The 57,671-nt window shown below is 34.2% G+C and carries 42 protein-coding genes; 18 read left to right on the plus strand and 24 right to left on the minus strand.

Translation table 11 applies throughout. The features are described from left to right. Positions 1-50: 50 nt before the first annotated feature. A complete protein-coding gene (locus ACP6PK_RS21240) occupies positions 51-227 on the minus strand; it encodes a DNA cytosine methyltransferase (protein WP_426562404.1) in 177 nt (58 codons plus the stop codon). A gap of 983 nt (positions 228-1,210) precedes the next feature. Further along, complete coding sequence (locus tag ACP6PK_RS21245; protein ID WP_426562406.1) at positions 1,211-1,462, minus strand: hypothetical protein; 252 nt, start codon at positions 1,460-1,462, stop codon at positions 1,211-1,213. Between the two features lie 714 nt (positions 1,463-2,176). Between ACP6PK_RS21245 and ACP6PK_RS21250 the strand changes: the two genes are divergently transcribed. Beyond that, complete coding sequence (locus tag ACP6PK_RS21250; RefSeq protein WP_426562408.1) at positions 2,177-2,668, plus strand: hypothetical protein; 492 nt, start codon at positions 2,177-2,179, stop codon at positions 2,666-2,668. A 314-nt stretch (positions 2,669-2,982) separates the two neighbouring features. Here the strand turns inward: ACP6PK_RS21250 and ACP6PK_RS21255 are convergent, their stop codons facing one another. From ACP6PK_RS21255 to ACP6PK_RS21265, 3 genes are all read right to left on the minus strand, one after another. Continuing rightward, positions 2,983-3,660, minus strand: a complete 678-nt coding sequence (locus ACP6PK_RS21255) for a pentapeptide repeat-containing protein (protein ID WP_426562410.1) — start codon at positions 3,658-3,660, stop codon at positions 2,983-2,985. A 440-nt stretch (positions 3,661-4,100) separates the two neighbouring features. Further along, on the minus strand, positions 4,101-5,756 hold the full coding sequence (locus tag ACP6PK_RS21260) for a peptidylprolyl isomerase (protein ID WP_426562412.1): 1,656 nt from the start codon (positions 5,754-5,756) through the stop codon (positions 4,101-4,103). Between the two features lie 258 nt (positions 5,757-6,014). Further along, positions 6,015-7,376: a peptidylprolyl isomerase gene (locus ACP6PK_RS21265; RefSeq protein WP_426562414.1), complete on the minus strand. Its 1,362-nt coding sequence runs from the start codon at positions 7,374-7,376 to the stop codon at positions 6,015-6,017. A gap of 1,233 nt (positions 7,377-8,609) precedes the next feature. Here ACP6PK_RS21265 and ACP6PK_RS21270 point away from each other — a divergent pair. Next, positions 8,610-9,161: a peroxiredoxin gene (locus tag ACP6PK_RS21270; protein ID WP_426562416.1), complete on the plus strand. Its 552-nt coding sequence runs from the start codon at positions 8,610-8,612 to the stop codon at positions 9,159-9,161. 293 nt (positions 9,162-9,454) lie between these two features. Here the strand turns inward: ACP6PK_RS21270 and ACP6PK_RS21275 are convergent, their stop codons facing one another. After that, a complete protein-coding gene (locus ACP6PK_RS21275; RefSeq protein ID WP_426562418.1) occupies positions 9,455-9,655 on the minus strand; it encodes a hypothetical protein in 201 nt (66 codons plus the stop codon). Positions 9,656-10,147: 492 nt separating this feature from the next. After that, positions 10,148-10,285: a hypothetical protein gene (locus ACP6PK_RS21280; RefSeq protein WP_426562420.1), complete on the minus strand. Its 138-nt coding sequence runs from the start codon at positions 10,283-10,285 to the stop codon at positions 10,148-10,150. A gap of 508 nt (positions 10,286-10,793) precedes the next feature. Here ACP6PK_RS21280 and ACP6PK_RS21285 point away from each other — a divergent pair. Then, positions 10,794-11,831: an AI-2E family transporter gene (locus ACP6PK_RS21285; RefSeq protein WP_426562422.1), complete on the plus strand. Its 1,038-nt coding sequence runs from the start codon at positions 10,794-10,796 to the stop codon at positions 11,829-11,831. A 340-nt stretch (positions 11,832-12,171) separates the two neighbouring features. Here the strand turns inward: ACP6PK_RS21285 and ACP6PK_RS21290 are convergent, their stop codons facing one another. Next, positions 12,172-13,014: a prephenate/arogenate dehydrogenase gene (locus ACP6PK_RS21290; protein ID WP_094672328.1), complete on the minus strand. Its 843-nt coding sequence runs from the start codon at positions 13,012-13,014 to the stop codon at positions 12,172-12,174. A gap of 36 nt (positions 13,015-13,050) precedes the next feature. Between ACP6PK_RS21290 and ACP6PK_RS21295 the strand changes: the two genes are divergently transcribed. The 7 genes from ACP6PK_RS21295 (at position 13,051) to ACP6PK_RS21325 (ending at position 25,741) form a co-directional block, all read left to right on the plus strand. Continuing rightward, positions 13,051-14,604, plus strand: coding sequence for a pentapeptide repeat-containing protein (locus ACP6PK_RS21295; protein ID WP_426562424.1), 1,554 nt, complete (start codon positions 13,051-13,053; stop codon positions 14,602-14,604). A gap of 806 nt (positions 14,605-15,410) precedes the next feature. After that, complete coding sequence (locus ACP6PK_RS21300) at positions 15,411-16,964, plus strand: pentapeptide repeat-containing protein (protein ID WP_426562426.1); 1,554 nt, start codon at positions 15,411-15,413, stop codon at positions 16,962-16,964. A 1,009-nt stretch (positions 16,965-17,973) separates the two neighbouring features. After that, complete coding sequence (locus ACP6PK_RS21305) at positions 17,974-19,491, plus strand: pentapeptide repeat-containing protein (RefSeq protein WP_426562428.1); 1,518 nt, start codon at positions 17,974-17,976, stop codon at positions 19,489-19,491. A 5-nt stretch (positions 19,492-19,496) separates the two neighbouring features. Further along, complete coding sequence (locus tag ACP6PK_RS21310) at positions 19,497-21,035, plus strand: helicase C-terminal domain-containing protein (protein ID WP_426562430.1); 1,539 nt, start codon at positions 19,497-19,499, stop codon at positions 21,033-21,035. Between the two features lie 935 nt (positions 21,036-21,970). Next, positions 21,971-22,183, plus strand: coding sequence for a DUF2839 domain-containing protein (locus ACP6PK_RS21315; RefSeq protein WP_426562432.1), 213 nt, complete (start codon positions 21,971-21,973; stop codon positions 22,181-22,183). A gap of 1,062 nt (positions 22,184-23,245) precedes the next feature. Next, the gene (locus ACP6PK_RS21320; RefSeq protein WP_094671599.1) at positions 23,246-23,611 is read left to right on the plus strand and encodes a DUF1815 family protein; all 366 of its coding nucleotides are present in this window, start codon (positions 23,246-23,248) and stop codon (positions 23,609-23,611) included. Positions 23,612-24,862: 1,251 nt separating this feature from the next. Continuing rightward, positions 24,863-25,741 (plus strand): alpha/beta fold hydrolase, encoded by an 879-nt coding sequence (locus ACP6PK_RS21325; RefSeq protein WP_426562435.1) that lies wholly within the window; start codon positions 24,863-24,865, stop codon positions 25,739-25,741. 1,925 nt (positions 25,742-27,666) lie between these two features. Here the strand turns inward: ACP6PK_RS21325 and recA are convergent. Next, complete coding sequence (recA, locus tag ACP6PK_RS21330) at positions 27,667-28,749, minus strand: recombinase RecA (protein ID WP_426562437.1); 1,083 nt, start codon at positions 28,747-28,749, stop codon at positions 27,667-27,669. A gap of 885 nt (positions 28,750-29,634) precedes the next feature. Between recA and ACP6PK_RS21335 the strand changes: the two genes are divergently transcribed. The 5 genes from ACP6PK_RS21335 (at position 29,635) to ACP6PK_RS21355 (ending at position 37,613) form a co-directional block, all read left to right on the plus strand. Continuing rightward, positions 29,635-30,765 carry a DegT/DnrJ/EryC1/StrS family aminotransferase gene (locus ACP6PK_RS21335; protein ID WP_426562439.1) on the plus strand — a complete coding sequence of 377 codons (1,131 nt, stop codon included), beginning with the start codon at positions 29,635-29,637 and terminating at the stop codon, positions 30,763-30,765. Positions 30,766-31,238: 473 nt separating this feature from the next. After that, positions 31,239-32,132 (plus strand): cyanoexosortase B, encoded by an 894-nt coding sequence (gene crtB / locus ACP6PK_RS21340; RefSeq protein ID WP_094671948.1) that lies wholly within the window; start codon positions 31,239-31,241, stop codon positions 32,130-32,132. Between the two features lie 729 nt (positions 32,133-32,861). Then, the gene (locus ACP6PK_RS21345) at positions 32,862-33,581 is read left to right on the plus strand and encodes a cyanoexosortase B system-associated protein (protein WP_426562441.1); all 720 of its coding nucleotides are present in this window, start codon (positions 32,862-32,864) and stop codon (positions 33,579-33,581) included. Positions 33,582-33,707: 126 nt separating this feature from the next. Then, positions 33,708-35,219, plus strand: a complete 1,512-nt coding sequence (locus ACP6PK_RS21350; RefSeq protein WP_426562443.1) for an SLBB domain-containing protein — start codon at positions 33,708-33,710, stop codon at positions 35,217-35,219. 198 nt (positions 35,220-35,417) lie between these two features. Beyond that, positions 35,418-37,613 carry a GumC family protein gene (locus ACP6PK_RS21355; protein WP_426562445.1) on the plus strand — a complete coding sequence of 732 codons (2,196 nt, stop codon included), beginning with the start codon at positions 35,418-35,420 and terminating at the stop codon, positions 37,611-37,613. A 708-nt stretch (positions 37,614-38,321) separates the two neighbouring features. Here ACP6PK_RS21355 and psbV2 read toward each other — a convergent pair. From psbV2 to ACP6PK_RS21390, 7 genes are all read right to left on the minus strand, one after another. Beyond that, positions 38,322-38,822 (minus strand): photosystem II cytochrome PsbV2, encoded by a 501-nt coding sequence (gene psbV2, locus ACP6PK_RS21360; RefSeq protein WP_426562447.1) that lies wholly within the window; start codon positions 38,820-38,822, stop codon positions 38,322-38,324. Between the two features lie 146 nt (positions 38,823-38,968). Beyond that, the gene (psbV, locus tag ACP6PK_RS21365; protein WP_426562449.1) at positions 38,969-39,457 is read right to left on the minus strand and encodes a photosystem II cytochrome c-550; all 489 of its coding nucleotides are present in this window, start codon (positions 39,455-39,457) and stop codon (positions 38,969-38,971) included. 162 nt (positions 39,458-39,619) lie between these two features. Further along, positions 39,620-39,805, minus strand: coding sequence for a translation initiation factor IF-2 N-terminal domain-containing protein (locus tag ACP6PK_RS21370; protein WP_094671321.1), 186 nt, complete (start codon positions 39,803-39,805; stop codon positions 39,620-39,622). A 69-nt stretch (positions 39,806-39,874) separates the two neighbouring features. Continuing rightward, positions 39,875-40,855, minus strand: coding sequence for an acetyl-CoA carboxylase, carboxyltransferase subunit beta (accD, locus tag ACP6PK_RS21375; protein ID WP_426562452.1), 981 nt, complete (start codon positions 40,853-40,855; stop codon positions 39,875-39,877). 739 nt (positions 40,856-41,594) lie between these two features. Then, positions 41,595-42,422 (minus strand): prepilin peptidase, encoded by an 828-nt coding sequence (locus ACP6PK_RS21380; RefSeq protein ID WP_426562454.1) that lies wholly within the window; start codon positions 42,420-42,422, stop codon positions 41,595-41,597. A 134-nt stretch (positions 42,423-42,556) separates the two neighbouring features. Then, the gene (locus tag ACP6PK_RS21385; protein WP_426562456.1) at positions 42,557-42,682 is read right to left on the minus strand and encodes a hypothetical protein; all 126 of its coding nucleotides are present in this window, start codon (positions 42,680-42,682) and stop codon (positions 42,557-42,559) included. Between the two features lie 333 nt (positions 42,683-43,015). After that, entirely contained in the window at positions 43,016-43,276 is a 261-nt protein-coding gene (locus tag ACP6PK_RS21390) for a hypothetical protein (protein ID WP_426562458.1), read from the minus strand. Positions 43,277-43,777: 501 nt separating this feature from the next. On the opposite strand from ACP6PK_RS21390, the gene uvrB reads away from it, so the two are divergent. Then, entirely contained in the window at positions 43,778-45,778 is a 2,001-nt protein-coding gene (uvrB, locus tag ACP6PK_RS21395) for an excinuclease ABC subunit UvrB (RefSeq protein WP_426562460.1), read from the plus strand. 134 nt (positions 45,779-45,912) lie between these two features. Here the strand turns inward: uvrB and ACP6PK_RS21400 are convergent, their stop codons facing one another. The 6 genes from ACP6PK_RS21400 to ACP6PK_RS21425 form a co-directional block, all read right to left on the minus strand. Then, positions 45,913-46,266: a putative toxin-antitoxin system toxin component, PIN family gene (locus tag ACP6PK_RS21400; RefSeq protein WP_426562462.1), complete on the minus strand. Its 354-nt coding sequence runs from the start codon at positions 46,264-46,266 to the stop codon at positions 45,913-45,915. Beyond that, positions 46,259-46,477, minus strand: a complete 219-nt coding sequence (locus tag ACP6PK_RS21405) for a hypothetical protein (RefSeq protein WP_426562464.1) — start codon at positions 46,475-46,477, stop codon at positions 46,259-46,261. The genes ACP6PK_RS21400 and ACP6PK_RS21405 overlap by 8 nt, the downstream gene beginning before the upstream one ends. Before the next feature lie 78 nt (positions 46,478-46,555). Next, complete coding sequence (locus ACP6PK_RS21410; RefSeq protein ID WP_426562466.1) at positions 46,556-46,681, minus strand: hypothetical protein; 126 nt, start codon at positions 46,679-46,681, stop codon at positions 46,556-46,558. A gap of 273 nt (positions 46,682-46,954) precedes the next feature. Continuing rightward, positions 46,955-47,179 (minus strand): hypothetical protein, encoded by a 225-nt coding sequence (locus tag ACP6PK_RS21415; protein WP_426562468.1) that lies wholly within the window; start codon positions 47,177-47,179, stop codon positions 46,955-46,957. Positions 47,180-47,285: 106 nt separating this feature from the next. Beyond that, on the minus strand, positions 47,286-48,587 hold the full coding sequence (locus ACP6PK_RS21420) for a hypothetical protein (RefSeq protein ID WP_426562469.1): 1,302 nt from the start codon (positions 48,585-48,587) through the stop codon (positions 47,286-47,288). 627 nt (positions 48,588-49,214) lie between these two features. Further along, entirely contained in the window at positions 49,215-50,468 is a 1,254-nt protein-coding gene (locus tag ACP6PK_RS21425; protein WP_426562471.1) for a calcium-binding protein, read from the minus strand. Between the two features lie 151 nt (positions 50,469-50,619). On the opposite strand from ACP6PK_RS21425, the gene ACP6PK_RS21430 reads away from it, so the two are divergent. Together ACP6PK_RS21430 and ACP6PK_RS21435 are read left to right on the plus strand one after the other, a co-directional pair. Continuing rightward, positions 50,620-50,871 (plus strand): hypothetical protein, encoded by a 252-nt coding sequence (locus ACP6PK_RS21430; RefSeq protein WP_426562473.1) that lies wholly within the window; start codon positions 50,620-50,622, stop codon positions 50,869-50,871. Between the two features lie 24 nt (positions 50,872-50,895). Continuing rightward, positions 50,896-54,162, plus strand: a complete 3,267-nt coding sequence (locus ACP6PK_RS21435; RefSeq protein ID WP_426562499.1) for a WD40 domain-containing protein — start codon at positions 50,896-50,898, stop codon at positions 54,160-54,162. A 249-nt stretch (positions 54,163-54,411) separates the two neighbouring features. Here the strand turns inward: ACP6PK_RS21435 and ACP6PK_RS21440 are convergent, their stop codons facing one another. Both ACP6PK_RS21440 and ACP6PK_RS21445 read right to left on the minus strand, forming a co-directional pair. Then, positions 54,412-55,449, minus strand: a complete 1,038-nt coding sequence (locus ACP6PK_RS21440; protein ID WP_426562475.1) for an NADP(H)-dependent aldo-keto reductase — start codon at positions 55,447-55,449, stop codon at positions 54,412-54,414. Between the two features lie 755 nt (positions 55,450-56,204). Then, positions 56,205-56,747: a 1,2-dihydroxy-3-keto-5-methylthiopentene dioxygenase gene (locus tag ACP6PK_RS21445; RefSeq protein WP_426562477.1), complete on the minus strand. Its 543-nt coding sequence runs from the start codon at positions 56,745-56,747 to the stop codon at positions 56,205-56,207. Positions 56,748-57,671 lie beyond the last annotated feature (924 nt).

The raw sequence follows: 57,671 nt of genomic DNA on the forward strand, positions 1-57,671 counted from the left end.
ATTATCCATTATCCATTATCCATTATCCATTATCCATTATCCATTATCCATTATTTAGTTAAATCTAGACAAGATATTTGATTACCGAAATTAGCTCTAGCTGTACAACAAGCTGACTCATTTATATCATAGGAACCTAAATGTTTAAATCCAAGCATTTGTAATCCACAACCCCAACCACCTGCACCACTAAAAAAGTCAATATAAGTAAGATTTATCAATACCATTCCTTTTGAGCTAATGTTTGTAATTGATTTTGCAAAGTAGTTAGAGGGTAAGCATTCAGCAGTCAGCTATCAGCTATTAGCTATTAGCTTTATTACCTTTAGTTTACCAGTCAAATTCGTTGCTCATGTGCTTCAATTCTATGATTGAAAATGTAGGATAAGTTAAGCGAAAGCTTGCTTCATTCATTAAATATATGAGAGCTGAATGCTTACTTTATACGTTGATTTTGAGGAGATAAAATATTAAACCATTCTTCTTCAATCTGTCGAATATTTTGTAAGCATTCAGCCGTCAGCCGTCAGCTATCAGCTAAGATGTTTATAGGGGTTTTCACGGCTCTGTTGACTTGCATTACTTCTGCCTTCTGCCCTCTGCCTTCTACCTTTAAGCCAAAATCTCTATATTCATTAGAATCATGAAAAGCGCGCTTACTATGAACGACCATATATTCAATTTTTGCTCCTAGCAATAGGGAATATAAAATCTAGATACACAACAGCTTATAATTCCCGTGCCTCCTAGCTATTTTCCCGTAGCTGTTTGCATAGCATTCCGTAGCTGATAGCTGAGTGCTAATAGCTGAATGCTTACAATATTTTTACTAAAATAGTTAACCAAAACTAGATGTGCATCACGCAATATACGAACTTTAGTAAACTTATACCAAATTCAAAAAAGGCAGTTACATCTTAATTTGTGATTTATTCCTACAATAAAAAATTGTCAATTCCATAAATTGTCAAAATAAAACCTTTTTTACTCTTTTTTTATTATGTTGTTCTTTCCCTGTTCCCTATGTTGTGACTGTAGCAATATTTTATGAAATTGGTATTATTTATACGTTTTGACCAGCGTGGAGAATCATAATACCGTTTCACGGAATTCAAAATTCAAAAGTCAAAAGTCAAAAGTAAGATTTTATAACTAAAAATTTTGATGTTTCAGTAATTTCAGAAAATTATTTCAAATCTAAAGTTTGAAACTACTTGTAACATTCTTTTTTCAAATTAGTATAACTAGCAAGAAAAGCTTTTTGAACTGATTCAAATTCAGGTAATGGTTCTAAAATTAATTCCCTAACAAATTTTGCTAATCCTTCATCAGTCAAAAATAGTAACCAATCATAGGAATTTTTTAACACTAAAAGTTCCTTATTTGGATTATCTGATGTAAACCAATTACCATGATTACTTGCAATACCTATCGTTAATATAAAGTTAGTTAAATTTGTCACCGAAAAATCAAGGTTGAAAGCCTCTCCTTTCAAGGATAAAAAAATAAAAAAATTCCTTTTAATTCATCCTTCTATTACAGAATAGGTAATTATTAATTATATCAAATGCGGTAGCATTGGTATAATTCAGTATTGAGTAATAATTTATTGATATTTTAGAGTAGAACAGGCTTTTGTTCCTACTGACGATAGAAATTATATTACTCCGAAGCCAACGGATTTGATATTACCTCTTCTTATCTTTTTAGAAAGAATAGGATTGACTAAAATGAATTTTTCTTCTCTTTTCTCCATAAATGGAGAGGATTTATACCTTAATTTTTCGGTGATTTCAGAGGAAAGATTTCATTGACGAATTAGATAATAAGTTATAATCTCAACAATTTTACCTAAAGCACGTCTTGCTGCTTTTTTTATCTAATGTATGTTTAAATACGCTTTGAGCCATAACTTTTTGAATTTTATCAATTGAGCTATAAGACACTAAATAACCTCTTTTAAAGACATTTATACTTTTTCAAAGTAGACTCTAATCATTAATTTAACCATATTCACCCTAAACATAGTTTTATGTATATTATTTGAACTTACCTTAACCATAAGGATGAGGTAAAAATCTCCAAGCTAGAGAACGTTTCTCCGGAATATACGGTTTGATCTTAGAAGTATAAGTAAAGAAGGAAATAAACCAATAAATTTTAGGAGAATTTTCCTATGACTATTCAAACTAATCTCAACAAAATTTTTCGCCTCGGTTTAGTTGCTTTAACCGCTACTTCTTTATCTTTTGCAACTATAATTCCTGCAAAAGTTGCTTTTGCCGAACCAAATAAGGGGTACAGTGTAAGTCCAGATGTAATTAACGAAGGGATGAACGGAACATGGAATTTACAATGGAAAGTCAACGGATGGTTACATAGAGGTCGTTTAAAAATGGATGGAAATTTTGGAACTATGATTGTGAATGTAACTGGACCTAATGGTAGGAAAGTTTATGCCCAACAACAAATGAATATGGTTCCTGATAGAAATGGTTATATTCTTCAAGGTAGTAGACCTACTTATCCAGGTAGTTATGCGATAAACCGTAACTATCAACCTGATAGTTTTTATGTTGAATCAGGTCATCGTGGTAGTTGGAAAATGAGAAATTGTTCTGATTATCATGGTTGTATTCCAGTCAGGATGACAAGAATTGATCGATAAATTAAATCAAGTTCAATCAAGTTATTATAGGGGTAGGTTTGGCAAAAAAACTATCCCTAATTACGGTTTGCTGAAAAAGTCTAACTCTCAGCTAGAACTTTTTGAATTTTATCAATTGAGCTATAAGGCACTAAGAAGGTATCTGTAAAATAAATCTACAGAAATACTTCAAATATCTAGTATTCGGTGGTAAGGGCCAGGAAAATATCATTTGATTTTGTGAGATTATTTCCGCCCAAACCAACCCTACATCAAGGCTTAATATTTTATTTACAGATATCCTCTAAATAACCTCATTTCTTCCTTCTTAATTATTAATTATTGATCGAACCATCAGGCATAATTGTTCCTGTCAGAATTACTCCACTTAAATCTGTATTAGCAATAACTGCACCTTCCAAATTAGCATTACTTAAATTAGTTTCTTGTTTATAACCTCGAAAAGAGAAACTATGAAAATCTGCTCCAGTTAAATTAGTATCAGCAAGATTAGCATATTCTAAATTAGTACCATGAAGACTAGCATTACTTAAATTAGCTCCTTCCAAATTTGTTCCCCAGAGTCTTGCTTCTAATAAATTAGCATTACTTAAATTAGCATTACTCAAATTTGCCAAAGTTAAATCAGATTCTAATAAACGAGTCCTAATTAAATTTGTATCTGTTAAATTTGCTCTGTTAATATCTGCTCTATATAAGTTAGCTCCCGTTAAATTAGCTCCCGTTAAATTAGCTCCCGTTAAATTAGCTCCATTCAAATCTGCACCTTGGAAATTTACACCTGTTAAATTAGCTCCCGAAAGGTTAGCATTTTCTAAATTAAATTCATGGAAATCTGCTCTACTTAAGTCGCATTGTTTCCATAAAAATGATACACACCAATTATCTTGTAATAGATGATTAATATCTTCATAATTAGCTGCCATAACTGGTGCAGATAAACTCAAATAGATGAAAGAAATGACCAAAGTAAAAGTTGCTAAAAATTTCATTGCTAAAATTATTTTAATTGAACTAAAATTAATTTTTTTTGAATAGAGAAAGCCAACTTTATTCAGCGCTTCGCGCAACTCAAAAGTCAGCAGGAGTGATTTCCTACGGAATGCTCCTAATTACGCGAATCACCCGTACAAAAGTTAAAAGTTAAAAGTAATCTCTGACTGAGTTTACCGAAAAATCAAGGTATAAAGCCTCTATTTCAAGAGAGAAAAGTGCTCTTGAATTTCCTTATATTCAATTCCGTTACGGTTTTCCTTGAGGTAATTATCCATTATCCATTATCCATTATCCATTAATGAAGGGATTTCTCAACGTCCCCGCCCTAAATGCGTAGTGCTATAAAACTCAAAATTCGCTAGTACAACTTCAAACATAATCATAATATGTCGAAATTGTCTAGCGAACTAAGTAAAGCTTTAACTCTTACCATTAATTAACCAAAACGTAGAGCATAGTCATCAGAACTTACTGCAAAAATGTTATTTTGAACATCTTCTATAGAAGTTTCTTCAACTACACCTAATATAAAGCCACTATCAAGCAGTCTAATTACAGCATCTCCATCAATTAATTCATAGTCTAAACCTTCAGAAGGAGTAAACTCAGCAATTATAATAATTCGATCGCTATCTGTGACAGTAAAATCAGTAATTCTGTTAGCTTGGTCTATTTCTTCTACTTCATCCATTTCAACAATCTCAGTTCGCAGAATAAAACTATCTGCATCTGCACCACCTGTCAGAATATCAGCACCATAATCGCCAATTAGATAATCATCTCCTCCTCCACCTATTAATGAATCATCTCCTTTTCCACCTCGTAACCAGTCATTACCCTCTAAACCAGAAAGGGTATCATTACCTTGATTTCCACTGATGACGTCATTACCATCACTACCTAATATCTCATCATCACCTTCTAAACCCATCATTACTGAGGAATCATCAACTTGACTTATTTCAAGTATATCGTCACTATCGGTGGGTTCATTTCCATCATCTTCAGCACTACTACTAGCTACTTCATCACCCTCATCATCATTTTCATCTGTTTCTTCATCGCTTGTTTCTTCATCCGTTTCTTCATCGGTTTCTGAGTCTTCATCTCCTTCCCCACTAACTTCTTCATCAATAGTTTGTGTCAGTTGACTACTGATTAGTATTTCTGAATCTATAGATTCCTCAATTTCTGGAGTGCTATCCTCAGTATTATTCTCAGAGTCGTCATCCATTGAAACAAGATAGTTTACCTTATTTGCGCCATCCTGATTAGCATATTCATTGAGTAAATCAGAATCAGTAACAATTTCTGATACCCTACTAGGAATATTTCCCTCTACTACCCTAGCTATGAGAATGCGATCGCCTTCTCGAATATCTTGTACAAAATCAAAATTCTCAGTTACTTCACCAAATACTGAATAAGCACCGTCTAATTGGTTGCTGATATCTTCTAAGGCGAAATAAAACTGTGAAGAAGCTGTATCTAATACGGAGGTACGAGCCATAGCTATTACCCCTGCTTCATGGGATAAAGCCACAGGTTCATCAACTATCTCGTTATAGACAATTTCTCCTGTCTCTGCAACTTCAATTTCCAGAGGTATTTCTCTTTCCTCACCTGTTTCTGGGTCAATATAACCCCCCGTACCTAAATCGTCAATAGGAAAATCAGGGTCTCGACCTAGGGGGTCTCCACCTTGAACAACAAACCCTTCTACAAATCGGTGGAATGCCAGAGAATCATAGACATTTTGCTCTACCAAGTCAGCAAAGTTTGCTGCTGTTACTGGAGCACTTGAGGAATTAAGTTGAATGGTAATTTTTTCTTTTTCACCAGTTTCCTCTTGAGTCTCAGAATCTTCTTCTTGAGTCTCAGTATCTTCAGCTTGAGCCTCAGAATCTTCTTCTTGAGTCTCAGTATCTTCAGCTTGAGTCTCAGAATCTTCTTCTTGAGTCTCAGAATCTTCTTCTTGAGTCTCAGAATCTTCTTCTTGTGAGACCTTCTGTACCACCATTTCCACTACCACATCTTGGCCTTCCAAGTCAGGTAAACCCAGTTCTTCTAAAAACTCTTGTGTCTCGTCCATTAGTTGATTAAGTCCTTAATTGTGCGTAATTTTTAACTTTATTATATTCGATTCCTAATTTAACTGCCGATAAAATCCTAATTAAATTAAGGACAAAACTCTTTAAAAATGGAATTTTACCCTCTTTTTATAATTATTTATAGCTTGAAGCTTTAAGCATTGAGCTATTAGCTCAACTCAAAACTATCCCTGGCAAAGGATTTCAATCTTATTAATGTATTACCACTTTTTTTTCAATGTTCACTCCTTCTTCCTTAATTATCCAATTCTTAAAGCTGCATCTCCAAAAGGTAGTGCATCAGGCACAGAAATAGTAGTAAAATCAAAAAAGAAAGTCGCACTTCTAACTTCTTCTACCACTGAATTATTCACCGTACCAAGAATAATATTATTTTCCTCTTCTTCAGCTTCTATTTGAATAACCGTACTATTACCTTCCTGAGTAAAAGAAAGAGTAGATATTGGCTCCGAAACACCAATTCTATCCCCTTCTAAAAAATTAAAATCTTCTATCATATCAGCATTATCTTCTTCATTGTCAATCACTGCCAAAACAAAAGTATCTGCACCAGCTTCCCCTAGCAAATTATCCGTACCAGCATCACCAATTAAAATATCATTTCCTTCTCCAGCAGTTAATAAATCACTATCTTTACCACCCCGTAAAAAATCATTTCCTTTACCACCAAATAAAGTATCACTATCTAAATTACCATTCAGAATATCATCATCAAGACCACCAGATAATAAATCTAATCCTTTTCCACCCCGAAGATAATCGGAACTATCCCTACCATCTAAACTATCATCTCCCTGATTACCATTAATAACGTCATTAATTATTGAACCTGTAATTTCATCATTTCCTTCCAATCCCAATACACCAAATACTTCTTGAGATAATTCAGTAGAAATTTCAAAAATATCATCTCCTTCTGTTAATACTTGAAGAAAATCAATAGGTAATGGAATATTAGCACGATTAACAATATTAATAAAACTATTGAGTAGAGATGTATCAGTAATAATTTGTGAAACTCGACTAGGAATTATTCCTTCAGTAACTCTAGCAGCAGTAATACTATCCCCTAATTCTAGTTCTTCTATCACTTCTAACCCATCTATTACATTACCAAATATTGCAAAACTACCATCTAATACTGGTAAGTCATTTAAAGGAATATAAAATTGAGAAGATGCGGAATTTAAAACCTCTGTACGAGCCATTCCAATAGCACCTACTACGTTTGGTAATTGTACGGGAGGAGGAACTATTTGATTGTAAAAAATTGGTTTTCCTAGACCTAAAGGCTTAATTTCTAATGGAATAAATCTAGGTTCATTTGTTATTGGATCGACAAAATCACCACTGCCTAAAAGTTCCAAAGGAATATCTGGATTTCTACTAAAAGGATCGCCTCCTTGAACTAATGAAAATTGTGGTTGATTTTCTATGCGATGAAATCTCACTCCATCATAAAAATTTCGTTCTACTAAATCAACAAAGTTACCTCCAGTTATTGGTGCATTGAATCCATCAATTTCGATGGTAACTATTTGATTATCAATTACCATTAATACTGTTGCTAGACCGGATATTTGTGGTAAATTTTCTTCCATTTTTATCTAATTTAATCGGAGATTTTTTTGACAAATTATTTATTTTAGAATAAATTTTAATTCACCCTCAATACTATCAATACTAATTCCACTTCTGCCTGACAATCATTTAATCACGCTATGGTTAATAGTTGATGGCTGTTTATACAGCATTCCGCAGGAAATGCTTACACATATTTTTCCTAATACAATTTCTCTGTAACAATTCGCTTGATAATTCTTATGCTTGAGAAACACTATATATTAAGTGTAACTTCATGGAGAACTTGTATTAAAGGTTCCCGTAGAGGTGCTGCGCACTATCGCTACCCTTAAAGTTTATCTAAAATCTAATAACTGTTGCGTAATAGTTACAGCACTTTTTAGGATGGTGAGGTACAGTTGATGACTAATCTCTCTTCCTTATTTACTAAAGTGATAAAACTTTGTACCTCACTAACTCCGAAACTGCTGTAAATGAATTATCAATCTCCATCAAATTAGGCGATCGCTACCCTTAAAGTTTATCTAAAATCTAATAACTGTTGCGTAATAGTTAAATGAATGATCAATCTCCATCAAATTAGGCGATCGCTACCCTTAAAGTTTATCTAAAATCTAATAACTGTTGCGTAATAGTTAAATGAATGATCAATCTCCATCAAATTAGGCGATCGCTACCCTTAAAGTTTATCTAAAATCTAATAACTGTTGCGTAATAGTTAAATGAATGATCAATCTCAATTAAATTAGGCGATCGCTACCCTTAAAGTTTATCTAAAATCTAATAACTGTTGCGTAATAGTTAAATGAATGATCAATCTCAATTAAATTAGGCGATCGCTACCCTTAAAGTTTATCTAAAATCTAAAAACTATTGCGTAATAGTTAAATGAATTATCAATCTCAATCAAATTAGGCGATCGCCTAGGGGTGCGTAGGACTATCCCTACCCTGACCAATTTATCTAAAATCTAAAAACTGTTGTGCAATAGTTGAATACTGAAGTTAATTTTTTTCATCCCCTATCCCAGAAGAAGCTTGAGACCTTATTTTTTAGTCAATTTTCCAATGATTGCTTGAGAGAGTTACTAGAAAGACAAGGGAGAGAATTTAATAGCTTACCCATCAAATCAATCTTGACAAGCTATTTAGATGCTCATCTAAATGGGACGATACATAGGCAATTTTTCACAGAAAATTTGTTCCCAAATTTATGTAAACTTATATGAAGTAGAGTTTTTATCATAAATTATGACATCTCGTCGGCATTTTCATACCATATTTTTAGCTATTTGTCTAGCTTTGATAACTTGGTTTAACTTTATTCCCAATGTTTGGGCACTTGGAGGTAAACTACCTGAGTTATACCAACCAGCACCAGAATTTACCTTACCTACTAATACAGGGGATGGGGAAATTTCTTTATCAGATTATCGTGGTGAGTGGGTAGTGCTTTATTTTTACCCTAAAGATTTTACCTCTGGTTGCACAATAGAAGCGCGTAGGTTTCAGCAAGATTTACCAAAATATATTTCTAGAAATGCTCGAATTTTAGGTGTTAGTGCAGATGATATAGACTCCCACGCAGAATTTTGTGATTCTGAAGGATTAAAATTTCCATTGTTAGCTGATACGGACGGAACTGTTAGTAAAGCTTACGGTTCATGGCTAAACTTTTTTTCAATGAGGCATACTTTTATTATCGACCCAGATGGGATGTTGCAGGAGATTTTTCTAGGAGTAAGACCGCCTATTCATAGTCAAGAAGTTTTGGCACGTTTGGATGAGTTGCAGCAGAGTTAATTAATATAGCAGGGAATCGGGAATCGGGAATAGGGAACAGTTGGAAAAACATTTCCGTTTTCTAAGATTTATCATCAGTCTATGTCCTAACTAATTCTTTCTTAGCTATATCAAATTTTGTAAAATCATAATTACAGTAGAGATGTTTAATTAAACATCTCTATAATCTGAAAATTCTTCCTTAATCATAACAATAATTATTCATGGTTAATAGCTGACTCCTAAGAGCTGTTTGCGCAGCATTCCGCAGGAAATACTTACATTAAAACCAAATTATTTAGCTGTATTTCACATTATTTAAAGAAAAAATTTACTACAGCAAATAATTTATCTAGCTCATAAATAGTAAAAGCAGTAATATTTCTAGTAAATTTCTCAAATTCTAATTTACCAAATTGCCATGTTGCACCATTAGAAACAATACCAAAAACAATAATGAGATTTTCTTGATTTAATCTTTGAGCAGCAATCATCTCTGCTAAACATTGTGCCAAACCTGTTTCAAAGTTGTCTTGTTTAGCTTCAACTAAAATAAAGTATGGTCGATCAAAGAAAACTTTCCTCTTTGGGTAAAGTTTAGCTAAAATATATTCAGGAAATCCTGATAATTGTTCATCAAAACTTAAAGATTGATGACTCCATAAAATAAAATTTTAGTGGTAGGTTTTCCAAACTTATTTGAGAATGGGATAAATAAGATTTTCACAGATAGCAAATTCAGAATTATCAACGACAGCATCCCCCATGTTCACCAATTAACAATGTTCATGTGACGAGGTGCCGTTTGTGGAGCATGACCTAGGAATACAATTAATAATTATCTAGAGTGGAAAATTTATAATTTAGAACAGACTATCTCATGCTTCTTTCTGGCGTGTAAATTATTAATTATTGATTACAATGGGAGGCTTTAAACCTGAATTTTTGAATAAATAATTAATTGACCATCAACTCTTAATTATTAATTATTAACTCTTAATTATTAATTATTCGGTAAGTTCTAAATTTTCACGGAAGTAATTAGAAATAGTAAAGACTATTTCGCTGATAAAATTGTCTTCGGTATAGGTTACTTGAAATATTTTAAGAACTTCACTAATAGTTTTGAAATTACTGAAAGCCATTTTTTACCTCTTCAATAAATGATTTTATAGTAGTCGAAGCAAAGATTAGGACATTGGTAAATCCTGTTTGCGGAGCATTGACCTAAGAAAAACTCACTCAGAGATTACTTTTGACTTTTGACTTGCGCGTAGCTCTATATTGCTAGTAAATTTTAGAATTAATTCAGAACCTAAAAACAGCAGTCATAAACAAATAACTGCTATTGAAAAACTTAGTCAGTTTTAACAGACTTTGACTATTTATAGCACTACAAAAAAGTGTTAGGAGATTGATAATATCATGTCCGTTGGTATGGTCGCGTTGTGTAAAAGCTGGGGAAATATTTACCTTATGTAAGGTTTTTTCTTCTCTTAAAGCTTCTCTCCTAGATAACTAAAGCCTTCTTTCTTTTTCCTTACCTTCGCGCTTACAATACCAATGCTACCGGACATGATATAAAATAGTATTTTCTCTTTTCTACTCCCTACTTCCTACTCCCTACTCCCTACTCCCTATAAAAACTAATTTATGCTGAACTTACTTAATAAAAGATTATTTTGGTACTTAGCATTACCAATAATTGTCATAAATGGTTGGGCTTTACTACAAATATTTCAATATTTTGGTCGAATAATCACAATAACTGTATCTGCAACATTACTCTCATTTTTGTTAGATTACCCAGTGCTTTTTTTAGAGAAACATGGAGTTAAAAGAAACCGAGGAGTTATTTTAGTCTTTTTAGTCGCATTAGTAATAATATTAGTTTTAGGAATTATTCTAATTCCCCTACTATTAGAACAACTTACTGGATTAATTGAAAAACTTCCTAGTTGGCTAGAATCAGGAAATCAACAATTAGAGTCATTTGATCGATGGGCATTTAAGCGGAGATTACCAATTAATTTAACAGTTTGGGCAAATCAATTTACAGAAAGTTTATCTTCTCAACTGCAAGATATTACAGGAGAAATTATTAGTTTTGTTCTCAATACAGTAGGTAGAATTTTTGATATTTTAATTACCATAGTTATTACTTTTTATCTAATGTTACATGGCGATCGCCTTTGGAATGGAATATTTAATTGGCTGCCTAATCACCTAGACATTCATATCCGGAAATCATTTAGACAAAATTTTGAAAATTATTTTATTGGTCAAGCAACACTAGCTTGTTTGATGGGTGTTTCTATGACCATAAGTTTGTTATTTCTAGGAACTCCTTTTGGTTTATTATTTGGCATAGGAATTGGGTTGATGACTTTAGTTCCTTTTGGTACTGCTTTGGGTGTAACTCTCGTCAGTTTATTAATAACTTTAGAAAATTTTTGGCTGGGAATAAAAGTTTTAATTGTGATAGTTTTAATCGAACAAGCAATTGAAAATTTTGTTGCCCCTAGAATACTAGGAGGGTTTACAGGTCTTAATCCTGTCTGGATATTACTGAGTTTATTAGTGGGGGCGCAAGTATGGGGAGTTTTAGGTTTATTAATTGCTGTACCTATAGCAGGTTTTGTCAAAAATACTGTTAATTATCTCCGCTATTATGCAGAATTTAATCCATAGTTCATTTTAGTTATCAGTTATCAGTACCTCTGAAATAAGGAGGCTTAACCTTGGCGAATATTCTATTTTTTTATCCCCTTAAAAGGGGATGCTTTAGACTGCAATTTTTCGGTAAAGAGTGTGGGGAATGTGGGAAGTGTGAGAGGAATTTTCGACCAATTTCTTGTATAAAAAAGCAGGATTTTATTGAGACTTGATACTGAATAAAAGTGATTACTCACCGCTCAACTAAACTTACTCAAACTTACTCAAAGGTCTGAAAGTCTAGTCATTCGTAGTGGGTCAAGCACTACAGAGTTAAACGGCAAACCCCTTTTTTAACCCCTACTCCCCTACTCCCCTACTCCTTAAGAAAGAGTCTTCTACTTTGCTCCGTAGACCTCAATTTTTCCTCAATAATCTGCCAATCTTCCTGCTCAATATCTTGAATCAACCCATCAATTTCCTCACGAAAAGAATAGAGCGATCGCAACACCTCTAAACTATTATATTGGGCCATCATTCGTCCTAACTCTGGATTACCCCCTCCCACTCGGCTAGTATCACGGAAACCAGAACTAGCCAACTCTTGTGCTAACTTAACAACAGTAGGATTAGTCTCACTCATACAGGCAGAAATTAAACTAGCACTGGCCATCACAGGTAAATGAGAAATCCAGGCAACAGCTCGATCATGTTCATGGGGGTCACAAAAGTAAACTTGACTCTGGAGCAACCTAGCTATTGTCTCAACTTTCTCCACAGACTCTAGGGGAGTATTTTCAGTAGGAGTCAGCACATAAGGTCTATCCTTAAATAAACCCAACTGAGCCACTTCAATCCCACTTTCTGCTTTACCCGCCATGGGATGTCCACCTACAAAATTAGGCCAAATTTGAGAAACACCTTCCACAATGGGTGTCTTAACAGAACCCACATCAGTTAGAATTGCAGAGTAAGAAATAAAGGGAATAAGCTGTTCTAGAGTAGGAATAATACTGGAGATGGGAGTACAGATAAATATTAAATCAGTAATAGACAGTAAAGATAGTTCCAAGCTAGCTTCATCAACAGCTCCAAGAGCAATTGCCTTTTGACAAGTTTGTTCTCGACGAGAGACCCCAAAAACACGATAACCTAAGGTTCTTAAATCCAATCCAAGTGAGCCACCAATTAAACCTAATCCGACAATACCTATATTCATCATAATGTAATGGGCATGATACCAGGGTGCGCCCTAATGATAATCGAAGAACTTCAACAAAAATATGCTGCTGGTGAAAGAAATTTTACTGACCTCAATCTTTTTGAGGCCAATCTCACTGGTATTAATCTCAGTGGCGCAAATCTTAGCGGAGTCAACCTCAGTGTTGCTAACCTAAGCGGTGCAAATTTAACAGATTCTAATCTTAGTAAAGCTAAACTTAATATTACTAAACTTAATGGAGCGCATCTTAGTGGCACAAACTTAAATGGCGCTGATTTGAATGTGGCGAACCTAGTTTTAGTTAATTTGAAAAAAGCTCAATTAATTGCTGCAAAATTGATCAGAGCAGAATTAATTAGGGCAGAATTAAGTGGGGCAAATCTTTCTTTAGCTGACTTAAGTGGAGCAAGTCTTGTTGAAGCGACACTCCGAAAAACTAATCTTAGTGGCGCTAATTTAAAGGGAGCTAACTTGCGTTTTGCTTCTCTTACAGGCTCTCATTTAATAGAAGCTAACTTGCAAGGAGCAGACCTGAGTGGTGCAGACCTGAGTGGTGCAGACCTGAGTGGTGCCGAATTGAGACAAACTAATCTTAGTGGTGCAAATTTGAATGGAGCTGACTTAAGTGGGGCTAACCTACGTTGGGCTGATTTAAATGGAGCTAAACTAAAGTGGGCGAGTCTGAGTGATGCTAAACTCAGTGGTGCTGACCTAAGTAGAGCAGATTTATCCCAAGCTAACCTTTTAAATGCTAGTTTAGTTCATGCTAATTTATCAAGTGCCTGTTTAATTGAAGTAGATTGGATTGGAGCAGATTTAACGGGGGCAACTTTAACAGGAGCAAAAATTTTTGGTGCCTCTCGCCTCGGAATTAAAACAGAAGCAGTAAGTTGTGAATGGGTTGATTTAAGTGCTAATGGAGATAAAAGTCAAGTTTATTCTCTCAATTCTGGCAAAATTAAAAGTTTTTTTCATGAGACTCTTCCTCAAGTAAAGATTATTGTTGATAGTCCCTTAGATAGTTCCAGTCATTATGCTCTAGCTGCAACATATTATCAAGTTAGTAAGTATTTACCACAGCTAAATAAACCTCCTTCTATAGAAGTTAATTCTTGCAGAACAATTATTTCGTTTCCAATGAACAGCGATGAAAAGTTATTTGCTACTGCTTATATCGCTATTATACCTTTTAATGATTCTGCTAAAACCCAAGAGAGTATTATTAGTATTATGAAAATTCTTAACTCCCAAGATATAAATTATTTAACTCCTGTGGTAGCTAAAACAATTCGACAGTTAAGTACGGTTTTAACTAAATCAATTAAACAAGTTAATCAAATTAAGAAAGACAAAGCATTACTGAAATTTTGCAACGGAATTAAATTTTTTCAGACAGCAACAAGAATAACTATAATTAATTCCAGCGGTCAAAAATTTAATCTCTACCATCATCCTACATTTGGTAAACGAATAGTAAATAAAGTTAGTAAAAATCGTGAAGTAGAAACTATAATTCAAGTACCTCAAACAGAACCATATTCTCTTAATACAATTATTGATTTTATTGATGGCTTTCATAAATCATAAATAAATTTAATCTCTATAGAAGATTTTTTTGGGAAGAAAGTGAGACAAAAGAAAGAAAAATTATCTATCTTTACTCCCTCAATCAAATCAATAACTTTTTACAAAAAATAAGCAGTGATAATCAGAGCTAATCTGATTTGTAGCTAATATTTATTAAACTGGTATAATCTCTATAGCAATCCTATTTTATTCGTGGCAAAAATCTTACTGCTTTTTAGGGAACAGGGAACAGGGAATAGGGAACAGGAAGGAGTTTCAACTTTTTTATTTACTTTTTAATTTGTCACAACCTATTTAGGATTGCTATAGTAAGTGATGATGCAAAATTAATTATAATTTTTATCATATATCTCCAATCTTATCCATAAATTATCAATTATTTTTCCTTGTTTCCTGTTCCCTGTTCTCTCTCTCAACTAGGAAATCTATTTTGCACAACTACATAAATTAATTATAAATAGAAAATATTGTATACAAAATCTCTACAAAGGAATAGACTTGATAATACTAGGCTAGAAAAAAGAATACAACAAAAAGGTGTGCAAAATAATAGATACTGTCAAAGTATTTATCATTTTTCCCTGTTGTGATTGAATATTTCTTCCTTCTTCCCTTTTCCTTCTACCTTATGTAAAAAACATTTATCGCCCTTGGTATAATGTCAAAAAAATAAAGTCAAACAATATTAAGGATTTTCTTGTTTTATTTCTCTAGAAAGGCAGCAAAGTAAAAATAGTATACTTTAGCTATTAAAATCTATGCTTAAAGCAAAAAAATCAAGTTTCAAATAAATATATTATAAAAGTATGAATCGAGAAGAAATACTTCAACAATACACAAAAGGAGAAAAAAACTTTACAGGTATTATTCTATGTGAAGCCAATCTTAGCAAAGTTAATCTCAATCAGATTAATTTAAGTCAAGCAGTATTAAATCTGACTAATTTGACTGAAGCTAATCTTAGTGAAGCTAACCTGAATGGAGCCAAACTAAATGTATCCAGACTGACTAAAATAAATCTTACCCATGCTAAACTTAACGGTGCAAATCTCAACCTTACTAATCTAATTCAAGCTGATTTAAGCAATGCTGAATTAATTGAAGCCAAGTTAATTCGAGCAGAGTTAATTCGGGCAAATATGAGTAATGCTAATCTCAAAGGTGCTAATTTAACAGAGGCTGATTTAAGAGAAGCTATTTTAAAACAAGCTAACCTACAATTAGTAGATTTACATTCTGCCCGTTTACGAAGTTCTTGTCTAGCCAATGCTAACTTAGAAAGAGCTAATTTACATAGAGCAAATCTTAGTAAAGCTGATTTGAGAGGAGTTAATTTTAATAATGCTGAACTTACACAAGCTAATCTCTCTCTCTCTAATTTAAGTCAGGCTAATTTGAAAGGAGCTAATTTAACAGAGGCTGATTTAACAGGAGCTAATTTGAATGGAGCTAATCTTGATTCAGCTATACTCAATAGCGTAAATTTACATGGGGCAAACTTACATAATTCTAATTTATCTAATGCTGTTTTAGTTAATGCTGATTTAACCAAAAGTAATTTAATTTATGTTAGTTGTGAAGGAGTAGATTTAACATCAGCAACCCTAACAGGTAGTAAGCTTTATGGAGTATCACGATTTAGGATAATTGCGGAAAATATTACTTGTAATTGGGTTGATATGAGTGTCAATGGTGATGGTAGTAAAATTATCAACTTGACTCCAGAACAATCTAAGCTTTTTTTTAATGCTAGTCAACCAACTGTAAAAGTTACGGTTGATGCACCTTTATATCCTGATTCTCATTTGGCTTTAGCTGCTATCTATCGTCAAATTTATAAACAGTATAATCTTTTGGGATTACCTCCTAATATCGAAGTAAATTATCAAAAAACTATACTATCAATTCGAGTAGATAAAGATGAGCAGTTATTTCCTACTGCATATCTGATGATTTATCCATTTAAAGTATCTACATTAACTCAAAATTATTTTTTAGAATTAATCGAGCAAATTTTCCAAGACTACTCTAGAAATTTAGATGTTAGAACATCCAATCGTTTTGCTAAGATTAGGGTAAGCCTTAATAAAATGAAAAGAATAATTGATGAACTAAAAGCTAATAATACTCAACCTCCTCAAATACAAAATTTAAAGTTTTTCAGTTCCCTTATAAAAATTAAGATAGTTAATTCAATAGGACAAGATTTTTGTGTCACAAATAGTTTAGATTATACCGAAGCAATCTCTAATTTTTTAATCAAAAAAGATATAAATCAAGAATACTTAGTCAACTCTTTTATAAATCGTCAACAATTTCATAAAAACCTAGTATTATTTGTCAAAAATTTTTCTGAATAACTAGATTTTACTGTATAAAATTAGGAGCAGATCGAGGCAAAAAAATAATTTGACAAAATATCAAAAGTTGTGCTATAGATTTTTTTTGTCAGGAGTCATAAAATATAAGTCATAAGTTAGAAAGATTTTAATATTAAGTAACAGATAAAACATACCAAACATCAGTGATATTTGGTATGAGGTTTTGGGGAAAAACACTTGAATCAATTGTTTATAGAGGTTTTCAGGTAGATGAAGTACATAGTCAAAACGACAACCCTTGTAGGGACGTTCCATGGAACGTCCCTACTTTGTTCTACTAAAATGAAAACTGCTGTAATTTATGGTACTCATAGTGATAAACCTCTAAAAGAGTCAAATTCCGAACAAATCTAATACCAATTCGATCAAAAAATGTTAGAAAACTGTGTTTCTAGGGAATAGAGAATAGGGTATGTCATTTCAGTTAGCCTCCTGTCGGAGGAACTGCGCAATTCAGTTACAAGTTACAAGTTACAAGTTACAAGTTATCAGTACTTCCTGCTAAACCAGGAGGCTTGAAATACGGAATATTCTTTTTTTATCCCCTTAGGAGAGGAGGCTATTAACCCAAATTTTTCGGTCAGTAGATATTTATCCAAAATGAAGTCAAAAACCCTTTATTATAACCGTTACCCAGCTTATACACAGGTTTGATTTTTTATTGACAAATAGACCGTAATTATAATCATCTTAAAAACAATTGAAAAAACTATAGGTTTTTTTAGTAAGCGTGAGGTACACTCTTATCTTTTCTTTCTTTTTACTAGAAAATAATGTCTAAAGTCTCCCCTTTTAAGAAGATGAAAAGATAACAGTTCATTATTTCAAGCCTCTGGGTTAGCCCCAGAGGTACTGATAACTGAATTGCGCAGTTCCTCCGGAGGAGGCTAACTGAAATGACCTGTTCCCTATTCCCTAAAACCTAGAATTTTGTACATCACCAGTATAAGAATTGCTATATCTAGTAAACTTGACTACTTAATAACAAATGTCAGAAGAAATATTAAAAAGATACGAATTAGTCAAAAAATATGCACAAGGAAAAAGAAATTTTGCTGCCATTAACTTGACAGAAGTCAACCTGAGTCAGATGAACTTGAGCAAAACTAATCTTAGTAATGCTACTTTATTTGTTTGTAATCTCAGTGGTGCAAATCTCAGTGAAGCCAATCTTACTAAAGCTAATCTCAATATAGCCCGTCTTAGTAGTGCCAATCTGAAAAAGGCTATATTAAATCAAGCAACTCTCAATGTGGCCAATCTAGTCCGAGCTAATCTGAGTGAAGCTGAATTAGTAGAAGCTACCCTAGTTAAAGGAGAGTTAGTTAGAGTAGAATTAACTCTAGCTAATCTTAGGCGAGCCAATCTTAGTGGGGCCGACATGAGAGAAGCAAATATCACAGAAGCTAACTTAAGTCAAACCAACCTGAGTGGCGTAAATCTCAGATTTGCTCTAGCACAAAGAACTAATCTAGAAAAAGCTGACCTCCACAATGCCGATCTGACAAAAGCAGATCTAGAGGGGGCTAATTTTACCAATGCTGAATTGAGACAGGCTCACCTTAGTATGGCTAATCTTAGGAATACCACATTTAATGGGGCAAATCTCAGGTGGGCTATTCTCAATGGAGCTGATTTAACTGATGCCGACCTCAGTAATGTTAAATTGAGTGGAGCAAATCTTCGCGGAGCGAATTTAACTAACACAAAATTAACCAATGCTAGTCTAGTTCATGCTGATTTAAGCGAAGCCAATTTAGTCAGAGCTGATTTAGTGGGAGTAGATTTATCAGGAGCAATTTTAACTGGAGCAAAACTTTATGAAGTTCCTAGATTAAATCTTAAAGCGGAAGATATTGTTTGTGAATGGATTGATGTTAGTCCCAATGGCGATCGTAGTCAAGTTTATCGCTTTAAATCATCAGCAGAATCTAAGAGATTTTTTAACCATCAATCCCCAATAGTTCAAATTCTTGTTGATTCAACTTTAGACTTGAAAGCTAATGTGGCTCTTACTACAACTTACTATCACTTGGCTAAGGATTACGATTTTATTAATCGTCCTCCTAGTATTGAAGTTAACTACCAAAGAACTATTTTGAATTTTAGAGTAGACAGTGATGAACTGTTATTTATACTAGCATTTATAGTGATCTTACCTTTTGCTGATGCTAAAAAAGCTCAAGTTAACATTATAGAAATTGTCAAAAATCACCCTTTACAAAAAATCAATGCCAAAATATTAGAATTAGAAATTGGCATGGAACAAATCATCCAAAAAAATCAGAGAATAAAAAAAATTATTGACTCTGTTAGAGGCAAAATTACTTTTTTTTCAACCCCTACTCAGTTAATTTTAAATAATTCAAGTGGTAAGAGTTTAGTAGTAAGTAACAATCCAGACTTTGGGAAAAAAATCTGTAAAAATATAGATGAACAAAAATTCTCTTTACCCCCTGATAATAAGGTAGCTGATTTTATTAATAGCTTTTATCACTTTGGTTAAAATCTGTGATCGAAGTAGAAGTCCATCAATCTCTGCTGAATTTCCTACAATCGCAAAATCAACCTTACTGGCCTCATAATTTAACGATGGCACGGCTAGTAGCAAGGGCTTTGCGACTGGGACGTAGTGCTTTAATTCAAACAGCTTCTCCACCAGGTAGCCATAATCAACAATATCAATTGAGTTATCTGCTACCAATATTAATGTGGCCAAGAAAAACAATATTAGTTGCTCCTCAGCCAGTACAAGAACATTTACTCACTGTTGAAATTCCCAGATTACTAGCTAACCACTCTCAGATTAGTTCATCAATCCTTAATAAAGCAATCCAAACCTATCCTCCACAAGACCCTGATTTTAATGGACTACTACTGATGACGCCCGAAGCTTGGTTAGTTAGCCAATGGCAGGATGAGCAGTTTTCTAAAGGTATTCCGACAATTATTGATTGGGCAGATGATCTAGAAATTTGGGTACAAAATTATTTAACTACTCGCTTTTTACCTACCAATTGGAATCAACTGATGCAAGTTTATCCTGATCAAGCTGACTTAATTCGTCAGACAAGGATTAACTTAACCCGATCGCTCTTTCAACATCCAGCTAATCCCTACAGTTGCTACTTAATTGAACAACATGAGCAACAAATTTTACAAAATCTCATCGAAAGTTTGTCATTGCCTTCAGGAAATAAGGAATTACATAGTAATCATTTGAATAATGATTTTTGGTTTCAATGGCAAAGCAATGGACAACTAAGGTGGGCAGAAATTCATCGCCAGAGAGGATCATTTTCTTTATACTGTACTCCTTATGATTTATCTGAAGCTCTCCAGAATATTTGGACTAAACAACCTGTTGTAATTATTGGAGGAGCATTAGACCTAGAAGCGAAAGCTGATAGCTATCGACAGATGATGGGGCTAGGGGATCTAACCTGTGTTAAATTTTCCCCTGATCGTCGCAATGAGATGATTCAATTATATTTGCCCAATGGTTTACCAATGCCAAACACACCTCAATTTCAAGCAGCATTAATTGCAGAAATTCAGACTTTATTGTACATCAGTTCCAGTGCTATTGATGGATTAATAGTAATCCTGATCGGAGATGTACCACTTAAAAATCAAGTAGGTGCTATTTTGGCCTCTGAATTTGGTTCCAGAGTTCAAGTGGAAACTGTTTCTCCTGAAGAAAATGGAATTTTAATTACTGGTTGGGAATTTTGGCAAGAACATCAAAGAGTACTCAAAACACCTAAATTATTAATAATTACTACTTTGCCCCTTCCATCTTTGGAACATCCGTTAGTATCTGGACGAGTAAATTTTTATAAGCAACGAGGTTTAGATTGGTTTAGATTATACCTTTTACCAAAGGCACTACAAGAGTTACAACGTGCTATTGCCTCTGTGCGAGAATCTCAAGGTGTCGTTGCTCTGTTAGATAATCGTGTGATTTATCGTAGTTATGGCAAGCAAGTTTTAGCAGCTCTTAGTCCTTTTGCCAAAATTAATTACTTAGATACTACATGGTTAACTTGAAGAAGGGAATAGGGAGTAGGGAGTAGGGAGTAGGGAGTGGGATTAATATTCAACTCCAAGCAAATTGGTATATTATTTAGGGCTTGCTGAATAAACATCAAAGCATTTACAGATAAAGGTTTTACCCTTTTTAGGTCTGGAAAAAGTACCAGCTTTTTGGTTGATAAAGCCGAAAAAGTGAGCATTTTGGATAGATTATGGCAGAAAAATCACTCTTACTATTCTTCCTCCTGCCTTCTCTATAATTCCCACTTCTCCTGACTTCTGACTCCTGACTCCTGACTCCTACACTTACCCATAAGACTTTTTCAGCAAGCCCTATTTAGGGCTTGCTGAATAAACATCAAAGTCTTGACACATAAAGGTTTTGGCATTTATAGGTCTGGAAAAAGTGCAAAGTTTTTGGTCTAAAAAGATTAAAAAGTTAGGATTTTAACTTGGATAAGGCAGAAAATTAAGGGACTATTTTTCTGACTACCTATAGCAATGTGGGCTGGCATATTTACACATTATTTTTTGTACACCTTTTCTAGAAGGCAGTTTGAGCTGGGCCTTGTAAATACCTGAGCGCTCACTGCTATACTTTATAATTCCCATTCCTCCTGACTTCCCCTTCCAGAAGTGGTTAGGGGTGCGTTGACTCCTGCCTCCTAACTAAAACAGGACTTACGCAGAGGTACTATATATAGAGTAAAAAAACTATAACGTTATAGTTTTGAACACTATATACATAGTCTTTGCGCAAGTCCTATAAAAGACTTATTCAGCAAACCCTAGTTAGTATTGCTTGATTAATAAATAGATTAAGAACTAATTCTTAAAGTAAACTTTTTCGATACTTTTTTTAAACAGATTTAACAAACTGAGCTTTATTTTTACTAATAATTATTGTTATGATCTAGATATAAATTACTGAATAAAGATTGAGATAATTTATGGGTGAAGCAAAGCGTCGTAAAGAAGCACTAGGAGAAGAGTACGGTCAAGAATCACGATTTATTTCTTGGCTGCCAATTACTAAAAGTCAAAGTCAACAATTTATGCAGTTAACTACAACTGGTGCATGGATTGGTATTGGATTCCTTATTTTTGGCTGGTTAACAGTTAGATTTATCGGTCCTGCTTTTGGATGGTGGCAAGTTGAATAACTCTTGCTCTAGAAAGCTAGATAAAAGTTAGAAAAAAATATTAACTAATTCCTAATTTTTAATTGGGTAAGGATTAATCAAATTAGTTTTGTGGCTAAGATAATCAAAAATATTACCAAGGAATTAATTTAATTAAATTAATGAATATGGACTGATAATTCAGCCAAAAGCAGTATTGATTTTTGCTAATTTTATTGATATTTATTAAAGAGAAAATAAAGATAAAATTTGTGAGCTTGATTTTGTCAAAAATGATAATCTTTATCGCAGATTAATTCCTGATTAATAGGTGTCAAAAACAACTGACCAAATCAAATATTCAAAGTTGGGTAGCTAAATTCATTAATTGATAATTGATAATTGATAATTGATAATTACCTCTGGTTAAAACCGTTACGGAATTGAATATCGGGAAATATCCTAGCACTTTTTTTTCCCTATCCAAGGGGAGGCTTTAAACCATAATTATTTAATTATTAATAATTAATAATTAATAATTTGGTAAACATTTATTATTTATAACTTGAAGTAACTAAAACGGACTAAGATTAGCAAAATCAATAACCCTCAACATGATTTTATATCCCTAAATCCTGATGGGGTCTAAATATTTTGTTTATACAAAGTCTCCAATAATTAATTGCAAATTCACAGCAATTCACCCCTAGAAAAACTTATATTTTATTGGGTTAAATAAAATTGCAATTGGATTGTGATTAATAACTATTGCTTATAACTATTAATTGGTCTAGATACTGTTTTACTTATAGCGATAATTAATTATTTATATAATTTCCGAATTTGAGTTTCTTAATACCTGATTTGAGAAGCTAAATTAATGGCTTGAGTCTAGAAAATACAAGCATTTAGCTGAATGTTGTGGTTGATACTTTGCTCAAAAATCCTATCAGTTAACTTAAGAGATATGGTATTAAAGGCCATTTAAGAGATATGCGATAAAAGATAATTGGGTTTATACTATTTCAGAAGTTAAACAAAAAAATTTTATAAAAACTTAAACATTGTCTAAAATCTTAGGGTTGTGGTGATAGGAGGATTATTGTGTTTCATAGACTTGCAGAACAACATCGTCAATTTGTACAAGACCTAGTAATGAATTTACAAGCTCTAGCAATTGTTCTAGAGAATAGAGGATATTTGGCATCCTGTTACACTTGTGGAGGTCAAAGGAATAGTGCATCATTCATGGTCAGTCTAGGAGAAAATCATCTGATTCGCTTTCTCGTATCAGATTATGGAATTACATGGACAGAAATGCGAGATGACCGTGAATTAATGAAATTAGAAGGAGCTGAAGCAATTAGCCAACTACAAGAACTAGCTAATTTGGTCAAAAATCAGATTCAGCCTTGTCAAAAGTCTAATCAACTGAGGCAGGAAGACTTCAGCCTGAATAAGGCAATTTAGTCCAAGAGTGATCCTGGGTGAGACCTCGTGGTTGTAATACTAAATTCAAAAAAGATAATTAATTAGAATAAATACAAAACTTTTAATGGACTTCCTGCCAATCATAGAGCTGTAATTAAAATTAATTGGCAGAAAAAGAATTTATTAAACTTATCGAACTGTGTTTAGTCCATTAACAGCAGTTTGACTCTAATCAAGACACATTCTAGAAATCGATAATTCGTGAATCCGTTATTCTGACTCCTAACTTCTGTCAAGAAAATACTACTAGAGAGTATTTTTTGAAACTCATATAACCTACAGATAAAACTTCCATAAATTTATTCTATCTATAGAGTTTTCATTTGATATGTGGAAACTAAGTTCTATTAAAAAGGGAATAGGGAATAGGTATGGAGGGAATAGGGAAGAAGGGAAAACAGCATGAAATAGTAGATTAACACAAGGATATGTGGTATTCTGCACAATGCTTTTTTATTATAAAAAAACTAAATTTTGATTTACATATCATTTGAAAATACTATATAGGGCTGGCTGATTAAATATCAAAGCATTGACAGATAAAGGTATTAGCCTTTTTGAGTCTGAAATACTTTGGTTCTCAGTCCTTGAGCCTCAAAAACTTAGAATATTGGGATGACGCGAGGCAGAAAAATCACTCTTGCTATACTTTATGACTACCTTCTGTATAACTCCTATTTTTCCTGATTATTAACTACTCCCTACTCCCTACTCCCTACTCCCTACCTCAACAAAAAGTATTTATTTAGCAAACCCTATACATATACATTCTCTACAAGAAAAACTCAAGAATCAATCAAGGGTAATGGATGATTTTTTTTGCCTTTGATAATTGATAGAATTATTTATAGCTCTACCCAATTAAGGTATTTGAAATTGGTACAAGCTGAAAAGCTATTTGAGTAAACTTTTGTACGAACAACTAAGTCAGGACTCAGGGATGGGAATCGAGAAACCGATTTTTTTCATATATCCATATTTTTCAAACAAATAACTTTTCCTAGCAACCGGGTTTCTTTGGGTAAGTCCTATTAGGTATAAAAATTGGCAACCTAATAATTGCTGTAACCAAGATAGAAAAAGCTACTTGTCTATTAATCTGACAATGTGGCTTAACCGGATGTTAATCTATAGATATAGATAAGTTAAAAATTTAACATTAGCTGGACACAAATTACTACTAACAAAGTATAGAGCGGTCTGGCAAGATAGGAGAGTTGATTGCAAACTATGAGTCTTCTAGAATCTCAATGGCAACATTTCTTTGTAGACACCAATAATATTCGCCTACATTGTGTTACTCAAGGTGAGGGAGAATTAGTCATACTCCTTCATGGTTTCCCAGAATTCTGGTATTCTTGGCGGTATCAAATGCCGGCATTGGCACGTCATTTTAAGGTTGTAGTTCCAGATTTACGAGGCTACAATGATTCCGATAAACCAGATAATGGTTATGACTTAGATACTTTAGCTGCTGACATTCGGGGACTAATTGAACGTTTAGGTTATGTTAAGGCACATATTGTTGGACATGATTGGGGAGGGGCGATCGCATGGCATCTAGCTCAAAAATTTCCTGAATACTTAAACCGTCTAGCAATCTTGAATGCAGCTCATCCACAAAAATTAATTCAAGAATTGGCAGGAAATGTAGATCAAATACGCAGAAGTTGGTATATATTAGCTTTTCAAGTTCCAGGAATTCCAGAATGGCTAATCCAGCAAAACTTAAGAGAATTTATCAAAGGAATTTTTCAAGGACAAGCAATTCGTAAAAGTGCTTTTACTACTGAAATTACTCAGATTTATCAAGCAGCTTTAGAGAAACCAGGAGCTTTAGTCGCTGCAATTAATCACTATCGTCAATTTCTTTTGCCTCAAAATTGGCTAAAAAACTTTAACCCTAAGCCAGAAAAAGTTACAGCACCTACTTTAATTTTATGGGGTAAAGAAGATTATTTTTTAAGTCAAAAACTTACAGAAGGTTTAGACAAATTAATTGCTGCTCCTTTCTGGTTAAAAGTTATCCCTGACTGTGGTCATTGGATTCAGCAAGAAGTACCCCACACAGTGAATCGAGAGTTGCTGAACTTTTTCGGGAAAAAATAATCAAAAAACAGGTTTGTATGAGCATATACTAGAGCGTGTCATCAATTAAATCTGCAAATGTTATCTAGCAAGAGTTTTTAGTTTTTGGTCTTGAAAGGACTCCAAATGATAAAGACCTTGACTTACAAAGCTTATAACTTCTAATTGATGACATACCCTAAGTATAATAAAGTTTGTAAATAAATATAGTCATATAATAGGACTTACCCAGAGACTGTCTATATAGCGTTTAAAACTATAGCGCTATAGTTTTTGAACTCTATATCTCTAATATATAGTATCTTGGCGTAAGTCCTTATATAGTTAAATATAGTTATATGGTCTGTAGAAATTTACCATCGGATTGAGATAATTTAGGAATGTTAGGAGTTACCCAGAGACTGTCTATATAGCGTTTAAAACTATAGTGCTATAGTTTTTGAACTCTATATATAGTACCTTGGCTTAAGTCCTTATATAGTTAAATATAGTTACATGGTCTCTATAAATTGGGCATCTGATTGAGATAATTTAGGTCTTGCTGATTAAATCTAAAAGGATTTTTCGGTCTTGAAAAAGTACCTGGTTTTCAGCTCTTGATGCTCAAAAAGGAGGACATTTCTAGGGCATGGTATAGCAAAAAAATTCTTCCCCTACTCTCCCCTCTCCTCCTACTCTTTAAAAAAGACTTTTGAGCGCAAACCCTAATTTAGCAATGTTAGGACTTACCCAGATACTATGTATATAGTACCTTGGCTTAAGTCCTCATTATAGTTAAATATAGTTACATGGTCTCTAGAAATTGGGCATCGGATTGAAATAATTTAGCAATGTTAGGACTTACCCAGATACTATGTATATGGTGTTCCAAACTATAGCGCTATAGTTTTTGAACTCTATATATAGTACCTTGGCTTAAGTCCTCATTATAGTTAAATATAGTTATATGGTCTCTAGAAATTGGGCATCGGATTGAGATAATTTAGCAATGTTAGGACTTACCCAGATACTATGTATATGGCGTTCCAAACTATAGCGCTATAGTTTTTGAACTTTATATATAGTACCTTGGCGTAAGTCCTCATTATAGTTAAATATAGTTACATGGTCTCTAGAAATTGGGCATCGGATTGAGATAATTTAGGTCTTGCTGATTAAATCTAAAAGGATTTTTCGGTCTTGAAAAAGTACCTGGTTTTCAGCTCTTGATGCTCAAAAAGGAGGACATTTCTAGGGCATGGTATAGCAAAAAAATTCTTCCCCTACTCTCCCCTCTCCTCCTACTCTTTAAAAAAGACTTTTGAGCGCAAACCCTAATTTAGTAATGTTAGGACTTACCCAGATACTATGTATATGGTGTCCCCAACTATAGCGCTATAGTTTTTGAACTCTATATATAGTACTTTGGCGTAAGTCCTCATTATAGTTAAATATAGTTATATGGTCTCTAGAAATTGGGCATCGGATTGAGATAATTTAGCAATGTTAGGATTTACCCAGATACTATGTATATGGTGTTCCCAACTATAGCGCTATAGTTTTTGAACTCTATATATAGTACCTTGGCGTAATTCCTGCTCCTCTAAATTACCCGTTTCTCCTGTAGGGGCGATTTCCTCGGTCATGCTCCGCAAACGCTAATCGCCCCTACGACTCCTGACTCCTAGCCTTAACACTAATACTTTCTATACGCAAACCCTCATGATTAATTGTTAATTATTAATTATTGAATAATTACCAATGCCAAAAAGATTAAAGATTATAGTTGCGTAATTTTTTAGATATTAAATTAACGCAACTATGAAACACTAAAGTACAGCTCAACTTTAGGCGTTGGTAAATGAGGGTATGATTTGTATTTTTTGGTAATTGCTAATCTATTGAATAACAAATATTTGAGATTGTTCAATTTTTATTTTCATACCTTTATTTACCAAAACCAAAATTTACTCTTCTTCTAGAATTTCATCCTCATCTTCATCCTCTTCTATTTCATCAACCTGTGCCACAGAATTAGCAGAAACCACAGCACCATCACTTAACTGTTCCCGAACTTTACCTTCAATTTTTCTGGCAAAGTCAATGTTTTCTTCCATATAGGCAATAGCTTTTTCTCGACCCTGAGCAAAATTACTTCCTTCGTAGCTATACCAAGCACCTCTACGTTTAATTACATCTGTCTCTTCAGCTAAGTCAATAATACAACCGACATTAGAAATTCCTTTACCAAAAATAATATCAAATTCAGCAACACGGAACGGAGGAGCAACCTTATTTTTAGCAACTTTTACCTTAGCATGAATACCATATTCCTCTGAAGATTTCTTCAAAGTTTGTGTACGACGAATATCAAGTCTAACCGAAGCATAAAACTTAAGAGCATTACCACCAGTAGTAGTTTCTGGATTACCATAAACAACACCTATTTTTTGCCGAAGTTGGTTGAGAAAAACTACTGTACAACCAGATTTACCAATATTACCTGTAATTTTCCGTAGCGCTTGACTCATCAAACGAGCCTGGAGACCCATGTGAGAATCTCCCATATCTCCCTCAATTTCAGCTCTAGGTACCAATGCTGCTACCGAGTCAACAACCACAATATCAACAGCTACAGAACGAACAAGGTGATCCACAACTTCCAAAGCCATCTCCCCAGTATCAGGTTGAGAGACCAATAAATTCTCAATATCTACTCCTAATGCAGCAGCATAAGTAGGGTCTAGAGCGTGTTCCGCATCTACAAAAGCTGCTATACCTCCTGTTTTCTGAGTTTCAGCGATCGCGTGTAAAGCAAGAGTAGTTTTCCCCGAACTTTCTGGCCCATAAATTTCAATAACTCTGCCCTTGGGTAAGCCCCCTCCCAATGCTAAGTCTAAAGTCAGTGCCCCACTAGGGATTGTTTCTACCTTCATGCGGGTAGCATCTCCCAAACGGACAATTGAACCTTTACCAAAACTTTTTTCTATCGTTTTTAGGACTGAATCTAAAGCTTTTTGTTTTTCTTTGTTATCTGTAGCTGAAGCCATTTGTTTTTTTCCCAACTTACACTCACTAGATAATGGCTACCCATAAGGGTAAATGTAGTTTTTCATACTGCATCATCGTAACATTTTTAAAATTCTATTATTAGATAATACATATAAAATATTATTAAGATTATATAACTTAGGCCAAGAGACCTCATTTAGAGGATAAATATTGGTTCAAACAAGATAAATATAGAAGCCATTTGGAATATGAGCAAAGGTACGAGTTTTTGGCAAAGGAGCCAGGAGTTAGGAGTCAGAAGTCAGGAAGTCGAGAATAGAAAATAGGGCAAAAAGCTAGAAAAATGACCCTATATCCATATCTATCCCTCTATTTTTCAATAGAACCCATTTGGAATCTATAGAAAAAAATAGACTTTATAGGTTCTAATTGGTAATTTATAGTAGTCCACGAAGGCAACTTGACAGGCTCAAGATGTTTGAGGTTATAAAAATTGGGTATAGTCTTTATCCCTGATAATTCTCGTGGTGTAGCACTAGATTATACGGATAATTATTTTCCATAAAAGACTTATTTGTAGCAATATTTTATAGATTGGTAGACGATAATCTTATGCCCCGATCATTTCCAGAAGTTATTTGTGCTATCTTATACATACTAATTAAGCCAACTTAATGTATAAAGCAATACCCAAAAGCATTAATCAGAATAATTGGGTCTAAAACCCCTAACCCCGCCTTTTAAGGTGAAATGTTTTTGGAGGGTTACTCACCCATCCCCGTGACAAAAACAACTTCTAACTTCTGACTTTTGAGTTGGTTAACCTCTCTTAAGGAGAATATGATAGAAGTCGCCGAAGGTTTTTCAGACCATAGCTAAAGCTGACGGGTTTCCAAACAACCGATAGATATTATATGTAGAGTATGCCAAAAAATATTCCTTTCGTTGACCTCAAACTCCAACATCAACCACTTAAAAGTGAATTAGAAAATTCGATTCAGGAAGTATTAGAAAGAGGAGATTTTATACTTGGTCAAGCAGTAGAAAAATTTGAGTCCTCATTCGCTACAGCTTGTGGAGTAGAAAATGCCATTGGAGTTGCTTGTGGCACAGATGCTATAGCACTTGGACTTCAAGCTTGTGGTATTGGTGCAGGAGATGAGGTAATTTTACCAGCTAATACATTTATTGCCACTTTAATTGGGGTACTTTATGCTGGTGCTACCCCAGTGCTAGTAGACTGCCATGCTGAAACTGCGTTAATTGACTGGGAAGCTGCTCAAAAAGCTGTCACATCCAAAACCAAGGCAATATTGCCAGTACACCTTTATGGTCAAATGGTAGCTCCTAGTGAACTAAAAGACTTTGCTCAAGCTAACAACCTAATTATATTTGAAGATGCAGCCCAGGCTCATTTAGCCGAAAGAGAAGGATATTGTGCTGGAAGTGTAGGAACTGCTGCTGCGTTTAGCTTCTATCCTAGTAAAAACTTAGGTTGCTTTGGTAATGGAGGAATTGTTATTACCTCCGATCCAGAGGTGGCAAGTAAAATGCGAACTCTCCGCAATTATGGAGCGCCCCGTAAATATGTCCATGAGGAAGTAGGCACAAACAGTAGACTTGATACAATACAAGCTGCTGTACTTAATGTCAAGCTTCCTTATTTAGAAGGTTGGAATAGCGATCGCAACCAAGCGGCCCAACAGTACGATAACCTCCTCAGCCCCATGGAAGAGAAAGGTATTACTCCCATAAAGAATGTTAGTGGTAGTGGGCATATTTATCATTTATATGTGATTCGAGTCACTGACAAATCTCCAATTAACCGGGATACCCTAAAAGAGAAATTAGGAGCCGCAGGAATTTCAGTGGGTATCCATTACCCAATACCCTGTCATCTCCAACCAGCTTACCAAAACTTAGGTTATAAAAAAGGTGACTTTCCTAACAGTGAAACTTTGAGCGAACAGATTTTATCTTTACCTATGTATCCTGTAATTAGTGAAGAACAAATTCATCAAGTTGCCGAGACAATTAGTCAAATTATCAATTAGTAACTATTGGTTTAATTGATTTTAAAGTTCAGGGTGTTTTCTGAAAAATATCATCTATACCGTTTCACGGAAGTAAAAAGTAAAAAATCAAAAAAAAATAGATACTATTGGCTTCAACTTTTAACTCACAAGTATTGCCGGGAATTATTTTACACTCCAGGTTGTAAAACTATTTCCGACTTATGGACAGTGAAATGGTATAAAACCAATGAATTTGAGTTATTCAATTACCCTAAGTAGAGAAATAGAATATTTTTCTCATCATCTATCTTTCCAATTCAAAATTGCTGAATTTACAGCATATTTGATCTGAGTTAAGTACATAAGTTCGGGCAAGATGCCCAACCCACAAGAATTTTAAAATTAATATCTGTACTTAACTTAATTGACTTCCAATATGCTGTATATCTTTTAATTAAAGATATAGTCTAAAATGTTAAATGTTTTAATTACAATCAATATAACTAAAAAATATGCAAAGCCATCGAAAATTTCCTATTGCTATTGAGCAAAATTTACTAACAATAGCCATCGCTGCCCTAATCTTTTTGATGTATGCTCCATTAATAATCTATTGGTATAATGGATGGCTCAATAAAAGCATAAGTATAGAACATGAATATTTTAGTCATGGAATAATAGGTTTACCTTTTGCTAGTTATATTGTTTGGAATAATCGCCATAAATGGCAAAACTTGCCAAATATTTCTCACCCCTTAGGAGCAGTATTATTAGGAATTGGAGGAGTTTGGTATATCAGTGGTATTCCAGACTTAATAAACTTATCTTTTCCGATAATATTGGCAGGAATTTGCCTTTGGTTTAAAGGAATACCAGGTTTAAAATTAATGGGTATGCCATTACTATTTATTTTGCTTGCTAGTCCTAATTATATTCCCTACTTAATTGAACCCTATGCCTTACCTCTACAGAAATTTATTGCTGCAGTTGCCGGGTTTATTTTAACTCAGTTGAACATGGAGGTTACTGTTGAACAAATATACTTATATGTCGGGGATAGAATTGTCGAAGTTGCTCCCCATTGTGCTGGATTAAAAATGTTATTTACCAGTATCTATGTTTCTCTAATGTTACTTTATTGGACTGGAGCTATAGCAAGTCGTGCTAAGACAACTTTTTTACTCGTTAGTACAGTATCAGTTAGTGTCACTGCAAATATTGTCAGAAACACTGTACTAACAATTTTTCATGGTACAGGTAAAGATGAAGCTTTTCATTGGTTACATGATGGATGGGGTGGAGATATGTATTCTGCCTGTATGTTGGGTTTATTAATTCTGATTATGAACTGGATAGATAATTATTTCACAAAATCAGTAGATTCTACAAATGAATCTAATATATAGAAATTGTTATTAGAGTTGAGGTACAAAGTTTTAGGATTTTAGGTTGTAGGGAAAAGCCAACATGGAAAAGAAAAAACAAGTGTACATCAGTAACTTTAAAAACAGGGTAGTCCTGCTCGCGTAATGGTTTTTCACTAAGATGAGGTGATGGGGTGATAAGGATATGGGAAGAATTGTTAGGATTTGCTGTATACTCCTCGTGTTTTAGTAAAACAAGGTATTCATACATCTAAATACTTCTGGAGTTTTTCTCTATAGAATCCCTGAAGGTATCTCCAGAAAATAGGTCGGAGGGATAAGAAATTGATAAAAAATGGGTAATAATTGATTTGATGATTGGATGAGTGGGAGATATCTAATACACCCCATTTCCCCACCTCCCCATTTCCCCACCTCCCCTTCTCCCCCTCTACTTTTAAATAGATACACTTAGGGGTTCTATACAGACTGTGAAAAAAAATCCTTGTACCCCACTTCCTTCTAACATTACTATGCATCACCACTAGAAACAGTATATAAGTAGATGGTCGTAATTAAACATAACTATCTCTGAAGTGAGTGGAATGGAGTAGATAGAAACAATCTCAATGATTTCCAGGATTTTAAAATAGGTTCCATTTTACAACTTTTTTTGTCTACCTACTTAGACATATAATTAAGAGATAGTTCTGCAATTATTTTTGGCGATTCAGATCATCTCATAGCCAAATTAAATTATCATTACTTTTTATGGTTTACAGTTTTAAATTATTTCACAAATATCAACTTTCAAAAGTTATATTACTCGTGTTTTTCTTAATTGTTTTAGTAGTAGGTGCTGTTCCTGGTTATATAACAGGAAAATGGTCATGGGAAAACACAGCCCAAATGAGTAATTTCAGAGACTTAAAACAAATCAGAGAAGACGGATTAACTATTTCTGATTTGATAACAATATCCCATCAAAAACTTCTAATTGCTGACCATAAATGGTTGCTGCAAGAAGTTAAACAGAATAATCAATCTATATTTTTGTTACTTTTAACTCCGAATGGACCAAGAGACCAGCCCCAAGTAGAATGGATGGATATAAACGGGTTTAATCGCTGGAAAACAGATTCTCACCAGCGAGTTAAATTTACCTTGGAAATAGCAGGTAATGGGAATGGAACTACAGACTCACAAAAGCAATCTTCTAATATAGAAGCTAGATTCTTTCGAGGCTGGACAAATAAACAAACTTATGCAGTTCTGCAATGGTATGCTTGGCCTGGAGGAGGAAGTCCAGAACCTGGTGATTGGTTTTGGAAAGATAGATCGGCTATGATATCCAAAAAGCGTGTACCTTGGGTAGCAGTCAATATTTTATTTCCTGTTGAACCTTTAGCAGATATAGATCCCTATCTCTCACAACTCATTTCTATCGGGCAAAAAATTCAAGCATCACTGATGACAGAAGCATTCAAATAATATTTGAGATATCACAAACCACAATTAGTTAAGTTACTCGAACTTCTAAGACATACTCGTTAGAATACGCAAAGAGTTACTTATCCTAAGAAGAAAATTTAATAACACAAAGCTAGTTCAAAGTTTATGATTAACTACTATTCTCGAAAGTTAATTTATTTATCCTTAGCCAAATTTTACTCTAGTGCTATAATATTATCCTTAGCTGGGTTAGTTTTTCCCAAAACTGCTTATGGGCAACTCCAATTACCCAATAACTCTAAAGAAAATATTGCACAAACAAATATAAAATCTCCATCTATAGGTTCTCCACCCTTAGATCCTAACTTCGATTCAGACCCAGATTTACGATTAAGACGTTACTTACTCGGACCGGGAGACCAACTTTCGATTCAAGTTCAAAGATTTGCTGACTTAAATGTAGCAACAACTATAGGTCCAGAAGGTACTATTCAAATGCCTCTGATAGGAACTGTCTTATTGCAAGATTTAACGATATTAGAGGCAATAGCAAAAATCACCTCTGAGCTAAATAAATTTATCATTAATCCAGAAGTATCCATATCTTTAGTTGTCCAACGTCCAGTCCAAGTCACAATTGCTGGAGAAATTACAAGACCTGGTTATTATCCGGTAGGAGGAAATTATCAAATTTCAGATGCTTTATCAGCAGCAGGTGGGACAACTTTTACAGCAGACTTACGGAATATAGAAGTGCGTCGGACCTTAGCTGATGGTTCTGTAGTGAGTCAGATAGTAAATATTTTAACCCCACTACAAGAAGGTGGTTCTCCTCCTGATTTACGTTTAGAAGATGGGGATGTGGTAATTATACCTTCTCAGAAATCTATTACACCTCAAGAAAAAGACAGAGAGTTACTCACTAATTATAGTCAAGCAGGAGCTTTAGCTACTGGTATTGTTACTGTAAATGGGGAAGTAACTCGACCTGGTTATTATCCTGCAAATCAGGTATCTTCTGCTTTATTAGCTGCTGGTGGTGCTTCCCTGACTGCCGATCTGCGACGAATTTTAGTGCGCCGGACGTTAGGTGATGGTACCGTGATTGAAGAAACAATTGATTTATATACTCCTTTGCAAAATTCTACTGACTTGCCCAATATTCCCTTAAAGGATGGCGATGCTGTAATTGTGCCTACACTAGAACCAGGATCGGACTTTGGTTATGATCGGGAGTTAGTTGGTAAATCGACTTTGAGTCAACAACAAATTACTATTCGTATTTTCAGTAATCCTAATGATACCTTGGCTACTACTAATCTACCAAATGGTAGCAGATTAATAGATATTCTCAATGGTATAGCCGTAGAGTCAGCGGATTTAAAAGCAATTAATTTAATTCGATTTGACAAAGAAAAAAGGAAAATAATTAGGCGGGAACTGAATGGGCAAAAAGCAATATTTGGTGATGATTCTCAAAATATTTTGCTTCAGAATGAGGATATAGTTGTTATTGATCGCACTTGGATTAATAACATTAACCATCTATTTGAAAGATATACACTTCCTATTAGAACTTCTCTGGAATTCGTCCTGTTTTTTCGGTCTTTACAACAAGATACCTCTAACGTTTTCTTTGGTGGTGGTAATAATAATAATAGAAATAATAATAATTAATAAAAAATGAAATTGACGATATCAGTATAATAGTGCAATCCCTAATCAAGTCTATTAAAAATCAAATATGAATACCTATTTCAGGTAGAGATTTTTTCCGAAATTCTTAGACATATAATTCGGATCGAATATTAATATAGATCCAAGACCTAAAAACTCAGTTGTAAATCTATTCTATTTATCAATAAAAACTGGATTATGGCTATACCAATTGTTAAACGTTATTTAATTGCTTTAGGACTATACAAGTGGGTGGGAGTAGCAACTTTCGCAGTTGCAGTAGGTGTTTCAGGAATAGTTGCTTTGCAACCAGTTGAGGAACCAAAACATACAATTCTAGGTACATTGAGGAGTATTCGTCCTCCTGTATTATTTTCCCAGACTGGTACTGCAATTCAAGAACAAGCTGCGGCAGTTACTCCAGATATGTTACTAAATGATGAAGTTAGACAGGCAGCAGCAGAAAAGGTATTAGTAGACGCAAGAAAGCTGAAGGGAGCAAAATTCGGCGCAAAAGAAGGTGTATACTTTCTACAGTATGAAGATACAGATGCAGAAAAAGCTGTAGAAGCAGTAGATGCACTGATGGCAGAAATCGTGAAGCAAAGTCGAAAAATTAATGCTACTTATCAAACAACTATTATTGAAGAAGTTAAAAAACGTTTACCTGCAGCAATTGAAGACTTGAGAAACGCTCAAGAAAAACTACAGAAATTTGAAAGAGATGAAGAAGCTTTGTTGATAACAGCAAGAGCTGCTGCTTTACCTGCAGCGATCGCAGGTAACCGACAACAACAAACTCAGATTAAGTTAGAGTTAGAAGGTGTAGATGCTCAAATTAATAGTTTAGAGACACAGTTAGGGTTAACTGCAGATCAAGCTTATGTAGCACGGGCACTCGCCGCCGATCCAATTATAGCAAATCTCCGAGTGCAGTTATATGAAGTAGAGAGTCAGTTAGATAAGCTACTGTTAGATTTTCGAGAAGAGTATCCTCCTGTAGTTGAGTTGCGTAGACAAAAACAAGTTGTAGAAAAACAGCTACAACAACGTGCGGCAGAAGTTTTAGGAGGTAATGGTATTGCAGCACCATTAAGAAAAGTAGATCAAATTCGGGTTGATGCTTCTTTAGACCCCACAAGGCAACAGTTATCAGAAACCCTCATTTCCCTGAAAGCTCAAAAGGAGCAGTTAGAAAGACAGCTACAAAGAACAATTGAAACTGAGAAGGAATTGGAAGTTGAGTATAAGACTATCCCCGATAAGCAATTAGAATTAGTGAATTTGCAAGAAGAAGTTGCTGTGAAAAAGTCTCGTCTTGATAGTATGCAAACTAAGTTAGAAGATGCTGAGGCAGCAGAGGCAGAGATAACTAGCAGTTTAGCCATTGCTCAGAAAGCTGGTGTTGCTAAGAAAGGCGAGGCAGCGGAAAAAAGTATGCCTTTAATGATGGCAGTAGGGGGACTAGCAGGTATAGTTCTTGGTGGAGGCTTAATTTTTGTCTTGGGAATGCTTTCTGGCAAGTTCTATTCTTGGGAAGAAATCAAAACAGCTTTAAAGGAAAAGGATGTGCCTTTATTGGGTTTGTTGCCTGATGTCATGCTTTTTGATCCAGATATGGAGCTAGAAGAAATGCCTTTGTTACTGGAGCGTAATTCACCTTATTTGGAATTCTATGAAAAGTTGCGGACAAATTTGCAGCGTCAGGGAAGTCAACCTCCAAAAGTTTTGCTCTTGAGTAGTGGAGCTAAAGGAGAAGGGAAAACATTTTGTGCTTATAATTTGGCGATCGCTTCTGCACGAGCAGGTAAACGAACACTTGTCATTGAAGCAGACTTAAGGTCTCCATCAAAAGCTGAGTCTCTCAAAATTTTTCCTAATGCACATAGCGATGCTGAACCACTTCGTTATTATGGGGATATTAATGATTGTATTCGACAAGTGCCAGAGGTAGAAAATTTGTATGTGATACCTACTCCTGGTATTGTCAAACAACCAGGAGGAATCATTGAATCAAGTGAAATGCAAAGGCTACTTTCAGACTCACGACATCGTTTTGACTTTGTTATCCTAGATGCTCCTTGTATGACTCAGAACAATGATGCTTTTATTCTAGAGCCATATACTGATGGGATGATTATTGTGACTCGACCACAATATACTATATCAGGTATGTTGACAGAAGTTATAGAACAGCTCACAAATGATGAAGAGGATGAATCTAGTAAGTCTGGCCCTCAGTTTTTAGGAGTTGTGGTCAACGGAGCCGATCTTCCTGTAGAATTTCCATTGGAACCATTGGATGATTTTGATATCTCTGAGCCACAGATCGCCGACTCACCTAGACCTAGTATAGGAGCTACAGCAGGAGTAGTAACACAGGTTCATAGTTGATAATATAGCGCTACGCACAAGTCAAAAGTCAAAAATAATCCCTGACGTTCGTTTGAGCATTTAGAACTGTCCTAACCATAATGCGTAGTGCTATAGCTTTTATAACCATAAATGTAGAGACCTTGAAATCAAAGTCTCTACTACAGCTTTCAATTATTTACCACTTGCTGATGAAATCTCAAATAATTTGCAGATACAAGGTTTCAAACTTTTTAGTTCCTCAAAAAGTGCTAGGTTTTAGGTTGTTCATGTTCAAAAAGTGAGCATTTTGGACAAGAGTTAGGCATAAAAATCAATGGAAGATTCTTCCTGCTTCCTCCTATAAAACTGCCCTTTCTCCTGACCGAAAAAAAAGGGTATACGTCTCTCCTTTTAAGGGGATAAAAAAAGAGGATATTCCTTATGTCAAGCCTCTGAGTTTCCTAGGTCATGCTGGGCAAACAGCCAGAGGTACTATTAATTTTGGGTTGCTGAGTGGTAATGATTTTTAGATTAAGTATCAACGAAAAACATAAGTTTTCCGATTTTACCTTCAGCTACTGACTATTACATTTCAGCAACGCCGTTAATTTTTGTAGTGACACTTCGCGAAGTGTCACTACTAGAAGTGTCACTACTAACTGATAACTGAAATGACTCCTGACTCCTACCTTGACAAAAAGACTTTTGCAGCAAACCCTATTTAATGATTATTTTTTCCAGCTTAATTTATTGTTCAATCCCTTCTACTCCCCAAGCAGGAGCTTTTTGTGCTGCTCTTAATATAAATGCACCCATTTTTTCTACTGTCTCTTGAGACATCCAATTTTCAGTAACTTGACGACAGAAAAATGTATAATCACTACCATCATATATCATCGGGCTTCTGAAAAAAGCTACTAAGTTATTCAGATTATCTCGTGGTGGTGTTGCCCCTTTTAGTTTGTTCAAAGATAGAGATATTGGAGGGTTTACTAAATTTGCTCCTCCTACATGACAGTTGAGACAATTTTTGGCAAACATTTGTTTACCCTCAGATAAATCTTCAGCAGAAAATTTCTTTGTTTCACCTTGCTCATTAAGTTTGATTTCTACTGGTATTTCTGCATCTAAATATCTTTTGATATAGGAATCAACAGCAGCTTGAGCTGATTGAGTATCAAAAATTATTACCTGAAAAATAATCAATATTATTAGTATAAAACGAATCAGTAATGATTTATTGAACATAATACTTTTATTACTTTGGTAACTACAAATATAAAATATAAATAACTGATTTTAGATTAGGCTTTAATGAGGAGAAAAATAGATTTTTTCCCATCAAAAAAACAATAATCTAAAATCATCAATCAATGTTTGAAAAAAAAAGAATTTTAACGGAAGATTTTACCGCCGCCCCATCCTTTGCCTAAAACTTTAGGCTGTACAAGAATGTAACCAGCGATCGCGTATAAATCATCCTCTGTAAGATTTCTCATTTCTGGGTAAATATCGGCGCTCTTAATACTGGGATGAAACTCAAATATTTCAATCTCCCCATCATAAGTAGTAGGGTTTATCATGTAGTCTATCAAACCTTCTATATTATCTCGTGCTGGATAGGCCAATGATAAAACTTCTGGGTCTAAGGAAACATCAGGATTTGTTTTGGTAATTCCTCCTACATGACACTGAGAACAAACATTATTAAATGCCCGTCTGCCTCTTGTGTATTCCTTAATGGTAAGTACAACTTCTTCACCATCCTCATTCAGAGGTAAAGTTCGATCGTTATCAGTTAATTCAGCTGCAGTGGCACTGTTGATGAACGTTTGAAACGTCAAGAATAGTATGGCAACTACAGCTATGAAAAATTTTTTCAAGTTTCTTCTCCTTAAAAATGGCAAGTTAATCAACCAACACAGATATGTTCATTAATGGAAATATTTCCTTGAAGTAACTGGACTTCAGGTTTACTGAACTTTAATCTAATTTTTATTTATCAGTGTTCAAGTGTCAATTAGTCAAGTATTTAGACTCCTCTATTAGGAATCAGACTTTTGTTTTTGGGCCAATATGTGAGACATGATTGCTTTGGCATCCTCTAAGGCCAAACGAGTTTGAGAATGCTTATAAGAAATCCCCATTTGGTCACAAAGACGAAGTACCTGATTTACATGGACATTAAAGTCTTCTGCTATTTCTTGGATTGATATATCAGCAAAACCCATAAATTTTTTTCAGTTTGTTTATAATTTAGATCAAGCCAGTTACAAAAATTCCTTTGAAGTTCCCATAATTTAATTCTGAGGTGTAGCTTGAATTTTATGCTCATTTGTCAAGGAATTATGGTGTTCTGCCGGAAAGGGTAAATGACAATATGGCCCTGCTTCTAATGACTCAGCAGAACTAAGGGTGGTAGAATGAGGTTTATGTAGGCGGATTAACTGGACCAGAGTTTTCTTTAATTGGGTACGAGGTACAATAGCGTCTACAAAACCATGTTCCAATAGATACTCAGAGGTCTGAAAGTTGTCGGGTAATTTTTCACGGACTGTTTGTTCAATCACTCGTCGTCCAGCAAAACCTATTGTGGCTTTCGGTTCAGCGATAATAATATCTCCAAGCATGGCAAAACTGGCAGTTACACCACCTGTAGTCGGATGAGTTAAAACTGGAATGTATAGCAGTTTAGCTTCTCTATGCTGTTCTAGAGCACCGGATATCTTGGCCATTTGCATCAGACTCAACATTCCTTCTTGCATTCTGGCTCCACCAGAAGCACAAATAATTACTACAGGTAAACTTTCTTGAGTGGCCTTTTCAATTAATCGGGTCAGTTTTTCTCCAACGACTGAACCCATACTTCCTCCCATAAATCCAAAGTCCATAACTCCCAAGGCCACAGGTTCCGCTTCAATATTACCGATACCTGTTTGTACAGCATCTAGAAGTCCAGTTTTTCTTTGATATTCTTGGAGGCGATCGCTGTATGCTTTGCGATCGCGGAATTTCAAGGGGTCTGTTCCTCTAACTTGTTCGTTAATTGGCACCCAGGTGTTAGTATCTATCAACTGCTGAATGCGCTCTTGGCTAGATACTCGTATATGGTGTCCACATTCTAGGCAAACCATTTGATTTGCTTGGAGGTCTTTTGTATAAGTTAGAGCGCCACAAGCTTCACATTTAAGCCAAAGTCCATCAGCAATTTCTCGTTCAGGTCTTTGTTGAGAGTTCTGGGCTGATTTTTGTCGATTTGCAAACCAATCAAATAGAGACATTAAAATATTTTTGAATTAATTATTCAGTGATTAAATTTTTGGTAAAGCCCGCTATTATATACCTATTGAGGTAAGTTGTCTAGCAACAGATCTATGGCACTATAGGTTAAGGTTAGAGCAATACTTTAAGTTTTGGATTAATACACTGATGAAATACTTTGTTATACTACCGCAATTCTATATCCTAAAGTTCTCTTGGTTGACTATAAATTAAAGAAATTTCTGTAACCTTTGAAAAAGTTTGGCTTGATGAGTGTTGATTTAGCCTATTGTTTTATATGGTTGTATAGAATTAGTGTGGTGTTTGACAAAAATCTGGGTTTAAAGGCAACAGCTCATTTTAGTTATCAGTACCTCTCAAATATACCTTCAGCTATTTCAGTTATCAGTTATCAATAATCAGTACATCCGAAATCAGTAAATCCGACATCTACTTTCAGCTTGGTTATATGGTAAAATAAATATTTTTTTCATCCCCTGAAAATGAGAGACTTTGGATATCCTACGTTTTACCACAGGGGGAGGTTTCCTCACCTTAATCTGTAGCGCTATAGTTTTAGTTTTGACGTCTCTCAACATGGTATAGTGAATATTTTTTTCATCTCCTGAAAAGCAGAGACTTTGGACTTTATGGTTTTCGCAACAAGTGGCTTTCCCCACCTTAATCTGTAGCGCTATAGTATTAGTTCTGAAGTCTCTCAACTCGGAAACTATGGCCAAAATTTACTGCTTATTCAAATCAGGATGAGAACCCAGGGAAAAAAAGATTGAAGTAAGTAGATAATATATCACTACCCCAGATAACGGTTAAACTAGCCCCCATTGCTAAAAAGGGTCCGAATGGCATTGGTTGTCGTCGATCTAGTAAACCTATGGCGATCGCTGCTCCACCTACAAATGCTCCCATACCACAGGCAAGAAAACAGGTTAATAGTAAATATTTCCAACCTAACCAAGCTCCTATCATTGCTGCTAGTTTGGCATCTCCTCCACCCATAACTGTTTGTCCGAAAGCTATGGAACCAAATATAGAGATTAAATCAAGGAGCCATAGACCAACTACTGCTCCAATAATACCTATCATTAGATAATTGATTAGATTATTTACTTGAAAATTTGTCTCTAATGTGGTAATGATTTGAAAACCTAAACCTAAGATTAATCCTGATTGGGTTAGAGGATTAGGCAAAGTCATGGTGTCCAAGTCAATCATAGATAAAGCTAGTAGCCAACTAAAAAAAGCCCAATAGCCTAGGGTCGAGATGGTAATTCCAAATTTCCAGAAAACAACTAAAAATAGTAGGGCTGTGATTAATTCTACTACTGGATAGCGGATAGAAATCGGATTTCGACAATGCCCACAACGTCCATGTAACCATAGCCAACCAAATATAGGAACATTTTCTGTGGCTTTTAATCGACTATGGCATTTTGGACAGTGGGATGGAGGCCAAAGTATAGATATTCCTGCAGGTATCCGATAAATGACAACGTTGAGAAAGCTGCCGATGGATGCACCTAGGGCAAATACCATTAGAGCTAGAGGCCATATTCTGAGTAAGTTCATATATTTTAAGTTAAAAGTCATGCATTTAAAAGTCATGCATTTAAAAGTTAAAAGTAATCTCTGAATGAGTTTTTAGTGCGCTACAAGTAAGTCAAAACTCAAAAGTAAAAAGTAATCTTTGACCGAGTTTTTAGTCAGGCATAATATAGCAATTCGTACATAAGTTGTAATATTTGATTTTTTTCATCAATAATTGCTATATCAAAACTAATAGATTTCTCCAATAATAAATAATAAAATTGGCGTTGCTGAATGTTCATTAATTGATAATTGATAATGGATAATTGATAATTACAAGAAGGTTAAAACCGAGAGGATTGAAGATAAGGAAATATTATTTCTTTTTTTCCCCTATCCAAGGGGAGGCTTTAAACCAGAATTATTTAATTATTAATTATTAATAATTAATAATTCGGTAATGATTTTTAGATTAAGTATCAAGGAAAAACATAAGTTGTCCGATTTTACCTTCAGCTACTTACCATTACATTTCAGCAACGCCATCAAATCAATTATCGTACATAAATCATAAATTATTCCTTTATTGGGAGTGGTTAGGGGTTTTTCTCCTACTCTCTACTCTCTCTTTCTCTTTAATAAATTTTTGATTCAATTAACTCTACAGGGACAAAAAATTCACCTGGTAATAAAATTGGCTTTTGGGAGAATATTAGACCAGCTCTATAAGTAAGGGGACTAACAGCAATACCTAACGGATATCTAACTTGGTCAGGATGGGTCTCCAGATAAGTGCGATAGAGTAGTTTTGCTAATTTTTGTAGGGATGGAGTCAGTAATAGGGCAACATTTGAATCTGCGTATTTTACTTGTCTTTTTTTTGTAGCGTTTACCACGATAAATTATGATAGATATGATAGATATATTTGCTACTTTTTGATATGTTGTTTTAACTCGCTTCACTGTTTTTGTTAGGCGACATAAATATACAATATTTGATTAGGATAGGAGGAATCAAAAGCAAATAATCGATATACAACCTAAAGAGCAAAACTTTCGACTTTCCCTTTTTATCTATTTCAAATTTTGGATTTCATAAGCAGAACCGAATTTTAAAGTTAGTGTTCTTAAATTAAAATTCAATCTACTTTTAAATTTATCTTTTTCCTTCCTTTTATCCTGGTTCGACGAATTAAAGTATAAGTAGTCGTGCTTTTAGGAATTTGCTAGTTGAGAGAGTGAATAGGGAATAGGGAATAGGTATGGAGGGAGAAAGAATTGATAACTTATGGATAAGATTGGAGATGTGTAATTTATTTTGCATAAGCACGCTTTGTGTAATTTATTTTGCATAAGCACTTACCATTAATAATGATACAATTGATTCTGAGATTATTATGGAAAAATTTTGTTTACAAGCTCCTTTTAAAGCTACTGGCGACCAACCTCAAGCGATCGCTCAATTAACTACCAATATCCAAGCTGGACATAATTTGCAAACATTACTAGGAGCTACTGGTACGGGTAAGACTTTTTCTATAGCTTCTGTAATTGAAAATGTTGGTAGACCAACCTTGGTGTTGGCTCATAATAAAACATTGGCTGCTCAATTATGTAATGAGATAAGAGATTTTTTCCCTGATAATTCTGTGGAATATTTTATTAGTTATTATGACTATTATCAGCCGGAAGCTTATATTCCGGTGACGGATACATATATAGAAAAAACTGCTTCTATTAATGATGAAATTGATATGTTGCGTCACTCTGCAACTCGGTCTCTTTTTGAACGCCGAGATGTAATTGTTGTGGCTTCGATTAGTTGTATTTATGGTTTAGGAATTCCGGCAGAATATTTAAAAGCAGCTATTCCTTTGCGAGTAGGAGAAGAAGTTGATCAACGACAAATTTTGAGAGATTTAGCGACAGTTCAATACACCAGAAATGATTTAGATTTAGGTCGAGGAAAGTTTAGAGTTAAGGGCGATGTTTTGGAAATAGGACCTGCTTATGAGGATAGAATTATTCGGGTAGAATTTTTTGGGGATGAAATAGATGCTATTCGTTATATTGACCCTGTAACTGGAAAGATTATCCAAAGTTTGGAGTCTTTGAATGTATATCCGGCGCGTCACTTTGTTACTCCTGAAGAAAGATTGGAAGAGGCTTGTAATGATATTGAAGTGGAATTAGAAGAGCAATTAGAAGAATTAGAAAAAACAGGAAAATTGTTAGAAGCTCAACGTTTGGAACAACGTTGTAGATACGATTTAGAAATGTTGCGGGAGGTGGGATATTGTAATGGAGTGGAAAATTATTCTCGGCATTTAGCAGGTAGAAAAGCGGGGGAACCGCCGGAATGTTTGATTGATTATTTTCCGAAAGATTGGTTATTAATTATTGATGAATCTCATGTGACTGTTCCGCAAATTCGAGGAATGTATAACGGAGACCAAGCTAGGAAAAAAGTTTTAATTGAACATGGATTTCGTTTGCCTAGTGCAGCAGATAATCGACCTTTAAAATCTGATGAATTTTGGCAAAAAGTTAATCAATGTATTTTGGTTTCTGCTACTCCGGGAAATTGGGAAATAGAAAAGTCTGAGGATAGAATTGTTGAGCAAATTATTCGTCCGACTGGTGTTGTTGACCCGGAAATTTTTGTGCGTCCGACTGAAGGTCAGGTTGACGATTTATTAGGAGAAATTAGGGAAAGAGTTAAGTTGGAGGAGAGGGTTTTAATTACTACTTTAACTAAGCGGATGGCTGAAGATTTGACTGAATATTTGCAGGAGCAAAATGTGAAGGTTCGTTATTTGCATTCGGAGATTAATTCTATTCAGAGAATTGAGATTTTGCAGGGGTTGAGAGAGGGAGAGTTTGATGTTTTAATTGGGGTGAATTTATTAAGGGAAGGTTTGGATTTACCAGAGGTTTCTTTAGTAGCTATTTTAGATGCGGATAAGGAGGGATTTTTACGAGCGGAACGTTCTTTAATTCAGACTATTGGTAGAGCAGCGCGTCATGTCCGAGGTCAGGCTATTTTATATGCTGATAATTTGACGGATAGCATGATTAAAGCGATAGATGAAACGGAAAGAAGGCGAGGAATTCAGTTGGCATATAATAAGATGAATAATATTACACCGAAGCCTATTGTTAAAAAACAAAGTAATTCTATTTTGGCGTTTTTAGATGTGTCGCGCCGTTTAAATTCTCAACAGTTAGAAGAGGTTTATGAACAGGTGGATGAATTGTCTTTGGATGATGTTCCAGAGTTGATTAAAAAGTTAGAAACTCAGATGAAAGAAGCAGCGAAAAATTTAGAATTTGAAGAAGCAGGTAAACTGCGTGATCGGATTAAATATTTGCGAGATAAATTAGTAGGTAATTCGTAAGCATTCAGCAGTCAGCTATTACTTTTTTTAATTTTCATAGTTAATCTTCTTGAGTTAATAAATCAGTATATTCATTATAAGCTGGTTAAAAACTGACTCGGTGTAACAATCAAAATATCTCGAAAAGGATGCAATTATAATAAGTCTTTATCTCCAGTGATAATATGAGTAGCATTTCCAGAAACTGCTAATTCCAAGAATTTATTATCTTTAGAATCTCGACAAATTTCAATTGTTTCAGTAATATTAATAATTATCTCTGCCTTGTTTCTTAGAGCAGAAATAAATTGAAGTCTTGTTTCTAAAGATAAATACTTGTCAAATTTTTTACGAATTAAGGTTCGAGATATTTCTTGATAGGTATTCTCAGAAATTAGCATAACTTCTTTTGCTGTAACCCAATCAAAAACTTGTTGAGAAGTTGAAGAAGATAACAAGAGTCCGCTGATTAAGACGTTAGTATCTAAAATAACTCGTAATCTACTCATCTTTTAATAATTCTTGTAAGATTTCAGGTGTTAAACCATTTTCTTCTGTTTCTTGACGAATTTGTTCAACAATTTCTTCAAAACTTGTATCTTTCAAAAGTTCTTGAAGAAGAAGGTTACAAATAAGAAGCACATTTTGCTGTTTTTCTGGTTCTGCTTCTCGGTAAGCTTTGGCAATTTCAGGGTCAACTTGAATGGTAATATTTTCCATAATAAATTCAAAGTCAATTAATCTGTATTTATTAGATAAATTTAAAGTTATTTCTATTTTACCCTCTCAAATTTTTTCCTAATAATGATCATGTTCTTTTGACAAGTCTTCAGGAGCTTCATAAGTTCCTGCTATTTCTTCTAATAAATCCCAAGCATTTTTATCAGTTGTTTCTGTCTGTTTTTCTTGGGAAATAATCTGCATAATATAACGAGTATTGGGTTCTAAATTAATGGTTTATTCGGGATAAAAAGCTGAACCATCATAAGTAACTATTAATTTTTCTAGGATACTTACATCTCCTATTTCTTAATCTTGATATATTATCACAATTTAAGGTTATTAATGAGTAAATATTTATGCTAACAGGTATTACCCATAATTTAAGTTGCTCGAAAGCTGCATTTCCGACAAACTCTTTCTTTACTAAAATTATACTCATCGTTATCTATATAGTATTTAAAGCTTGAGTTTACCTCACTCAACCTCTCCATCAATACTACCAGTATAGAATGTGTACAAGTCGCCTTGAAAAGATTCAATTTTGTCTAAAATCAAATCAATCGAACTTTCTTGCAATAATACTTTTCCACTAGCAGGAAAACCATACTTATCTTTTTCAGTAATGTCTACTACCACCCATTGATTAGGGTATTTTTCTTCTATCTCGGATCTTCTTAGTTCTTGGGATTTTTTAACCATTTCAATGATTTTTACTACAAGAATTACCAATAATTTTATAAGATTCAAAACCTAGCAGGTTTGCTCAGACTTTCTACTTGTCGTAGCAAACCTGAATATCGCTATATTACCAGCCAAAAATCAAGCTAGTTCCTTCAGATATTAGATTACCTATATCTGCGAAAGTATCATTATTGTTATTAATTGGGAATCCCCAAAATGAGTCAGAATTTGAATCTTCAAATACCTGGTCTATTGTCTGTTCCTCTTGATATATATCAGAGTCAAAATTCATTAATTCCTGAATTTTTACCTTCGCGTGCTCGAAAGATTCTTCTACTAATAAATCTTCTTTACTTCCCTGGGGATATTGATTTATATCTAGATAATTTTCGATTTTGTGTGAGTCTCTATCTCCTGGAAAAAAAGATTGTAAATTATTCCCTGGCCAGCTAGGAAGATTATGTTGGTCTTCAGGAACAGCTATTGCTGGAAAACTTTTGAGACGGCTAGGAAAATCATCTTCTCGTAATAAATAGTCAACATTATCGGAACTAATTCCTTGGAAATTTGTAAAGGGAGAGAAAGCTAATATTCTTGTTCTTTCCTGAATATTTTCGGGCAGTTGATTATATATATCTTCAGCAAAAAAGTTGCCTTGGGAATGAGCAATAATTAAAAATTTGTCTTCCAAACTATTTCCTTGGTCAATATTTTGAATTCTTTCCACCACACTGTTAGTAAATTGCGTACCTTCAAAATCATTTCCTGAAGTAACAGCTTGAACAATAGACTGGGCAAAGTCGAAGTTAATAGGTTTTGGTTTGCCTGAAAGATTATATGTTTCTTCCTCAACCTGAGAATTAATACCTGTTGCGGTTAGTAAATTGTTTACTAATGGGATGGTATTTTGGTAGTCTGCCAAAGTGTTATTAACACCATTGATATAAAATGAATGAATGGGTGCTTCTTGATTAGAGGTATCTGGTATTAAAGGTTCATCTTGAGTAAAATCGGGAACTACAATTTCACCAGTTATTTGGTCAAAGTTATTATTTGTAACCAGTGGCTCGTTTTCTGTAAATTCTGTTAGGATATCCTGAGCTTGATTGTCAAGATTAATGTTAGTAGAAGCATTGGAATAAGAATCATTAAAAATCGTTGTAGTTGATGAACTACTGTTAGTAGTATTTGCTGTAGAGAAGATGCTAGTTGTGAATGAGTTATTGTTAGTATTGGAGTTAGATATGGAAATCTGATTACTATTCGTAACTGTATTTCCAAAAGGTGAAAAAATACTCATTGATGAACTGCCATTAAAAGGACTATTCATCTGCATAGTTCCGAAAGGTGAAAAAAGATTCATTGATGAACTGCCATTAAAAGGACTACTCATCTGCATACTTCCGAAAGATGAAAAAAGATTCATATTAAGTTTCTCCTTAATTTTTAGTGATTCAGACTTCTCTAATACTGAAAATTAACCTAATTAATAAGTTGATTCTAATATTAGAAGTAGTTGAATGAATTTGATTTGTTTCAGTCTGACATGAGGTTCTAAAATATTCCAGCACAAAAATAGATCATTTTGAATCTGTGCATAATGATCTAATTTTGTGCTTGATAAATAGTGGGTAATTTGTTATGTGAAGAGTATGATAGATTTTTTATTTAAAAAAGGTTAAATGTACATGGGCTATTTGCGTAAGTCCTGACTAATTTGGAAGAAGAGTTTTTCCAGGTTCTTCATCTGGGTATTTCTCTTTTTGCGGATTTAATAGTAAGTCTTTGCTTTCATACAAAATCAGCTTATGAAAAGCTAGATTTTCCAAATCATTCCAACTTTTCTGCCTTCTGTTTCTGCCTTCTACTTTCTCCGTTAACTTCATAATAACGGATAATAAGTAAGTTGTTATGTGAAAAGTATGATAGATTTTTTATTTAAAAAACGTTAAATATTTACTCTTAAATGTCATACCATCTATTCTTATTTCTATGAACGAGTAGTAAGGACAAATAGTGATTTGCCCCTACCTGTTAATTTATCAAATTGATATTAGACAAATTCAAAAGAGCTACTGTTTAAATTCAAATTCGTGTTATTTTTGACAATTCCAATTAATTCGTCCTGACGACTAAAACCAGAAACTCCATCATCATCCAGGAAAATTCGAGTATGACCCGATACCTCCTTTAAGACATAATTACTCGCCGATCCATTCAGTTGAATTTTATCTTCACTGGGATTAAAATCTTGGAGGACAGCATAATCTCTTTTGCCAGAATTTGAAGAGTTACCATCGTTATAATAGACATTGCTGTTGTCTCCAAGTATGAACTGATCGGGTCCTGTTCCTCCGGTTAAGCGGTCTCTTTCTCCTCGTCCAGCATTGCCAGTGCTAGTTATGGTAACAGTTGATACTCCATTATTTGTAATTGTACTCACATTAGCATTAACACCAATTAGTAAGTCAACTCCTGCACCAGCAACTAATCGATCGCTGCCAGATCCACCTGTGAGAGTGTCGTTACCATTTCCAGCGTTTAACCTGTCATTACCTGAACTTCCATTGAGAGTGTCGTTACCATTTCCAGCGTTTAACCTGTCATTACCCGAACTTCCATTGAGAATGTCGTTACCCGAACCTCCGTTGAGAATGTCGTTACCCGAACCTCCATTGAGAATGTCGTTACCATTTCCAGCATTTAACCTGTCATTACCAGAACTTGCATTGAGAATGTCGTTACCATTACCACCTATTAAAGTATCTTTGCCAGAACCTGCATTAATAATATCGTTGCCGTTTAAACCATTGAGTCTATCATTGCCGGAAAATCCTTTAATAATATTGCTACTACTATTACCGTTAATAACATCGTTACCATTGGTACCTTCAAAAATGTTTGACGATCCAGAACCACCAATATTAATGTTAGAAATAGAAGTTATAGAGGACCCATTAGTAGAACCACCAACATTAATGTTAGAAACAGAATTTGAAGAAGATTCATTAATAGTTGTTATCGTTGATGAATTGCTGTTAATAGATGAATTGTTGGTATTGGAGTTAGAAATGGAAACCTGAGATGAATTATTATTACTATTGGAATTAGAAATGGAAGTCTGATTTGTGTTCATAACCATATTTCCAAAAGGTGAAGACATACTCATGGATGGAGTACGATTATTAGGACTATTCATAACCATATTTCCAAAAGGTGAAGACATACTCATGGATGGAGTACGATTACCAGGACTATTCATCACCATAGTTTGATTTATGCTTTGAAAAAGTGAAGAGAAATTCATTATGTTTCTCCTTTCAGAATTAACTGAATATATTTGATTACTTTCAAGTTTGACATTGACTCTCAGAATACTCCAGCACAAAAACAGATCAGTTAGATTTGGTGTATAATGATCTAAATTTGTTCTTGACAAGCAGGGAATAAGGTGTTGCATGAAAACTCTGAAAGCCTCATCTGAAGGACTTAAAAAAATTAACGAAGCTATTGAGCAAATCCAAACAGAAAAATCATTGGCATTAAGTAACGATTATTGGGTGGATGAAGCTAGTAAGTTTCTACCAATGGATAAAATTGGAAAGAAAGAAATTTCGGGTAGTGTTTCAAAACCCACCTGGCACCGATTCCGAAATAATACTGGTGTAAAACCTAAAAATTTCCAAGCATTCTGCCAAGTTTTAGGATGAAATTGGGAAGATATAGTTGATAATATTCAACCTGCATCTTCGGATTTAAAAAAAGCCCCTACTACTTCTCACTTTTTCGGACGTACTGAAGAATTAGAAGAATTAAATAAATCTATTTTGCAGGAAAAATGTAACCTAATTCTACTCCTTGGTCGAGGCGGTATTGGGAAAACAAGTTTATCAATTCAATTAAGAAACAAAGTTCAGAATAATTTTGAATATATAATTTGGCGAAGTCTTGAAGCATCTCCAACAGTAGAAAACATTCTGGAAGATTCAATCAAGTTCTTTTCTAACCAACAAGAAACTATACTGCCAGAAACTTTAGATGAAAAAATAACTAGACTAATTCATTATTTTTCATCCTCTCGTTGTTTACTGATACTAGATAATGCAGAATCAATTCTTCAAAGTGGCAATCAAACAGGTAAATATCGGGAAGGTTATCAAGGTTATGGTAATTTACTCAAGCGAATAGCTGAGTCATCCCATAAAAGTTGTTTGTTAATTACCAGCCGAGAAAAACCACAAGCAATGGATTTAATTGCTAAAAAAACTAAAACTATCAAAATCTTAGAATTAGAAGGTTTAAATCTAGAAAACAGTCAAAAAATATTTACAGAAACAGAACATGGAGAATTTTCTGGCTCAGAAGATGAATGGAAATTAGTTATTGAACATTATGCAGGTAATCCTTCTGCGTTGGAAGTTGTAGCAGCAAGTATTCAAGAAGTATTGGGAGGAAATGTATCTAAATTTGTAGAAGATTATTTAAAATTAGGACAGCTAAAATTCGAGCAGATTAACGATTTATATGAACGTCAGTTTAATCGTTTATCTACCTCAGAACAGGAAATTATGTATTGGCTGGCAATTAATTATGAACCAGCTTCAGATACGGAATTAAAAGAAGATATTATTTCCTGGCAAACTAAACAAGAATTACTTCAATCATTAAGCTCTTTAAAACGGCGATCGCTAATCAAAACTACCGAATTAGGATATATAGTTATACCCGTAATCAGGGAATATCTTATTGCTCGATTAATAGATGAAATTTGCGAAGAAATTAAGACTGCTCAAATACAACTTTTTAATAACTACTGTCTCTGCAAAGCAACAGCAAAAGATTATATTCGAGAAACTCAAATTCGCCTGATTATCCAACCACTATTAGAAAGATTACTGCAAGAATTAGGAGGGAAAATAAATCTCGCAAATCAACTCCAACAAATCATCTCAAATTGCCAACAAAAATCTCCTCAAGCTCCTGGATATTTAGGAGGGAATATTCTCAACATTTTGTCTCAGCTAAATACCGATTTAACCAACTATGATTTTTCTTATTTAACTATTTGTCAAGCCTATCTTCAAGGAGTTGAATTACATCAGATTAATTTTGCCAATTCTAATTTTTCTAAATCAATTTTTTCCGAACCTTTAGGCAGTATTCTTTGCGTCGCATTTAGTTATGATGGTAAACTTTGGGCAACGGGAGATGCGGATAGAAATATTTATATTTGGCGAGTAGCGGACGGTCAATTTATAACTAATTGTTTAGGTCATACTAATTGGGTAAGGTCTCTGGTTTTTCATCCTCAAAAACCAATTTTAATTAGTAGCAGTAATGACTTTACTGTGAAATTATGGAATATTGAAACAGGTGAATGTTTGGCTACATTAGCAGGACACACCGGGCAAGTTTGGTCTGTTGCTTTGAGTCCAGATGGTAATACTTTAGCTAGTGCTAGTAATGATGGTACCGTAAGATTGTGGGATATTAACTCTCATCAATGTCTTCACGTTTTACAAGAGCATATTTTCTGGGTAGTAGAAGTTGCTTTCAATGCTCAAGGAACAAAAATAGCTAGTGGTAGTGCAGACCAAACCGTAAAATTATGGGATGTTCAGACTGGTAAATGTATCAATAGTTGGCGACAACCAAATCATGTCGTCCGAGCGATCGCTTTTAGTCCTGATGGAGAAACTCTAGCTACTGGTAGCGATGATAATTTTGTCAGGTTACTGGATATCCATAGTGGTAAATGTATCAAAACTTTTCCCGGACACAACGGACGAGTTTGGTCAGTTGTTTTTAGTCCTGACAATCAAACTCTAGCTAGCGGTAGTACAGATCAAACTGTGAAGTTATGGGATATCGAAACTGGTGAATTATTACTTACTTTACCGGAAAAAAATCGACGAGTCCGAGCAATAACCTTTAGTAGCGATGGTAAAACTCTCATTAGTGGGAGCGACGATCAAAGTGTCAGGTTATGGGATATTCCCAAAGGTGAACCTTTGAAGACTATCAACGGTTACACTCAAAGAGTCTGGTCAGTTGCTTTCTCTCCTGACGGTCAAACTTTAGTGAGTGGGAGTGACGACTGCACAATTAGACTCTGGAATATTGAAACAGGTGACAGTAAAACTTTAGGTCGTCATACAAAGCGCGTTCAATCAGTTGCTTTCCATCCTCAAGGAACAAAAATAGCTAGTGGTGGAAATGATGGTCAGATTAGACTATGGGATATTGCGACTGGGAAATGCTCAGTTCTCCCCGAAAGACATGGAGACTGGATATGGTTAGTTGCTTTTTATGAGGAAGGAAAAAAACTGATTAGTGTTGGAGACGATCGCTGTATTAAATTGTGGGATATGAATACAAATAGCTGTCTACAAACTTTCAAAGATTATCCAAACTGGTTGTGGTCAGTTGCGATGAGTCCTGATAATCAAAATTTAGCGATCGCCAGCGATAGTAAATTATTACAAACCTGGAATATTGAAACGGGAGAGCTTACAGACATAGGAGAACATCAAGATAAATTGCGTCAAGTTGCTTGGAGTTCTAATGGTAAAATTATTGCCAGTGCTAGTGATGACCTCACTGTTAAACTCTGGAATGCTACTACAGGAGAATGTCTACATACTTTTGCAGAATATACCAATCAAATTAGAGCGCTCGAATTTAGTCCTGATAGTAATCTGATAGTAGCTGGTGGGGACGATCATACAATTAAACTCTGGGATGTTGAAAGTGGGCAGCTCTGGCAAACTTTAACAGGACATGAAAATACTATTCGTTCTGTAGCTTTTAGTCATGACGGAGCGATGGTTGCAAGTGGTAGCGAAGACCAGACCATTAAACTGTGGAATACTCAAACAGGTAGCTGCATTAAAACTCTCAAAGCAAAACGCTTCTATGAAGGAATGAATATTACAGATGCTACAGGATTAACTGAAGGCCAAAAAGAAACTCTACTCACATTGGGGGCCACCGTAATATAGTAGGGACTTTGTATAGAAAGTCCCTACTAAAAAATTTATATGGCTCAAGTTGACAAAATCTTCAGCCAAGCTGGCCATAAATTAGACTTAGAAAGTCTTTATGCTGATCTAGCTTCTGCTTAGTCAAATTTTATTGAAAAATCAACGGTTGAGTTTAATGTTTTTTTATACCAATTAGAGATATAATTTATATCTCGATATCTACTAACAAAAACTGAACCTTAAGAATTTTCAATTCATTCTTTTCTTCTAAGGAGTAGGATTCGGATATTTAGCATGAACCTCATCAATTTCAGCAATAATTTCTTCAGTTAAATTTATCTCCACACTACTAATATTTTCCTTCAATTGTTCCATAGTTGTTGCTCCAATAATTGTACTAGCTACGAACCATCTAGAACGTACATAAGCTAATGCTAATTGTGCCGGAGTCATATTATTTTTATGAGCAATTTCTACATAAGCTTTTACTGCTTCTGTCATATTTGTTTTACGATAACGTTGCTCAAATCCAGGGAATAAAGATAAACGAGAATTTTCAGGAATCCCATCTAAATATTTACCTGTTAAAAGACCAAAAGCTAGAGGACTATAAGCCATTAATCCCACATTATTAAATCGACAAGCTTCTGCTAAATTTATATTAAAAACACGGTTAACTAAACTAAAAGCATTTTGAATTGAAACTATTTTTGGTAAACCTAATTTTTCCGCCAGATGAGAAAATTCACATACTCCCCAAGCTGTCTCATTACTTACTCCTAAATAACGAATTTTTCCAGCTTTAATTAACTCAGAAAATACTTCTAATTGTTCGGCAATAGGTGTAGTATCTCGCTCGTTTTTTTGGTCATAATCGGGCATCCCAAATAGAGGCACATAACGGTCAGGCCAATGAATTTGATAAAGGTCAATATAGTCAGTTTGAAGACGACGCAAACTGTCTTCTATTGCTTGCTGAATATTCGGGCGGTCAACTTGATTCTTTCCACCACGAATCCAAGTCATTTTAGGATTTGGTCCGGCAATTTTTGTGGCAATAATTAATTTATCGCGCTGTTGTTTAACTAACCATTCACCAATATATTCTTCTGTTTTTCCTTGAGTTTCAGCCTTAGTTGGAACTGGATACATTTCTGCTGCATCAATAAAATTAATACCTTCAGCAACAGCATAATTAAGTTGTTGATGAGCTTCTTCAATAGTGTTTTGCTGCCCATAAGTCATGGTGCCTAAACAGATTTCTGATACATTGAGGTTACTATCGCCAAGTTTGTTGTATTTCATCGGTTTGTTTTTTAGTAAATTATCTAATTTTATCTTAGCATTAATGGGAAAAATGAAAATATTTATAGTTGTTTTTTTGAGATGGGAAACAAAAAATATGAGATTTATTTAGATATGCTTGTCGGGCTTATTGAGCAATAAAAACTACCATTTTACTATATTTTTTCTTTAACTTGCTAAACTAAAAACTTTCCTATCTTCCTGATTAAAATTTCAGTTTTTCTTGCCTATACTATTGTAAGAATTCAGTTATTAGGGTTTAGCCCATCCTACGGAATGCTACGCAAACAGCTTTTTAATGAATGAAGTAAGCTTTCTTTTAACTTCTACTAGATTTTACATCAGAAAATTGGGCGTTGCTGAATCAAGGTATGAAAATAAAAGTTGAACAATCTCAAATATTTATTATTCAATAGTTTAGGAACTACCAAAAATAGAAATCATACCCAAAATCAGCAACGCCGAAAATTGAAGCACAAGAACGGCAAACTACAGTTGTAAATCCATACAATTCTGTGGCAGAAAATGTAGATGTATCTTCGAAGCTGATAGTTAACTGCTGAATACTTAGATAGTATTTTTAATATTCTTTGATGCAATAGATATCACATTTTTGATAAGATAAGGGTTTGGAAACTCAACCCCTACAATAGCTTGCCTGTGAATTTATCAGTTGGTTTTTGTACTATCTTTTTTAGTAATTTATAGTTCCCTCAAATTTATGGTAAGGGTTTGGAAACCAAACCCCTACAATATTATTTATTAAAACAAATTTCTGTACCAGTATAATGAGGAACCCAACCTTCTGTTGAAACGAAATATCTAACAGCTTTAACCATCTTTTTTTCTGTTAAATAAAACCAATGTTCTGTATTAGCTGGTACATTAATATATTCTTGTGGTTGTACTGTTAATTCGACTTGACTATTGTCAGGACGTACAAAACCAAAAATACCTTCTCCTGCCACAATATAACGTACTTCATCATCTGCATGGGTATGACATTTATCGAACTTTGATAACATTGCATCAAGATTAGGAATTTCTGGATGTATTGCTACTAAGTCTCGTGACTGATAACCAGCACTTTCTTTTAGTTCCTCAAAATAGTTATCCAAACTTTGTAATAATTGTTCTTTTTCATCATCGCTCAGTACATCTTTTGCTAGTAGATTATGAGTTTCTGAATTCTCTCCTACAGGCCAATAATTCAGTTTTACATTTAAGGGTTCAAGTTCACGAGAAATATCGTTGATTTGAGTGTAAATTGTACCGTCTTCTAGTTTGAGTATTGCCATATTTTACCTTTTTATTTATGACTAAAATTGATTCGATAAGCAAGATAATTCTTGTTTATCTTGACTATCACATTTTAGCACTATTTGTTGTGTGATAATAATTATTATACAGGACTGATAGTTTTTAAACCAACAACTACATTATTCTGTTTACCAAAAAATTAAGGTATAAAGCCTCTCCATTCATGGAGAAAAAAGAAAAAAAATCCTTTTAGTCAATCCTATTCTGTATAAGAAGAAGTAATTATTAATTATTAATTTTTGAAGATCGGGGCAAAGCAACTATACTTAAGCTAGGAGGATTAGAGTAAATTTGAAAAAATTACCTTTTGACGAGCCAATTTACCGAATAATTAATAATTAATAGTTAATAATTAATAATTAAGAGTTGATAGCCAATAATTAATTATTCATTCAAAAATTAAGGTTTAAAGCCTCCCCTTTCAAGGGGATAAATAAAAAAAAATTCCTTTTAGCAAATCCTATCCGTTTCAAGAAGGGGTAATTATTAATTATTAATTGTTCATTGTTAATTGCTGAATTAGTTCTTTATTTTGATTTTTATTTTAACTTTCCCTAAAATCTTCAATTTTTTACCTCATTTAATTCCTAACTCGTATCTCAAAAACTAATACCATTTATCTCTCACAATGCACTTAATAATTGTTGATTAAGCCTAATGTCACTAAGAATTTTATTTCTCAATAATAATGAGATTCATAGATAAATGATATAATATTATGTCGGCTTGAATAGTTATAATTGAAGTTCGCAGTAAGGCTTTAGTCCTAAGTTATAGATATTGCTCAAGTCCTACTGCAAACAAAAACTTTTTTATCACTTATTATCCGGAAATAATATAAGTCATAATCTTGAACAAAAAATTATACATATCAGAAATAATACGGAGTTTTATGAATTTTG

This window comes from Dapis hubbardiae BLCC-M172 (assembly GCF_050016015.1).
Lineage (GTDB): Bacteria > Cyanobacteriota > Cyanobacteriia > Cyanobacteriales > Microcoleaceae > Trichodesmium.

What these genes read in the sequence shown, in the direction of transcription:
- ACP6PK_RS21305 (WP_426562428.1), top strand. Translation starts at nt 17,974, where the DNA reads ATGTCAGAAGAAATATTAAAAAGATACGAATTAGTCAAAAAATATGCA.
- uvrB (WP_426562460.1), top strand. Translation starts at nt 43,778, where the DNA reads ATGGAAAAATTTTGTTTACAAGCTCCTTTTAAAGCTACTGGCGACCAA.
- ACP6PK_RS21255 (WP_426562410.1), bottom strand. Translation starts at nt 3,660, where the DNA reads ATGAAATTTTTAGCAACTTTTACTTTGGTCATTTCTTTCATCTATTTG.
- ACP6PK_RS21270 (WP_426562416.1), top strand. Translation starts at nt 8,610, where the DNA reads ATGACATCTCGTCGGCATTTTCATACCATATTTTTAGCTATTTGTCTA.
- ACP6PK_RS21405 (WP_426562464.1), bottom strand. Translation starts at nt 46,477, where the DNA reads ATGGAAAATATTACCATTCAAGTTGACCCTGAAATTGCCAAAGCTTAC.
- ACP6PK_RS21295 (WP_426562424.1), top strand. Translation starts at nt 13,051, where the DNA reads ATGATAATCGAAGAACTTCAACAAAAATATGCTGCTGGTGAAAGAAAT.
- ACP6PK_RS21280 (WP_426562420.1), bottom strand. Translation starts at nt 10,285, where the DNA reads ATGGCTTTCAGTAATTTCAAAACTATTAGTGAAGTTCTTAAAATATTT.
- ACP6PK_RS21350 (WP_426562443.1), top strand. Translation starts at nt 33,708, where the DNA reads ATGATTAACTACTATTCTCGAAAGTTAATTTATTTATCCTTAGCCAAA.
- ACP6PK_RS21445 (WP_426562477.1), bottom strand. Translation starts at nt 56,747, where the DNA reads ATGGCAATACTCAAACTAGAAGACGGTACAATTTACACTCAAATCAAC.
- ACP6PK_RS21400 (WP_426562462.1), bottom strand. Translation starts at nt 46,266, where the DNA reads ATGAGTAGATTACGAGTTATTTTAGATACTAACGTCTTAATCAGCGGA.
- ACP6PK_RS21420 (WP_426562469.1), bottom strand. Translation starts at nt 48,587, where the DNA reads ATGAATCTTTTTTCATCTTTCGGAAGTATGCAGATGAGTAGTCCTTTT.
- ACP6PK_RS21285 (WP_426562422.1), top strand. Translation starts at nt 10,794, where the DNA reads ATGCTGAACTTACTTAATAAAAGATTATTTTGGTACTTAGCATTACCA.
- ACP6PK_RS21345 (WP_426562441.1), top strand. Translation starts at nt 32,862, where the DNA reads ATGGTTTACAGTTTTAAATTATTTCACAAATATCAACTTTCAAAAGTT.
- ACP6PK_RS21425 (WP_426562471.1), bottom strand. Translation starts at nt 50,468, where the DNA reads ATGAATTTCTCTTCACTTTTTCAAAGCATAAATCAAACTATGGTGATG.
- ACP6PK_RS21355 (WP_426562445.1), top strand. Translation starts at nt 35,418, where the DNA reads ATGGCTATACCAATTGTTAAACGTTATTTAATTGCTTTAGGACTATAC.
- ACP6PK_RS21430 (WP_426562473.1), top strand. Translation starts at nt 50,620, where the DNA reads ATGAAAACTCTGAAAGCCTCATCTGAAGGACTTAAAAAAATTAACGAA.
- ACP6PK_RS21325 (WP_426562435.1), top strand. Translation starts at nt 24,863, where the DNA reads ATGAGTCTTCTAGAATCTCAATGGCAACATTTCTTTGTAGACACCAAT.
- psbV2 (WP_426562447.1), bottom strand. Translation starts at nt 38,822, where the DNA reads ATGTTCAATAAATCATTACTGATTCGTTTTATACTAATAATATTGATT.
- ACP6PK_RS21370 (WP_094671321.1), bottom strand. Translation starts at nt 39,805, where the DNA reads ATGGGTTTTGCTGATATATCAATCCAAGAAATAGCAGAAGACTTTAAT.
- ACP6PK_RS21260 (WP_426562412.1), bottom strand. Translation starts at nt 5,756, where the DNA reads ATGGACGAGACACAAGAGTTTTTAGAAGAACTGGGTTTACCTGACTTG.
- ACP6PK_RS21240 (WP_426562404.1), bottom strand. Translation starts at nt 227, where the DNA reads ATGGTATTGATAAATCTTACTTATATTGACTTTTTTAGTGGTGCAGGT.
- ACP6PK_RS21300 (WP_426562426.1), top strand. Translation starts at nt 15,411, where the DNA reads ATGAATCGAGAAGAAATACTTCAACAATACACAAAAGGAGAAAAAAAC.
- ACP6PK_RS21380 (WP_426562454.1), bottom strand. Translation starts at nt 42,422, where the DNA reads ATGAACTTACTCAGAATATGGCCTCTAGCTCTAATGGTATTTGCCCTA.
- ACP6PK_RS21440 (WP_426562475.1), bottom strand. Translation starts at nt 55,449, where the DNA reads ATGAAATACAACAAACTTGGCGATAGTAACCTCAATGTATCAGAAATC.
- ACP6PK_RS21315 (WP_426562432.1), top strand. Translation starts at nt 21,971, where the DNA reads ATGGGTGAAGCAAAGCGTCGTAAAGAAGCACTAGGAGAAGAGTACGGT.
- ACP6PK_RS21250 (WP_426562408.1), top strand. Translation starts at nt 2,177, where the DNA reads ATGACTATTCAAACTAATCTCAACAAAATTTTTCGCCTCGGTTTAGTT.
- recA (WP_426562437.1), bottom strand. Translation starts at nt 28,749, where the DNA reads ATGGCTTCAGCTACAGATAACAAAGAAAAACAAAAAGCTTTAGATTCA.
- ACP6PK_RS21290 (WP_094672328.1), bottom strand. Translation starts at nt 13,014, where the DNA reads ATGAATATAGGTATTGTCGGATTAGGTTTAATTGGTGGCTCACTTGGA.
- ACP6PK_RS21265 (WP_426562414.1), bottom strand. Translation starts at nt 7,376, where the DNA reads ATGGAAGAAAATTTACCACAAATATCCGGTCTAGCAACAGTATTAATG.
- ACP6PK_RS21415 (WP_426562468.1), bottom strand. Translation starts at nt 47,179, where the DNA reads ATGGTTAAAAAATCCCAAGAACTAAGAAGATCCGAGATAGAAGAAAAA.
- accD (WP_426562452.1), bottom strand. Translation starts at nt 40,855, where the DNA reads ATGTCTCTATTTGATTGGTTTGCAAATCGACAAAAATCAGCCCAGAAC.
- crtB (WP_094671948.1), top strand. Translation starts at nt 31,239, where the DNA reads ATGCAAAGCCATCGAAAATTTCCTATTGCTATTGAGCAAAATTTACTA.
- ACP6PK_RS21385 (WP_426562456.1), bottom strand. Translation starts at nt 42,682, where the DNA reads ATGAACATTCAGCAACGCCAATTTTATTATTTATTATTGGAGAAATCT.
- ACP6PK_RS21410 (WP_426562466.1), bottom strand. Translation starts at nt 46,681, where the DNA reads ATGCAGATTATTTCCCAAGAAAAACAGACAGAAACAACTGATAAAAAT.
- ACP6PK_RS21335 (WP_426562439.1), top strand. Translation starts at nt 29,635, where the DNA reads ATGCCAAAAAATATTCCTTTCGTTGACCTCAAACTCCAACATCAACCA.